Below are 44698 nucleotides of genomic sequence, written 5' to 3'. Positions count from 1 at the left end.
TTAACAACTAGCTTTAACACCAAAGCAAAATTGTTGCAATGCAAATGCAAACTTAATACAGTGGAAGCCTAATTGCTACAGATAGGATGGATGAAACCTATGAAAATTGAACATATCGTAATTTGGGTAAATGACTTAGAATGAATGCGTGATTTTTATATGAAATACTTTAACAGTAAAGTAAACTCTATAGCCATTCTTTCAATTTTACTTCATCCAACATTACAACCCCTTCTCATGATCTTTCACAATATATTCGCTCGTTTTTCACAAAAGGTTCATTTTACATGAAAATTTATTTATTACAATAAAAATATAAGGTATATTTTTAAGAAAAGGAGGATTTCAAGAATGAATAAAGAGGATAAAATTCACGCTGAAAAAGTGTTGAAAAATCTATTCATCGGATCACAAGTTGATGGATTACAATTTGGTATTTCTCCAGGCGCTATAAAGATTCATTTCACAAACTTTCACAACTCAGTTGATTATGACGGACAATTATATATCAATATCGAATCAAAATGGTGTTTATTTAATAAACCTCAAAAAAGATACCCATTAAATGAAGATGAATTTGAAGTTTATTCTGGGGAAGAAGAATATGAAAGAATATTTAAGATAAGAAGACAAAAAGTTACCGATATACAACTTGGCTTAGAAAGCCCTCATTTAATTATTACATTAGATAGTGGACAAATTATTTTTGTAAATGGTTTTCATGATTATTATGAATGTTGGCAAGCTGGTGTCCTATGTGAGCAATGGCTTGTAGTAGCTGCACCTGGGAATGAAATCGCCACTTGGGCTCCTGATGAGTTTATTAATAATTAAACTGTTTTTACGAAGAAGAACCGAAGATATTTTATGAACTACATAACTATTTCTATTACACTTAAACGAATGACCATTTTACTTTAATAGAACTCACTTTATTAAAATTGAAAGGATGATAATGATGGCATGTGTCCATGATTTTGGAATAATTGACGATTTTACTTCTCAAAAAAATTACGAAGATTATACACCAGAGAAATATCATTGTATTTCTGTTGATGATGATATTATCAGTAGCTTAAATCGAAATTTATCAATTATGAAAACCTACTTTCATACAGTCAAAAATCAGGAATACGGTTTAGCTTATTACGGTATTACAATTATCCCGCCTGAATCATTAGCAATATTCTATGAAACAGTTACATCTTCAAAGTTCTTCAAAAATTCTGATGAGCTGATTGAGTTAGCTTCAAAAATTGAACAAGCTACAGCAGAACAGAAGTACATGATCCATTATGGGGTTTAAATGTAATACAAAAAATGCTTAGGATTTCTCCGAAGCATTTTTTGTATGTTACTAATAAATTTATTCCTTAACCATTTAGTCCATGATTGAGCCTATGGCCCCACCTTTTACAAGTGAGGGCGCCCCTATTAATCTAAATAGGCGTCTCATTTCCAATCTTCCAGCTAAACCATTTCCCATGCCCTTCTGTTTCTCCAACCGTTTCACGATATTCGTTTCCGTTAATATAATAATCAATATGAAGGTCACGATCCCACATGTTGTTATAAAGGTGGAATACATCACGTTTTGCGCCAATTTCTTGTATTTGTTTTTCTAACTTATGTTTTACTTGTTCTGGTATTTGATTTGCAACGTGTGTATGGAAAATACAAATAACAGCTTCTTCACTTATTTGTTCAATAATAGATGATAATAGCTCTACACCGTCTCCTTCTATGAATTGGACAGATTCATTTTTCACTAAAGATGCAGCTTGATCAAACATCTCAAGCCTTTCTTTATGTTCTGGCCAAATTAAAGCACGTAACCATAAATAATCTTCCTCATTATGTAAATCATTCACATGTAAGTCCAGTCCGATTCTTTCTACGACAGATGGGCTTTCTTTTAGAAAATGCGGTACATTCTCCCCTCTTATTTCAGAAGTTACATGCACATTTGAATTTATATTTCCGTACATTTCATCCGTCCCGTACGAATAACTATATTGGTCCCAGAACAGTTGCAACCCAGAACTTGTCCCAATTTCAATTAACGCTAACGGCTTCTTCACTTTGTTAAATATGTAGCAGAAACTTGGGTATAAGTATGCGCACCGTCTTACTTCATTTGTTTGAACGAGTTTCGTTTGTAACAAAGTAATGATTTCTTCTCGGTACTCTTTACAGAAATCTTTAAAATGATTAAAAGCTTTATCTAAATTTGTATCAGCATTTTCAACTAAACTACTATAATACGTTTTTAAATGATGTTCTTTCCCTGCTAGCAATAAATAATGTACTGCACCTAATAGTAAGTTTGGGACTGGTTGACCTACCTGAGCATAGGACGATAGTGTAAGTACTTCCTCATCTTCAGCAATTTTCATTGATAAATATTCATATAAATCACTTGACCCTTTACATTCCTTTATTGAAAAGTTTCGAAATAAGTTTGAAATTTGTTCTTTTGTACACATTAGAGTCCCTCCTTTTTATTTTTCAGAATAATCTTACCATTACAGAAAGAATAATCCCATAAAAAGGTACTCGATTTAGTCACTTAAGGATACGTAAGCTTTTTCGAGATAATTTCAAACTGTAATTTTTTTCTATTTATCACCTTAAAAGAGCTTGTTAAATAAGATTTTTAGCGAATAAAACGTTAAATAGTTTAAAATTATCAGATAACACTAGATATTTTAGTCTATTAATTATTATAATAGAGTATGAGATGGTTATATAATTGAGACAAAAAAGGTATACACCTAGGTGGGGCCTAGGCGGTGTTTCTCTTTTACGGCTTAGACATAGAAAACACCTACACTTTTTTGCCAATATAGGGGATGGAGAGATTATCATGAGCAACATGCAGCAAAAAACAGACGTTATCTTAATTGGTGCAGGAATTATGAGTGCAACGTTAGGCTCATTACTAAAAGAATTAGCACCTGAATGGGAAATTAAAGTTTTTGAAAAACTCGCAAGTGCCGGGGAAGAAAGCTCTAACGAATGGAATAATGCAGGTACAGGGCATTCTGCGCTATGCGAACTGAACTATACTTCCGAAAAATCTGACGGATCTATAGATATTGGTAAGGCTGTAAAAGTGAATGAGCAATTCCAGCTTTCAAGACAATTTTGGGCATATCTTGTAAAAAGCAAATTAATTCGTAATCCACAAGATTTTATTATGCCACTACCTCATATGAGTTTAGTACAAGGGGAAAAAAATGTTGAGTTCCTAAAAAACCGTTTTGAAGCGCTTTCAAAAAATCCACTGTTTCAAGGAATGGAATTTTCCGACGCTCCTGAAACATTAAAAAAATGGCTTCCACTCATTATGGAAGGCCGTACATCTAATGAACCGATGGCGGCAACGAAGATTGACTCTGGAACAGATGTTAACTTCGGTGCATTAACACGTATGTTGTTTGATTACTTAAAAACGAAAAATGTCGAGCTAAACTACAAGCATAGTGTTGAAAATATTAAGCGCACGAAAAATGGTTTGTGGGAAGTGAAAGTACACGATATGAATAGTGGTAAAATTGAGCATCATACTGCTAAATTCGTCTTTATTGGCGGTGGTGGCGGTAGTCTACCTCTACTTCAAAAGACTGGTATCCCTGAATCAAAGCATATCGGTGGATTCCCAGTAAGTGGACTATTTATGGTATGTAAAAACCAAAAAGTTGTAGAGCAACATCATGCGAAAGTATACGGTAAAGCTAAAGTTGGCGCTCCGCCAATGTCTGTACCTCACCTTGATACGAGATATATAGATAATAAAAAAGCTTTATTATTCGGACCATTCGCAGGGTTCTCACCTAAATTCTTAAAAACTGGCTCAAATCTTGACTTAATCGGTTCTGTAAAACCGAATAACGTCTTAACGATGTTAGCTGCTGGTGTAAAAGAAATGGGACTTACAAAATACTTAATTCAGCAAGTTATGTTATCGCACGAAAAACGCATGGAAGAATTACGCGAATTCATTCCGAACGCGAAAAGTGAAGATTGGGATATTGTAGTTGCTGGACAACGTGTACAAGTAATTAAAGATACTGATGCTGGCGGTAAAGGAACACTTCAATTTGGTACAGAAGTAGTAAGTGCAGCTGACGGCTCAATCGCCGCATTACTAGGCGCATCACCAGGTGCTTCTACTGCTGTTCACGTCATGCTTGAAGTATTAGAAAAATGTTTCCCAAGCCGCATGGTAGAATGGGAAGAAAAAATAAAAGAAATGATTCCTTCATATGGCATTTCACTAACTGAAAATCCAAGGTTGTTCCAAGACCTACACACTTCTACAGGTCGTACGCTTGGATTAAATGAAAAAGAAACAGTTCATAACTAATGAAGAAATAAAAAACGTCCGATATATTCGGACGTTTTTTCGTTACTAGAAATTATATTTATCAATATTCTCTTTCGTAAATACAACCCGCTCTGGCAATACAATAATTCCATTTCCTTCTGCCTCATAATCATAACCTTGGATGGAGTTTGGCTCTACTTTCACTTTTCCGATTCCTTTTACTTCAAAACTATCCCCTACTTTTAACTTCTTCCCTTTTACTACTATTTCATTTGCTACATACGTTGCGAGTGCACCTTGTTGTTTTACATCCCATAATCCAAATTGTTGTACTGTTCCTCGTTTTACGTAATCACGCATAACGTTTGGTGTAGAGAAGCCAGTTACAACAACTTTTTTATCCATTTTCAAGTTTTCAGCTGCTTGTGCCATCGCTGGTAGTGCCGTTGCATCCGGGCAAATGACTGCATTAATATCTGGATACGTTTTTAATATGTTCTCCCCTACTGATAACGATTTTTGCGCATTATTTTCACCGTACTGCGTCGTTACAATTTCCCAGTTCGGATATTTCTTTTTAATAATTTCTTTCGCTTTCGTTACCCATTGGTTTTGATCCGTTACTGTTGGACTAGAATAAAAGAAAGCTACTTTTCCTTTATCTCCAATTTGCTTGGAAGTCATTTCAATTAATAAGTTAGCAAGTTGGTCTGGTGTCCCTTGACTTATATAAAAAGAACGGTCTTTCGGATTCACATCAGAATCCCACGTTAAGACAGTCATTCCTTTTTTCTTAGCACGCTGCAGTGATTGCGATAAACCATCAACTGATGTAGAGGAAACCATAAGTGCATCATAGTTTTGATTAATGAAATTATTTATATACTTTACTTGCCCTGATACACTCGCTTCAGACGGCCCATCATATTTCACTTGTACGCCTAGCTTATCTCCCATCTCCTTTGCTCCTTCACCGCCCGATGTAAAGAAGCCAACTCCAGTTAATTTCGGGATAAATGCAAATTTCACATCATCTGCTTTTTTCTTATCTGCCGTTTGACTGGAACAAGCGATTAAACCAATTAAACAAATACATACGATCAATACAATCCCTAGTTTTCTCTTCATGACATTTCCCCCTTATGCAAATTCCGTCTTTTCCCTGCTAAGAATTGATGTAATTTGAAATGTCTCATAATAACTGAAAGAATAAGGATAATACCTATTACTACATTTGATTGTTCATTTGTTAAACCTGTCATTTGTAGGCCATATTGCATAAGGCCTATAAAAATACTCGCTAGTACAGTACCAATAATACTTCCTTTTCCTCCCGTAATAAGTGTCCCGCCTAATACGACTGCTGTAATGATTGGTAATATTGTTTCACTTCCCATATCAGCACGTGCGGAACCGAAATATGCAGTTAAGAAAGCACCCCCTAATCCACCTCCTAACCCAGAAAGTATGTAAGCAATGATTACTACTTTCTTCGTCTGAATCCCGGTGTATTTTGCTGTATTTTCGTTCGCTCCTGTTAATTGTACGTGGCGTCCATATATCGTTCGGTGAAACAAAATCGTGCATACAATTGTTAATGCGATAAGAAGCCATAATAAGTTAGGTATTCCTATAAAACTACCATTTGCTAGTTGTACATAAGCATCAGGTAAACCACTTATCCCTTCATATCCAGAAGCACCCGCCCCTCCTGAAATGACGAGTGCAATTCCTCCATATAAAAACATCGTTCCGAGTGTAACAACTAGTGGTTCTACATCTGTCATTTTTATAATGAATCCATTTAAAGCTCCTGCTAAGCAACTGACTATAAGTGCCATTATTACTGCTAATAAAATATGAATCCCATTCATCCAAAGTACACCAATTAAAATCGAAGTTAGCCCCATAATAGATCCTACAGATACGTCAATTCCTCCTGTTACAATAACGAAAGTCATTGGAATCGCTGCGATTGCTATAAACAGAAAATCATTTGTACTAAAAAGGAGATTACTAATATTTAAAAAATCACGATTTATAAAACTAAAGAGAATGAATTCTATAAGAAGTAATACGATTAGAACACCTTCCCATCTGTAAAAATACTTCATAGATTCATCCTCCTCTCTACTTTCCACTTCTTCATGACACTATCTAGTATGATAATAAGTAATAGTAAAAAACCCGAAATAGCATTATTCCAAAATGCTGGTATTTTTAAAAAGACGAGTGAACTGCTTATTGCTTCTAAAAATAATGCTCCTAATGCGGCTCCAAATATAGAACCGGTTCCTCCTTTTAGATGAATTCCTCCTAGCACAGCAGCTGCGATCACCTGTAGTTCTATTCCTGTACCAGTTTGATTTGGAACGAACCCGATATTCATAACAAATATGCAACCAGCGATTGCCGCACTTATGCCCGATATAATAAACGCATTTATCTTTACTTTATTAACAGGTATCCCAATGAGCCTCGCACCATCTTCATTGTCACCTACCGCATAGAAGTATCTTCCGTATGGTACCTTCCTTAAAAAGAAGTATAGTAGTAATAAAATAATAAGAACACCCCATACAATTATCGGCAGACCAAGTATGACGATAGATGAAAGTTTCTTAAAATTATTTGGAGTATCTTCAATCCACTTCCCGCCTGTGAAGATTAACATTGCACCTCTAACAATTCCTAACATCCCTAATGTCATAATAATGGCTGGTACCCGAAACTTTGCAACTCCAATCCCGTTTATGAAACCGATAATAGCACCAAGCATTATAGCAGCAAGTATCGACAAGACTGCACTATATCCGTTCGTTAATAACATCCCGCAAACTGCCGCGCTTAATCCCATAATTGAGCCAACTGATACGTCTATATTTTTCGTAAATAAAACGAACGATTGGCCAATTGCTAGAACGACTAAAATAACGCTTGATTTCATCATTAACGATAACGAGTTAAACTGAACAAAACTAGGATTTATTATCCCGACCATGGCTATATAAATTAGTAGTAACAGTATGATAGACGTTTCGTGCATTTTATACATGCGTTTCATTCCGTTACACCTCCGTATGCAAGACGTGTAACTTCTTCTACATTTATTTTTTCTTTCTCCAAATGAGAAACAAATTGACCATTTCGCATGACGTATACACGGTTAGCTAATTGGACGATTTCCTCAACATCTGAAGAAATGAATAATATGGCGAGTCCTTCTCTTTTCATTTTTTCTATCGTTTCATACACTTCAAGCCTTGCTTTTGCATCAATTCCGCGAGTTGGTTCATCAAGAATAATGATTTTGGGATTACATGCAAGATATTTCGCAAGCACGACTTTTTGCTGATTACCTCCCGATAAAGATGTAAGTTCTTCATTCATACTTGGTACAACAATTCGGAACTTTTCTATAAACGACTTTACTAAAGCGCTTTCTTTTTCTCGGTTAATAAAAAAGCGATTATTTTGCAGTAAACATGCTGCAGTAATATTTTCTTTGACAGATACAATGGAGAAAATTCCATTCCTCGCCCTATCTTCCGGCACATAAACGAGCCCTTCGCTTAATCTTTTATGCAAAGGACATGTATCAATTAGTTTTCCTTCTAATAAAATAGAGCCTGATTTTATAGCTTCCAATCCAAATATTGCTTCCGCTAATTCCGTTCTACCTGATCCAACAATGCCAGCAATCCCCACAATCTCTCCAGCATGTACAGTGAATGATATATTCTCGAATGTGTGACTAGTCACATTCGCTACTTCTAATACTTTTTTCGTTCTTTCTGTCTCTTGAACTATTTCTCTTTTTTCTTCCTGTTTATATCCTTTTGGCAATAACCCCTCCATCAGCGTGTCATATGTATAGTCACATATATCCCCTTGACTCGCGATTGTTCCATCACGTAATATCGCTACTTTATTGGAGATTTCAAAGATTTCCGGAAAACGATGTGTAATGTATATCATTCCAATTCCTTTTTCTTGCAAACTTTTCATCAGCACAAAAAGACTCTTGATTTCATGAGTTGTTAACGTCGATGTTGGCTCATCTAAAATAAGAATCTCAGCGTCTCGTATTAATCCTCTAATGATTTCTACTAACTGTTGCTGCGCAATGGATAATGATGCTCCTAACTCATAAAGGTCAATATCCCACCCTAGACTGTTAATCAATTGCTGAATCTGTACTCTTAGTTTCTTTTTCTTTTCTTTTAACCCGATACATATATTTTCTTCAATAGTCATATGCGGAAAAATGAGTGGTTCTTGCGGTATTAAATAAATACCTTTTCTATGTGCTTCTGACGGATTTGAAAACTGTTGCTTCATTCCTTTTACATACATCTCTCCATCATCATACGAATATAACCCCGTTAATATTTTCATTAATGTTGATTTCCCGGCGCCATTTCCCCCCACTAAAGCGTATATATCTCCACGCTCTACTTGTAAGTTCACTTCTTTTAATACAAGTTGATTTAAAAACGCCTTACTCATTTTCTTTATTTGTAATAAAGGTACGTTCTCCACATGATGTCACCTGCCTTTATCCAGAACATTTTTTGAGAAAATGATTATTTGTTCTACTTGTTTTGTAGCATTGTATATTCCTTTTTTTATATCTAGAACACTTTTTTCTACGTACAATTAATCGTTTCAACTGGAATAAACAAAATATGTGGCACATATGTTTAAGGAGTGGTCAATTGTTGAAAGGGATGAAGAGTATGACACAGCTGAACTTTGAAGAGAATTTATTAACTAAAGTAGCTTGGTACTATTATAAAGACCAATTAACACAACAGGAAATTGCTTCACTTCTTCACATTTCAAGAAATAAAGTTGTCCGGTTATTAGATAAGGCACGCAGTGAAGGTATCGTTACATTTCACGTAAAAGGAACTGGTTTACACTGTTTAAGTATTGAGCGTGACCTAATGAAAAAATTCCACTTAAAAGATGCTTTCATTATCCCTACTCCAATAGACAATTATCACGCTTCTCTCGGAAAAGCCGCTGCACAATATTTAGAGACTCATCTCCAACAAGGTGATTTACTCGGCATCGGCTGGGGTGAAACAATAAGTAAAATGCTAGAAAACATTCATTTTGAAAGTTCTATTAATCTTTCATTCGTAACGCTAACAGGCGGAGTAAACCACTATCTCCCAAGAAAACAAAACTATTTACACTACATGCAAGGTGATCTTCATATTATTCCTACTCCTTTTCTAGCATCTTCTACTGAAATGGCACAAAGTATTTTATCAGAACCAAGCGTGAAAGATATGCTTCATGTCGCTTCACTTGCACATACGGCAGTTGTCGGTATTGGCGGGTTATCTCAAGACGCTACGATTGTAAAAGAAGAAAAATTAACGCTACGTGAAATGACATATATTCGAAGTCAAAACGGGGCGGGCGATATTTTAGGACAGTTTTATAATACGAATGGTGATTTATTAGAGCTCTCGCATCATAATCGTCTAATTGGCACACCACTTACGATTCTTCGCAGTATGAAGCATGTCATTGGTGTGGCTGGAGGTACTCAAAAGATAGATGCCATTTATGGGGCTTTAAAAGGGAAATTTATTCATACATTAATTACTGATGAAGAAACTGCGCTCTCCTTATTAAGAAAGGAAGGTGATTCTTAATGTCTGCTTTATTAGCTTTCGATGCTGGTACAGGAAGCATTCGAGCTGTTCTTTTTGATTTACAAGGCAATCAAATTGCAGTAAGCCAAAAAGAATGGGTTCATAAAACTGATCCTCGTTACCCCGGTTCTATGAATTTTGATGTAAAAGCAAACTGGCAACTCGTACAACAGTGTACGAAAGAAGTTCTACAAAAAAGTAATATACTTCCTTCTTCTATTCAAGCTATTAGCGCTACAAGTATGCGAGAAGGTTTTGTTTTATATGATAAAAATGGGCAAGAAATATGGGCATGTGCAAATGTTGATGGCCGTGCATCCGCTGAAGTTAGTGAGCTAAAAGAAATCCGCTCACATCTTGAAGAAGATTTATACAGAAAATCTGGGCAAACTTTTTCATTAGGTGCTTTACCACGTCTACTTTGGATTAAAAAACATGAACCAGAAATCTATTGTAATATCCACTCCTTTACGATGTTAAACGATTGGATTTTGTATAAATTAAGCGATGTACTGCAAATCGACCCTTCCAACGGTTGTACGTCTGGAATCTTTGATTTACAAAATAGAAATTGGGATAACGATGTCGCTAAAGAGTGTGGTATAACTTTGCCATTTTCACCAAAAGTAAATGAGGCTGGTACAGTAATCGGAAACGTTACAAAAGAGTGTGCAGCATTAACTGGATTACTGGCAGGAATTCCTGTCGTCGCTGGCGGCGGAGATGCTCAAATGGCATCACTCGGAACTGGAGTCGTGAAACCAAATCAAACATTAATATGCGGAGGCAGCTTTTGGCAACAAGAAGTAAATATTACAGAACCAATTACAGATCCATATGCTGCGATTCGTGTAAATTGCCATGTCATTTCGAATCTATGGCAATATGAAACAATCGCTTTTTTCCCTGGTCTTGTTATGCGCTGGTTTCGAGACGCTTTTTGCCAAGAAGAAAAAAAGCTCGCTGAAAAACTCGGTGTAGACGCTTATGAATTATTAGAAGAACAAGCGAAAGACGTACCTGTCGGTTCATATGGTATTATCCCTACTTTTTCAAACGTTATGAACTACATTTCTTGGCGTCATGCCGCACCTTCATTCTTAAATTTAAGTTTAGACGCTGACAAATGCGGAAAAAAGGAACTGTTCCGTGCTATTGAAGAAAATGCGGCCTTCGTTACACTTGGAAACTTAAAACTAATTGAAAATCTTACTGATACATTCCCTTCTGAAGTTGTTTTTGCTGGCGGTGCCGCTAAAGGGAAACTATGGCCACAAATTCTATCAGACGTACTCGGCATTCCTGTAAAAGTACCAGTTGTGAAAGAAGCAGCTGCTTTAGGAACTGCGATTGCTGCTGGAGTTGGCGCTGGAATATATACATCTATGGAAGAGGCTGCCGAACAATTTTTACAGTGGGAAAATACATTTGAACCAATCACGGAAAATCACGAGCTATACAAGGAATTCTATGAAACATGGAAAACCGTGTATAACAGTCAGCTCACTTTAGCTGATAAAGGACTTACAACACATATGTGGATTGCGCCAGGTGCACTGTAACTCATTTACATAAAGGAGTGAACTGTATGTTAAAAGCGAATGAAAATGATTTCTCCTATCGCTTCGGTGATAACGGGCCGAAATATTTAATACAAGGCCCGAATATTGATCTTGGTCTTGTTGTCATTCAGCCTGGGCAAGAGTTTCAAAATCACTATCATACAACATGTGAAGAAGTTTTTTATGCGTTAGAAGGTGAAATAGACTTCTATGTAAATAACGAAAGAGTTCCGATTAAACAAGGTGATGTCCTGCAAGTTCGCCCTCATGAATCTCACTATCTGATTAACCATTCTGATAAACCTTTTAAAGCTGTTTTTATAAAGTCACCACATTTACCAAATAAAGATACGGTACAAACGGAAAATCCAACATTAACGAAGGAGTGATTTCGAATGACTTGGGGATTTAAAAATCGATTAAATACAATTTTACCTGATGGTAGAGCGGTTATGTTAGCAATAGATCACGGATATTTCTTAGGACCAATTCACGGACTAGAACAACCACTTGAAACAGTAAAAAACTTACTTCCTTATACAGACTCCCTCTTTTTAACGCGCGGTGTACTTAGCTCCTGTATTCCTGAAAACTGCAGTACACCGATGGTTATGCGTGTATCTGGCGGCGCTACTGTCGTTGGTAAAGATTTAGCGAATGAAACAATTGTTACACCTGTAAAAGAAGCAGTGAAGCAAAACGCAATTGGCGTTGGCGTTTCTGTTTTTGTCGGATCAGACTATGAAACACAAACTGTTTCGAATCTCGCAAATGTAGTTTCTGAAGCTCACGATTACGGCCTACCAGTACTCGGTATTACCGCAGTCGCAAAGGAATTACAAAAACGTGAAGCTCGCTTTCTAGCACTTGCTTCCCGCGTATGTGTTGAAATGGGTGCTGATATTATTAAAACGTATTACTGCGAAGGATTCGAAAAAATAACGAGCACATGCCCTGCCCCAGTTGTCATCGCGGGTGGCCCAAAACTAGATTCAATCGAAGACGCATTAAACATTACGTACAATGCACTGCAAGAAGGCGCGATCGGAGTAGACATGGGCCGAAACATATGGCAATCTGAGCACCCAGCTGCGATGATTCAAGCAATACATGGTATTGTGAAGAATAGATTGAATGTGAAAGAGGCGCTTGAACTTTATGATGATGTGAAGAATTAATGTAAAAAGACAGACTATTTATTAGTCTGTCTTTTTTGTTAAAATAAAGTAAAGGAGGAATGATTATGCGAAGAATGACTTTCGAACGTCCTACCGATCATTACGATGAACGCTTATACTCTATTGATGAAAAAATTTGCGCCCTATTAAAAGAACGAAAAGAACTTTCAGGTGATGACCCAGGTTTTCCACATGATGAAGCGATTTATAAATGGGCTAAGCAATACGAATTTTATCCAGACTATCTAAACTCATTATTCTCTTCCATGATGGATGAAGAAGAATTTAAACCTCGCGTTGAACCAACTGGCTTCAAAAAACATGTACCTGTTTTTAAAACTTATGAACATAATGGCGTCATGTATACTGTAACTTTTATTCGGCAATATGCAAATGCTAGTGTAGTTTATTTATATAGCGATTGGGATTCCACGGATGAAGATTTTATTGAAAATAAGCCTCATAGTTTCTTCCAATTATCAATAGATGATACATACGATTGCTGGTCAGAAGGTGGTGGTGGCACCGATGGACATATGAATCATCAATTCGTTATATCTCCTGTCCTTCCTGATAATTTGTCTGGAATAAGCTTACGATTTAAAGAACTCAGTATCCCGTTTAGGAAAGATCAAGCTGTGCTTGAATTTGAAATTCAGATAGACAAATAAGGTGAGACTATAATCAATCCACAAATAGTAAGATAAATAAGGTAATAAAATAAACAAGCCCCTTTCCAAACTGGATAAGGGGCTAAATATACACCTTCAAATGATTACTCTTGGTGATTACTATTAAGCTTTGAAATTTTCTTACCTTCTCTATAATCAAGACAAGACACTTCAATTAATAAGCCATTAAATACTGTAAAATAAAAACCATAACTACTACCTCGCATCGAATAAGGTTCCTTATCTATTTCAATGCCGCCTGCTACTAAACGATTATACGCTTGATCCACTTCATTTGTAGTTTCCACTAAAAAACCAATATGAAAAGCTTCCGGATACGTAACTTCCTTATTCCCTTTAAATGCTTTTGGATCACTTAGCACAAGTATAAATCCACTCTCATCACTCATAACTACAAGTGCTTTCCCTTTTTGTTCCAAAAATTGAAAATCAAAAAATGTTTCAAAGAAATGTCTCGCTTCTGATAAGTCATCAACACATAAATTTAAATGATTCAGCTTCATGTACTCATCTCCTTTTAAACAGAAGGGATATAGACTCATTTTCATAACCCTTAAATATGTAAGGCAAGATATTCAAGCGTTCCATCTAAGACTATGCTTTATAAGTCTAATATTTTTTTCTATATCCTAGAACATTTTTTTAATGAATGAAAGATTTCCTATCATTTACATCCCCCATTAATAAAAAAGAGGATACATGTTTGCTTCTACAACATGTATCCTCTGCTTGTATATTAAGACTGTTGATAAGCCGATTTCGATGATTTCACATAATAAACTGCGTGATCCACATTAATAATATGATCTGGTTTTGGTTTACCACGGCCTGCTCTATGTCCAGCTAAGTGTTCTTCACTTGTTTCCCAGTTTTTCCATGCTTCTTCAGATTCCCAGCGAATCATTACGACAACTTCTTCGTCGCCGCGTCTTACTTTTTTCACGAGAACACTTAAATCGATAAAGCCTTCAAATTTTTCAATAATACCTTCTCCAGTGAAACGTTCTACAACTATATTTGATGTACCTTCTTTTACTGTAAATGTTTTCGTTTCGATAAACATATATCCCACTCCCTCTTTGTAATACGAATACTAGTATGCTTCTATTATAATTGATTATGATAATTATTTTCAATTGTAAAGTTTTAATTTTTTGAATTATGCTGATTTCTTTTCTATCGCCTCATCTAAAAATTTGAAATATGGAAGTAACATCCCTATTAAAGATGTAACACATATAATTGCACCGATGATTACATATAGCGCTCTTACTCCCCACATTTCACTCAATATTCCCCCTACTAACACACCTAATGGCATAGCGGATCGTATAAAAAATAAACGCACTGAAAATACTTGTCCTATCATATTATTTGGGACGGTTTGTTGGCATATTGTCGTGTTATGAACATTGAAAAATGCAATACAAATCCCTGCTATTACTTCAATTATTATTGCAATGATAATACTATGATTGAATCCTAATGAAATGTATGTGAGTCCCCCTATAAACAATCCTCCGAGCATAAGTATACGCCGGCTTTTATATGTTACTTTTCCGACTAATACTGAGCCAATTACGTAGCCAAGTGGAAAACCTGCCATGAAATAACCGTACTCTGCATATCCCGCTGACAGCTCGTCTTTTATATAAGGAAGATTTGTGACCATCGTTACCCCTACTCCAAACTGCACGAAAGTAAGAAATATACCGAGCCAAACGATGATTGGTTTTGTGAAAAAATATGTAAAACCGTGAAGAAATTGTTCTAGCCACGTTTTCCGAATAGGTTGCGACGTTCTATTTTCTTTTATATAAAATAAGAAAGTGCCACTAACAAATAAACATATGCATACGAAAGATAATGTAAGTTCTGTTCCAATCAAATGAATGACTACTCCGCCTAATACTGGCGCAAGAAACATCATAAGGCGAGTCATCCCATCAATATACGCATTTGCATCTTGAAGTTGTTCTTTCCCTACAATGCTCGGTGTAATTGCTTGACTTGCAGGTGTATAAAGTGGTGTAATAAGTCCCACTACAATTTGAACAACATAAATGTGCCAAACTTCTATACTACCCGAAACTAGCATCACCAAAGGTAATAAAAATACGGACGCTCGTATCCATTGTGAAAATATCATAATCCACTTCCGGCTCCATTTATCAATAAATGGGCCACTTATTAATTGCAATATGAGTGATGGGATGAAATATAATAGCCACATACTACTTAAAGCCATTTCCGATCCTGTTAATTCATATACTAGAATTGAATTACATAACGTTCCGAAAGCCCCTCCTAATTCTGAGATTGCACTACCAATCCACATAAAAAAGAAAGAACGATTTTTCAATACACTCTTCACTATAGCTCACCAACTTTTCTCTTAAATTCCTCCCTTTATGTACATTCTTGTTGCATATTATCTATTCAAAAACGCTTCTAATTCTTTTGCTAACGACTGTACTGCTTTCTTCCTTAATACATACTTTCCGTCATGTATATCAACTAACTTCGCTGCACGTAACAATTTCAAATGATGGTGTACTGTCGATTTACCAAGCTGCAATCTTTCCGTTATTTCCTGTAATGTACGTTCTTTTTCAAACAACATTTTTACAATTCGCAATCTCGCCTCATCCCCAAGAGCCTTATGTTTTTGAACTAAAAAATAATTCGGTTCATACGGATCTTCAGGATGAATGCTTTCATTCGCAACTGGATAATGAAATACTTTCGTATCTTCAATATCTGCTTCAATATTCCACGGTCTGTACGTCATTTGCGGAATAAGAAGTACGTGATGAACACTTGGCTCTGGCATATAGTTCACTCCGCCAGTCGCCCACTCGACAAACTCTTCCGGTTTCATCTTTTTATTCATTTCATTTTTTGCTTCATAATCTCGTTTTAATATAGAAAGTATTTCTTCTTCCTCTTTCTTAATTATGCTCTCATACCAACCTGTCATTACAGTGATTAAATGAGATTTTAGCACTTGTACATCTACATCACATATAAAGCTAATATAAGTAGAAAAAAACGGATGATCCTGCGTTAATTCCTTTAGTTCATGTATTGCAGTTACATCTCTACTTGCGGCTAAACGTCTTTTCTCTTCATACTTCTCCCCTAAAAACGGTAAACATATAAATTTCAAATCTTCTTCTGAAAGTAAATCAATTTTAAAATTAAACTGCGATAAATCTTGAAAATCCTCTTTATACAATAACTGAAGCAATGCTTTCCACGTATTATGTTCTTCTACAAACTGCAAGTGTTCTCTCATCTCATTTGTTAATGATTGTCTAATTCCTTTCCATTCACTTTCAGTCTTTTCAAGAGTATCAATTAACCTTTTATGAGTAATTGCTGCAATACCAAGTGCACATTCGAAAAGTATCGAATATTTCACCTGAACGTTGTATGTTTCCCTCTTTTTACTCTTTATGTGATAGACCTCCATTTTTATCTCCTCCTTGTTTGCTATGTATTAAATTCTATTTTTATCGAATTTACCCTTCTATATTTTTAGAATTTACAAAAATATAAATTAAACCACATTCATTCTAAATTAAGAAGAATAAGAGCTTTTTTATATACAAATAATAAAGCTCAAGGAGTGGTTGACATGCATTTCATATTAAATATGTTAGGGATTTTCGTTGTCATATTAATCGTTTTCTTATGTTCGCCTAATAAAAAACATATAAAATGGAGACCAATTGTAATTCTCATCATATTGGAGCTTTTTATTACGTGGTTTATGTTAGGCACGAAACTCGGCAGTATTATCATTAATAAAATTGCGTCATTTTTCAGTTGGCTACTGGCATGCGCGAACGAAGGTATTCGCTTTGCATTTCCTTCCGCTATGGACAGTCCACACATTGATTTCTTCTTTAGTGCATTACTTCCTATCATTTTTGTTATTACTTTTTTCGATATTCTATCTTATTTCGGAATCTTAACTTGGATTATTGATAAAGTAGGTGCAGTTATTTCAAAGATTTCTCGTTTGCCAAAGTTAGAAAGTTTCTTTTCCATTCAAATGATGTTTTTAGGGAACACCGAAGCACTTGCAGTTGTTCGTGATCAATTATCTGTTTTAAAAGAAAATCGATTATTAACTTTTGGAATTATGAGTATGAGTAGCGTTAGCGGATCCATTCTTGGCGCTTATTTATCAATGGTACCAGCTACATATATTTTCAGTGCAATCCCTTTAAACTGTATTAATGCATTAATTTTAGCCAATGTATTAAATCCTGTGGAAGTTACGAAAGAAGATGATGTCGTATATACACCTTCAAAGCATGAAAAAAAGGATTTCTTTTCTACTATTTCAAACAGTATGTTAGTTGGAATGAATATGGTTATCGTTATTTTAGCCATGGTAATTGGGTATGTAGCTTTAACAGCATGTTTAAATGGGATTTTAGGCTTTTTTGTAACGGGGTTAACAATTCAAAAAATCTTCTCCATTATCTTTAGTCCTTTTGCATTTTTACTCGGTTTATCCGGCAAAGATGCTATGTATGTAGCTGAATTAATGGGAATAAAAATTACGACGAATGAATTTGTTGCTATGATGGATTTAAAATCAAACTTAAAGTCGCTACAACCGCATACGGTTGCGGTTGCAACAACATTTCTAGCTTCTTTTGCTAACTTTAGTACAGTAGGTATGATTTACGGAACTTACAATTCATTATTTGGCGGGGAAAAATCATCAGTCATCGGTAAAAATGTTTGGAAGCTTCTTGTTAGCGGGATGGCTGTTTCTTTATTAAGCGCTATGCTTGTAGGGCTTTTTGTATGGTAAATGGATATTATAATAACAAAAGACATCTCAATTAAATTGGATGTCTTTTGTTATTCTTAGCTCCGAATTTGTCCATTTCCACGAATTACATATTTTGTGGAAGTTAATGCTGGAAGCCCCATTGGTCCTCTTACGTGTAATTTTTGCGTACTGATACCAATTTCCGCTCCGAATCCAAATTCGGATCCATCTGTAAAACGAGTCGATGCATTATGATAAAGTGCCGCGGCATCTACAGAAGTAAAAAACTTGCTGACGTTTTCCTCGTTTTCAGTAATAATCGCTTCAGAATGCATAGATCCATACGTATTTATATGATGAATCGCTTCTTCAACAGTGGCAACCACTTTCACTGCTAGTGTGAGAGATAAAAACTCTGTTTCCCAGTCTTCTTCTGTCGCAAGTAAGATAGAAGTATCAATCGCCACTGCTTTATTATCACCGCGTAGCTCTACTCCTCTTTCCTTCAAAGAAGAAAACAACTCGCTACCATATTGCTCTGCCCAATTCTCATGAAGTACAATCGTCTCAATTGCATTACATACAGATGGGCGCTGTGTTTTTGCATTTATAATAATATTAAATGCCATTTGTTTATCCGCTGTTTCATCAATGAATATATGACAATTTCCCGCACCTGTTTCAAGTACTGGAACAGACGCTTCTCTCACTACTGTATCAATTAATTGTTTACCGCCTCTTGGTATAAGAACATCCAAGTACTCATTCAATGTAAACAGCTGTTTTGCACTATCTCTCGTTGTATCTTCTATGAGCTGTACACTTTCTGAAGGCAAGCTAGTTTGCTTAAGCGCCCGGTGAATAACGCTAACGATGGCTTTGTTAGAATGGATAGCAGAAGAACTACCACGTAGTATTACTGCGTTTCCTGTTTTTAAACAAATTGTAGCAGCATCAACAGTTACATTCGGTCTTGCCTCATAAATCATTCCGACAACACCAAGTGGTACGCGCATCTCCTGAATAGATAGTCCATTTGGTCGTTCCCATGCACTTACACATTCTCCAATAGGATCACGTAATTCAATTAACTGCTTAATACCCTCTGTCATATCAACAATTCGCTGTTCATTCAGCAAAAGGCGATCAAGGAGTGAATCAGAAAATCCTTTCTCCTTACCTTCTTCAATATCCCGTTTGTTTTCTTCTAAAATATAAGCTGTTTCTACTATCAACTGATTAGCAATTGCAGCAAGTGCTTCATTTTTTTGATCTGTAGTTTTAAGCACAAGTTCTCTAGCAACCTCTTTTGCTTTTATCCCCTTTGCCAACACTTCATTCATTTTCATTTCCTCCTTTTTAAAGTGAAACCCAATGATCTCTATGAATGACTTCATAACTATGTCTCTCGCCTCTTACTTGAATATCTTGGCTTTGCATACCTTTTACATCTCTTAGTTCCTCTGCACTATATGTGCATTGTCCTTTTCCTATTACGCGCCCTTGTTGCGTTACAACCTCTACAACTTCACCCACTTGGAAAAATCCTGATACATTCGTAACACCAGCTGGAAGTAAACTCTTACCATGCTGAATGATGGCAGTAGCCGCCCCAGCATCTACTTCAATTTGTCCGCTAACAAGCGAATGCAAGGCAATCCATTGCTTGTTCATCTTCATTTCTTTTTGAGGAGCATTACCAACATACGTTCCATCACCCTTACCCTTCAAAACATCTACAAACTTTTCCTGTCCACGTCCTGTCCCGATAAATACACTCACACCAAGAGAGAGTGCTGTCTTTGCAGCATCGATTTTTGATTTCATACCACCAGTCCCAAGTTTTGAGCCAGCATCTCCTGCAAGAGAAGAAATTTCTTCCGTAACTTCAGGAAGAAAATAATATTTTTTTGCATCCGCATTTTTCTGAGGATTTTTGTCATATAACCCGTTCACATCCGTAAAGATCATAAGCATATCCGCCGAAACAAGCCCGCTTACTAAAGCTGACAGCATATCATTATCACCGAACGTCAGCTCCTCTAAAGAGATGGAATCATTTTCATTAATAATTGGAAGAGCGGAACGGTTTAGTAATTCTCCTAACGTAGCGTAAGCATTACTATATTGTTCTTTTCTAGAAAAATCACTTCTCGTCAGCAAAAGTTGCGCAGTAACGATGCCATATTTACGGAATTCCTCCGTGTACGCCTGCATTAACAAACTTTGTCCGACAGCTGCTGCAGCCTGTTTCCCTTTAATCGTTACAGGTCTACTAGGATATCCTAGCGCTGAAAAACCTGCAGCGACGGCTCCAGATGTAATTAACACAACCTCGTGCCCTTCCTCTTTCAACCGAGCCAATGCGGCAACGTGATCTGAAAGCTGTTCTGTAGAGATGCCTCCGTGACTATCTGCCAAGGAACTACTTCCAATCTTTACAACAATTCGTTGTTTTTTCACCTTTTTATCCCCCAAGTCTAAAATCAAAGTTTTTATAGTTTACACTTCATTCACTTTGCAACTATATCTATTCTCATCAATGCTGCATTGAAGTATTTAAGAGCAAAATAAAAATGACCGCTTCGCCCTTAATAAAATAAAAAGGACGAAACGGTCATTGTTCCGCGGTACCACCTTAATTGATATACATAGATATCCACTTGGTGCCTATAACGCAGGCGAACGCCTAAACTTTCATTTAAGACTCGGGGATAGGTTCGATACATTCTATACGAGGAATCTTTCAGCCGGTGAATTCCACTCTCTTTCGCAAGAAGACATATGTACTAATTCCCTTCAACGATTTTCAATCTAATTTTTTTATATTATGCGATATAGTTCAATTCGGTGTCAAGAGGTATTTTTAAAAATAAATAGTGCCACAAGTGACTTGTATGAAATTATTGCCCTACTGAATGAAAATACAAATTGATATAAGTTTAACTCATATTCATAAACATAAAACCTTACATTATAGTGTATATATTTACATAATGTCGAATATAATTAATTTTTATCTTTTAGTGTTGCAAAAAGGAATATATTCTCTTAGAATGTTTCTTTATATTGCACAGGGATATTATTATTATTCTAAGATAACAATATCAAACCGATATAATTGATTATAAAAGGAGCAAGATTGAGTTATTATGGATAAACAAATTGGATTCATCGGTTGCGGAAATATGGGAATGGCTATGATTGGCGGGATGCTAAACAAAAAGATAGTGTCTTCAAATCATATTATTTGTTCAGATTTAAACACTGCTAATTTAAAAAATGCTAGTGAAAAATATGGGCTAACTACAACTACCGACAACAATAAAGTAGCTAAAAATGCTGATATTTTAATTTTATCAATTAAACCAGACCTATACGCATCAATAATTAATGAAATAAAAGAAGTAATCAAAAACGATGCTATCATCGTTACGATCGCTGCTGGTAAAAGTATTGAAAGTACTGAAAATGCCTTTAATAAAAAATTAAAAGTTGTAAGAGTAATGCCTAATACTCCTGCTCTTGTTGGAGAAGGAATGTCTGCATTATGCCCTAATGAAATGGTGACAGAAAAAGATTTAGAAGATGTACTAAACATTTTCAATAGTTTTGGTCAAACAGAGATCGTAAGTGAAAAATTAATGGATGTTGTAACATCTGTAAGTGGTTCTTCACCAGCATATGTATATATGATTATAGAAGCGATGGCAGATGCTGCTGTACTAGATGGTATGCCTAGAAATCAAGCATATAAATTCGCTGCTCAAGCTGTGTTAGGCTCTGCAAAAATGGTACTAGAAACAGGAATACATCCAGGTGAATTGAAAGATATGGTTTGTTCTCCTGGTGGAACGACAATAGAAGCTGTAGCAACATTAGAGGAAAAAGGATTACGAACAGCGATTATTTCAGCTATGCAGCGTTGTACGCAAAAGTCTGTTGAACTATCTGGTCAAACTAAAAAATAAAACTATAAAAGAGATTACGTTAGCTATGAATTCACATAATTTTAATTAAAAATTCACTACATGATAAACGGCCAAACTCATATAAAATTGAGCTTGGCCGTTCCGTTTTTAATTATATTAAAATAATTTCATTCGAATTTTCTTTAAAGGTTCTGTTTTATCCCTTACCTATTCCCTACTATGATTGTGTAATTTTATTAGAAACTAATAATTTTTCAATGCATTTCGGTAACATATCTAATAGTGTTTCAAATGCGTAGTTTACATCTAGACGTTCTGTCCATTGATGTGCATCTTTTCCTACCGGCCCCATATTTAATACTGGAACATCAAACTCTTCTAATTCCTGAAGCGGAATTGAATAACCTTTATCCCATAATGGCATATTGTCTACAAGCGAACTCATTGAATCCAGTGGATACTGCAAGCCTACATAGCTTAAATCTGAAATCCCCCCAAAATAATTTTGGTTTTCAAATGTAATCTTATGATTGTAGTGTGCATACTTTTCCATTTCTACAACCACCTCTTTTATTAAAGGATTGTTGCGTGAACTCACAGCTGGATAGTACGGCGGAGCGAAGAAAAGTACAATCATCGGTGCCTTTTCTTTACATAAAATCGCTAATTTATCTACTAAATCAATCGTTACCGCACGATCATCTTTATCTTCTCTATTTTTTATAATATTAGATTGAATATGATTTATTTTTTCTTGTCCATGTTGCTCAATTGCATATGTGATAAGCTCTTCATACGTTAATACATTTACTTTGAGATTAGGTGGTATAAATGGATTATATTTAGAAAAACGATATGCATGTTTTTCATACGACTCTTCTATTTTCTCTGCTACTTTCGTTACTTTTTGACGTAACAATGAAACTACATCTGTCATTGATTTTTCTAATAAAAACAAATTAAATAATGTAACTGCACGATGCGGAATTTGTACAGAATAATCCTCCTTTAAGTCCCTTTGAAGTAAGTTAGTTGGCGGAGGACTCGCTTCCCCTTCTACAATATCACAAAGGTCTGTGTTTAACTCTAATTCTGCTGTTATTAATGAAGCCATATAACTCCCATTTAAGCCTGCAAAAGGTTCACCTACATGTGTCTCTTTTCCATAGCAAAGAAAACCAGGTAACACTTTACCAATAGAGCCAGTGTAAATATACTTATTTTGGTCACCAGGATGTCTTGAAAACATAGGCTCTGAGTTTAAGACCGTTTTATAATCTAAGTTATGCTCTCTAGCTAAATCTAACAGTCCCGGAACAGCGGCCCTCATCCCTACAGAATTCACTTCTTCATCTGGTACAGCCAATAAAAGAACATTCCCATCGAATCTTCCTTCACATGCTTGTTCAATCATTGCCATTTGTAATGCTAGACCGCATTTCATATCCATTGTTCCTCTACCAAACAGCCATTCCCCATGTTCTATATCTTCACGCACATGCTCTGGAAGTTCATCTTTATGAGAATAAAACATAGATGTTAACTTTTTAGGATTAAATGCATCTTCTTTCCACACTCCGTAATCTTGTACATCTACAACATCAAAGTGACTTACTAGAATTACAGTATTTTTTGTACTATCTTTTTTCTTTACTAGTGCTGTAACAAAATATCGTCCGTCCCCTGTCGGATTTTTTTGTAAATGATGCGGGTTTTCTTTGAAATACTGTAATTCAGATAATTGTTCCACAACAAAGTCTGGCAATATTACTTCAGCTTCTGAACCGGTAATACTAGGAATTTCAACAAGACTGCTTAATAATTGAATCAATTGTTCTTTTGATTGCCACTTTGACATATAAATCCCCCTATTTTTCCGCATTATGAAAACGAATTCCAGTATATGAATAAAAAAATGACGACAGCTATCAAAATTATAGTTCTGATGTACTGCCGATTTTTATTGATATTTCATGAGCTGCTTGTTTTACCTTGCTAATAAGAAAAGATAGTCGATCATCATTAATACGATGACTAATTAACCCAACACTTAATGCTCCTACTACTTTATGATTAAATCCGATAATAGGTGCAGCTACTGAAGCTGTCCCTTCTGTTTTTTCACCATAACTGACAGCATATCCTTCATTTTTTATTTGCTTTATTTGATTAAGAAGAATTTGCTTTTGTTCTGGTAATGAAGAAAGTAAATGTTCTACAATATGTTCCATTTCATTCGTTTTCATATTAGCAAGCATCGTTTTATTTGCGGCACCAATTGAAAGTGGAATTTGTTCCCCTAGATTATCGATAACTCGAATTTTTAAAGGACTATCCATTCTTTCAATGATAATAGAATGTGTTCCGTTTGGAATATTTAAATAGACACTTTCTTCGACTTCAAAGGCCAACCGCTTCATCACTTCTCTTGCAACTGATCTGTAGTCTACCTTCTCCAATTGACGTAACCCTATTTCCATCCACATTGGTCCAATTTTGTACTGTTTTGTCTCTGGTATTTGTGTAACTAACCCATGCTCCATTAGAGAGTTAAGTAATCTATGTACTGTACTAACTGGGAGATGTGTTCCATCTGCTATATCAGAAATAGCCCAATACTCTTTTTCATTTGTAGAATTCAATAATTTAATAATACTTATCGCTCGATCAATGGACTGTACCATAACTCGCCTCAACTTTACTCGTAATATGTTAGTATGCTTAATTAACTATCAATTTAGCAAACATTCGAAATGAAATCAATTTATTTATTTAATTTTCTAACAATAAAAACATATCACTAACAAAGAATTGAAAACGCAAACAAAAAAATATTGACTTTTCTTTTTAATTATCTGAAAATTATAACAAGATTTCACATCACGGAATACATTCCATAATACGGAAAAACATCAAACTTTATTCTATCAACTACGAAAGTGAGGAAAACAATGGCCCAAGTAAGTAATACAAACAATGAATTAAAACGAACGATGAAAAGTAGACACTTATTCATGATTGCACTCGGTGGTGTGATTGGAACGGGGTTATTTAACGGATCTGGCTTTATAATAAGTCAAGCTGGACCTGGTGGATCCGTACTTGCCTTTATGGCCGGTGGATTATTAATGTATTTCGTTATGCTATGTCTTGGTGAACTCGCTGTAGCCATGCCTGTCTCAGGTTCTTTCCAGGAATATGCCACTAAGTTCATCAATCCTGCAACTGGCTTTACAATCGGATGGTTGTATTGGTTAAGCTGGGCGAATACGACCGGTCTTGAATTTACAACTGCCGGCATTACAATGCAGCGCTGGTTTCCTGATATTCCTGTTTGGGTTTGGTGTTTAATATTTGGCGTTACAATCTTCACTATTAACGCATTATCTGCTCGTAGTTATGCAGAAACAGAATTTTGGTTTTCAAGTATAAAAGTATCTGCCATTATCGCTTTCATTATTCTTGGCGGCGCCGCTATGTTCGGTTTTATTGATTTAAAAGGCGACGAACCCGCTCCGCTATTATCAAATTTCGTAAATCATGGTGGTTTATTCCCAAATGGACTTGCCGCTATTCTTTTAACAATGGTTACAGTCAACTATTCCTTCCAAGGTACAGAACTTGTTGGAATCGCAGCAGGTGAAAGTGAAGATCCAGCAAAAACTTTACCTCGTTCTATTAGAAATATTATATGGCGCACGATGTTTTTCTTCGTCTTAGCAATCTTTGTTCTTGTTGCTTTAATTCCTTGGGAAGAAGCTGGATTAACAAAGAGCCCATTCGTTGCTGTTTTTGATAATATCGGTATTCCATATGCAGCTGATATTATGAACTTTGTTATTCTTACTGCTGTTCTTTCTGTTGCAAACTCAGGACTATACGCTGCTACTCGAATGCTTTGGTCTTTATCAAAAAACGAAATGGCTCCAGCCTTTTTAAAGAAATTATCATCACGTGGGATTCCTCTCAACGCTTTAATCATGACGATAGCTATTTCTGCTTTTTCTCTTTTGACAAGCGTAGTAGCTGCTGAAACGGTTTACTTATGGCTCATTTCAATTTCCGGAGTCATTACCATTATTGTTTGGATGTCAATTTGTGTTTCTCAATTCTTTTTCCGCAAACATTATTTAGCAGACGGTGGAAAATTAGAAGACTTAAAATTTAAAACACCACTTTATCCACTCGTACCAATTCTTGGTTTTGGATTGTATGGCATTATATTAATCAGTCTTATTTTTATCCCAGAACAACGACTTGGAATCTATTGCACTGTACCATTTATCATCTTTTGCTATACCTACTATCACTTTAAAGTTAAGAAAAGAATATCTACTAACACTCATAGTGAAAGTAAAATTAGCGAGACTATGTAATATTTGACGATACATAAAAGACCACACGTGGCGCTTCACTTCATGTATGGTCTTTTATCGTTCCTTCTTTCATTTCTCCCTACTATTGAAAGGATTATTTATAACACTTTAAGTTCTGAATTTCTCAGATGAACTATGGGTTGAAAAGTGAGCATTTCAATACCTTCCCCCCAGATTTCAAGTTTTGCCAATGATGATGTTGAAAGTGTTAATGTAGTAAATGCTACAATACTAGCAATTATGATTTTTACTGTTCATAAGTTGATGATTCAGCTTACTATTACTGTTTTGTTTTGATATATTTAATATATATTTAAAGACAGACAGGAGTTAGATACGATGATAAAAGGTTTCGGAGGAATATTTTGGAGAACTAAGAATCTTGATGTTATAAAAAAATGGTACAGTGAAGTGTTGAAACTTGATATAGAAGATTGGAATGGGACTGTGATTAAACCCCAGTTAGGAAATGAGACCATCTTTTCTTTCTTTACTGAGAATGACAATTATTTTCCAACAGAACAACAAGTAATGTTAAATTTCCAAGTATATAATCTAAACAAGACTATAAAGCATCTTGAGAATATTGGTGTACCTCTTGAAAAGAAAGAAGAAATGAGTGAATTTGGAAAGTTTATTTGGATTAAGGATCCTGAAGGTCGATTGATTGAACTTTGGGAGAAATAGGTGATTATACTTATCTACTATTAAGTTAACAGCCGCGTTAATACAACAAGGTAAATAAAAAGTCGATTCCTTTAACTCCACAGGAAATCGATTTTTTTGTGGAGTTAAAATTCTTAGCTTTGTAATTTCGCATTTTTCAAATTCTGCCCTATGGCCATCAACTTAAGAACATTAAAAAAGATGCTATTCTTACGAAAAGAATAGTGTTTTTCATTATTTTAATATGATTTCATCTGAATTTAATGAATATATCCCCTCTCCTACAAAAGTAGTAGAATATTCATTTAAACTTGCTACCTCAGTTGGATTTATCTTATTTCAATTTCAATATAATAGTAAGTAGGTATATCGGATATAGATGTACATTACTAGGCTTATACATATTTCAACTTTAGAATTACATTCACTATTCAATTGGTAGTTACCAATAAAGAAAGGAATGATCATAATAATACAGAACATATACGAAACTCATTTACATGTAAAAAATTTAGAAAAAGCGATAAATTTCTATCAAAACAAGCTAGGATTAACGTTAGCAAGAAAACTCTCCAAAAGAAGAGTGGCTTTCTTTTGGGTCGGAGAAAATAAAAAACAAATGCTTGGACTATGGGAAGTAAATAATATCGAAGACTTTGAGCCGAGACATTTTGCTTTTGGTGTAAATTTAGAATCTTTAATGACTTCTAAATCTTGGTTAGAGGAACGTGGAATAGAAGTGATAGGAAGTCAAGGAAAAGGAAATCAAGAGCCAATTGTCCAAAGGTGGATGCCCGCTGCAAGTGTATACTTTCTAGATTGTGATGGAAATAAATTAGAATTCATTTCTATGTTACATGAGAATCCAGATGAATTAGAATATGCATCTTATTTAAGTGTATGGAATGCGGAACACCAAGAAAAATGAATGAAATTTCCATTCAAGTCTTTTCTTATTTTTAGATATAATGTTGTACTATCCCCTTTTTGCTATTAATTTCCGTCGGATTTATGAACAGTTATCATAATGGAGAATTCATGACAACTCCACTTATTAACATAATGTATTTACTGTCACCTTATATTTGTACTTACGTACGAGCAATTCCTAATCTGCTTCAATTATAATTTGAATCATTTAATTTTTCTTCTTATCTGGCATCTACTCTTTAAACAAAAACTCCCCTTAAATCGAAAATGATTAAGGGGAGTTTTATATGCGATGCAATTATAGTTCAGATTTCACCCGAACAGAAACATTATTTTTAATTATATTTTTGACATCTTTAAAGCTAACAAAATTGTTACTTTTCTCATCCCAAAGACGGAAACGTAGTGATTGTAAGCTTGTAGCAAGCGTAATCGTTGGTACATTTTTTAAAGGAAGCGTATTATTGTGTGCCTCTTCTAGTTTATAGTTAGGTACTCTTGGGCTTAAATGGTGAACATGATGGAATCCAATATTACCCGTTAGAAATTGCAAAATTTTGGGAAGCTTATAAAAAGAACTTCCTTCCACTGCCGCTTTCACATATTCCCAATCTTTATCCTCTTCAAAATAAGAATCCTCAAATGTGTGCTGTACGTAAAACAGCCAAATCCCTACTGAACCTGCTATTAAGAATATAGTACCATGTACTAACAGAAACGATTGCCACCCAATCGCCCAGCAAAGTATAGCTACTACAGCAACGATTAAAATATTTGTTAAATAAGTGTTCATACGTTCTTTTTTTCTAGCACCTTTTCGGTTAAATCTATTTTTAAGCAGGAAAACATAAATTGGGCCTAACCCAAACATAACGAATGGATTGCGATATAAACGATATGCTAAACGGAGTCTAAATGGTGCTGCTACATATTCATCTACTGTAAGCGTCCAAATATCCCCTGTACCCCTCTTATCCAAATTACCACTCGTAGCGTGGTGAATAGAATGCTCATGCCCCCACTGATCAAATGGGAATAATGTTAAAACACCCATACACGTTCCAACTATTCTATTTGCACGTCGACTTTTAAAGAATGAATAATGGGTACAATCATGAAAAATAATGAAAATCCTTGTCATAAATCCAGCGGCTAACAGTGCTGGAACTAATGTTAACCAATAAGAAACTGACAAACTTTTATAAGCAAGGTACCATAAAATAATAAATGGCACGATTGTGTTGATCAGTTGCCAAACACTTTTTTTAATCGTTGATTTTTCAAAAGGAGCAACTTGTTTTTTTAAATTTTTAGTATTTTCTAAGGTCATTGTTCTAATTCCTTTCCTTTTTGTTGCTAATTCATATTATAGCACACTATTAGTATCAGGTGTTAAAAGTAGCTATAATAAATATTTTATACTATGAAAATCTCTTTTTTCTTACTCATTACTTACAAATTTCTTACGTCCAAAATAGCTTCTATAATTGGACAGACGGAGCATTTTATGTATCAAAAAAACTTCATATTTTTCCAATAAGTACATAAAAAACAGCGAGTTTTTTCACAAGAAGAAAAAAGCTGCAATCAGTCAGTTTCACCGACTTATCGCAGCTTCTCTTCTTTTTACCTTATTTTATCGATGAAGCCAAACTGCACCTGCAGACTTGTCTTCAGCTTGGCCTACTACTTCAAACTTCAGTCCTAGCTTCGGTAACTTACGTCCTGCATCAGGAATAACGCTGTTGATGTATTGCTTAGAATCATCAAATTTTGCCACTCCTGGTAATCCTTTATAATCAAAGATACCGCGTGTTGGTGAATTTACTTTCCATGCTGGTGTTTGATCAAATGAGAATGCCGCATCGGCAATTTGATAACGCGTACTGCTCTTCACAGTAGGTTGTCCGTTTAATGTCCCTACAATTGCCTCTGGATGAGAATCTACTACTCCTAAGAACCCTTCACCTGGATGAACGCCTACCCAGTTATCTGTAAAGCTTTGATCCGCATACCATACAACCATTCCTGTATTAAATACTGGGCCACGTGCATGTTGTAACGCAGTGTCAGAACCAGCGTAATTTCTCCACTCTACATAGTAATTATGTTTTTTCTGTTCAAATCCGTTAGACACAGTAAAGCCTTTTAACGTCATTGCTGGCTGACCTTCTGCATCATCAGAGAAAACAACTTTTCCATCTACAGTTAAGGCTGCATTATCTAACGCAAATCCTTTATAAGCTACTGCAATATCTGTTAAGTACTCAAATTGCAGTTTTACTTTTTTCCCTTTGAATTGGCTTAAATCGTATGATTTATCAACCCATTTACCATCAGTTGTATCCGCGCCGCCTTTTACATCTTTTTCGCCCATTCTATCAATGCGTGTCTTCGTTCCATCTTCTGCAATCGCATATACGTCAAGGAAATCATACTTCGCTTCAAGTTCGTAAAATGCCTTATAATCGAACTTAGCATCCTTTGCATTTGTTAAGTCAAATACTGGTGTCTCAAGTGTTGTATGAATGTCATTTCCTTTTGTACTGTAATAGAACTTCTTACCAAACGCCGATTCGATATTTTTTATATCTTTGTCCGGCAAGTTAACACGAACAATTCCAGGTCGTTTAGATTTTGTAGTACTTTGATCTACATATGTTGCAACACCGATTCCTTTGCTAAGTTTGTCATAATCTACTTCAAGAATATTCGCCCAGTTCCCCTTCATATTCTTTTGGAAAAACTCTTTATTTTGTGGCGAGAAACTCGTTGGCTCTGTTCCTGCAATTTTTCCAGCCCAGCTACCACCACTCATAATAGACCATGACTCAACAGGTTCACCTTGTCCTGAGTACTTTGTATCATATTCATCTGGTAAGCCTAAATCATGGCCATACTCATGTGCAAACACACCAACTGCTCCGTCTTCAGGCTCGATTGTATAATCATATGCAGCCATCTTTCCGCCCCAGTTCGAAACAGAAGATTTCGTGCCATCAATTGCATATGGTTTTGAACCTAGTTTTGAACGATGTGACCAAATCGCATCATCTTTCAATTTACCGCCGCCAGCTTCTTGACCAACGCCAGCATGTACAACCATTAAATGATCAATAATGCCATCTGGCTCATTTTTATTTCCATCACCATCTTGATCGTATTGATCAAATTGGTCATAGTCTGCTAAATTGATTCCTTTTGCTACCGCTGCTTTTAATGCTTCTTTCACAAAATCTTTTGGTCCTAAAGGCCCCTTGTTATCATGCCCAGTACCCGCATCAGCACCATAATCTGATGCTTTTCCTGGAACAGTAAGCCACTCTGTTACAGTCCCATCAACTGTATAGCTACCACCAGATTGTTCTTCATAATATTGCTTAAATGTGTTAATCTTCGATCCATCAAATAAAGTGAATGGTTCATCACCAAATAACATTTTTTGATAATGTTCACGATTAAAGTCCTTAGAATACATGTATCCTGGCTCTTGATCAATATTGTTATGCTTAAAATCGCTAAATTCTACAAGTAAAACAAGTACTTTATCTTTTCGAACAGCTCCATTGTATTCTTCTTGCTTCGCTGATGTAGTAGGTACTTTTCCATTTAATTTCCCTGGATTCAATGCTGCACCTTGTCCAGCTACTGGGCCTACTTCAGGCTGCTGTGCCTGTTCATTTTCCTTCATTTTTGTATCTTTTACCTTTTTCATAAAATCAGAAGCTTCTTGTGTAAGACTATCTCCTGTTAAGATTTCTTTCCCAGGGTTTTCCCCTTTCTTTTTCTCAACATATTTTTCGACAGCCTTTGACGTCTCAGCTTGTGATGCAGATTGATCAATTACCCCCCGTTGTTTTAGCGCTTCTGCCAAACGCTCCTCCGGTATTAAGTGCTCATCTATTGGTAGAGATGATGTTGGTGTCTCAGCATAAGCTGCGTGACCTCCAAAAGCAAACGTACTACTTAGTACTGCTGCTGTTGTTAATACCGCTAATGGTTTTAATTTCTTTTTCTTTTTCAATGTATTTCCTCCCCAGTGTCTGCAAATTATCGTTTTTTGCCGATAACAACATAATATTCGTTATAATACGAATATTCAATCTTTTTCAACAAATAAAATGTTGAGAAATATTTTTTTATGCAGGGTGAAATACATAAGATATAAAAACAAACAGACTCTCCTATAAATAACAGTGAACTTTTATATGTTCTTAGTTACAATTAAAATCCAGTAAATCTGGGATTCATACTTTTTTAATAAAAATAAGAATTAAATATTTTCTATACTATTTAATCTATGGATTACCATATTACTCACTATTCTCATTATTACAAGCTAATAGTGGTTCGTACATCATTATAGCGTGATTCTCTGTTACATATTGATCTTCTATTAACTGTTTCTGTTGATTATATACTTTACGTTGAATCACATTATGTCGTATATAACCGCCCCAGTATGCAGGTTGAATTGAATGTTCTTTCTCATACACTTCATATTGATAAAGTTGCGGATAGACTGTTCTCCATTCACCAACTAAATATTCATCTGTCATATAAAGATGAAGTTGATACGGTTGGTCCGTTTCATTTTTAATTTGTAAATCCAAATAGTTATAGGAACAAGTTGCTCCACTCCCAAACGGTTGAGTTCGCCTAGAATCAGGAAAGACATCAAAGCTATGACGATATCGTTCTGTTACTGTCAGTGGTGTATGTAAAGTCATCCAATATATTAAATTCGAAAGCTGACAAAGACCTCCTCCAATACCTGTTTGAAAAGATCCGTAATGTAATACCATACCTTCTACATACCCTTTTTTCCTCGTAGGCTTACCTATTAAACGCCAGTAAGAAAATATTTCTCCTGGTCTAATGACGATACCATTTAGTTTTTTAACAGCAATTTTCAAATTAACAACCTTATTCTGTTGATACCACATATCTACATCTTTGAGCTTACGGAGTAATATCGTTCGGTGCTGAATTGCTGTACAAGGTAGCTTTTCTTGTTGGAACCTTTTTGCATATGTTTTTCCGTCTGATAACCACTGAATATACCTCTTTGTAGAGTAATACCACGTCCCTAGCATAATTCGATACTTAGAACGCTGTTTAGGACGTAAGTGCACTATATTCATTTTATTCCCTCTCTCTTTCTTCAAATAAATTCTAATATATCTCTAATTCAATAAACTACAGTTTTCTTAGCGGCATAATAATTTTTGTAAATAAAAAACGCAAAAAAATAATAAATTTACTCTAGTGGAGATTTTATTTTGAGGATTGCTTTCTAATTATATGAAACTGCGCTACAATACGATAAATTGAAATAAACACATTATAAATATAACGGATAACCTTAAATAAAAAATAATGAAAATTAAAGAAATTCTAAAGTATTAATATATTTTTCGTAAATATTAATTGATAATACATTAGACTTTACTATATGTATAAATTCTCTATTCTACAAAACGAAATTTTTTAATGTAAGAAAAGAATATAATTCCCCTTTAACATTTATACAAGTCTCCTCTGAAAAACTTTACAAAACAATCCGAGCCCTTATATTTAGAATGAACACAAAAAATTGCCACCAGTTAGCTTAACTGGTTGGCAATTTTTTAACGAGAATGCTTTACAAATAGTTGAATTGCTTCTTGTGGTACATAGCACTTTCCATTACTCTCTACAATAATACTTCCTAATTCATACCCTTTACCATTGATACGAATTATATTTTTGTTACCAAATAGTTGTGCTTCTACTTTATTATGTTTTACCACAAGTAACGGGTTTACTCCTTCGGTTTTGTCGGCTGTTACAGTTGCACCGATTTTCTTAAAGGCTTGCTCACTCTCTAAAAATATTTTATTCGTTACTTCTTCTAAGTTAAAGCCCATCGCTTTGGCCATCGTCTTCGCAATGTCTGTATTCTGGATTAAGCCTTCTGGTTTTTGAGGTCCATAAGAATATAAGAATACATCCTCACCTGTATGTCCTCCTGTCGTAAAGCCGATATTTGCACGATTAGCCAATAATGTAGTAAGGATTCGTCCTACATCCATTTTCTTTTTTTCCGCTTTTAATTTTTCTTTTTCATCATGAGTTAGATTATCCAAACCGTATAGTTTAGCTACATCTTCTACATTTGATAAATCAGATTTCAGTTTATTTATAGTTCCTTCAAGTGTCATTTTCGCCTTTTTCAATGGATCAATGTATGCAGAAACCGGTGTAGTATTGTATCCTTTTGTCGTATTCCTATTCCCTATAGAGATGCCGCTGTTACCATGATCAGTTAAAGCGATAAGCATCGTATCCCCATCTTTCTTCGCAAATTGTAACGCCTTTGCTACCGCTTCATCAAATGCCAATACATCGCTAATAATCCCAATCGGATCATTAGCATGAGCTGCCCAATCTGGCTTACTACCTTCTACGAATAAAAAAAAGCCATCTTTATCTTTTGATAATGTTTGAATTGCTTTTTCTGTCATTTGAGAAAGTGTCGGTTGTTCTGGATTTGTTGCTATACGATCCATATCAAACGCAAGAGCATGATGTGAGAAAGAGCCCCAAATTTTATTAGATTTGGAGTTCAATAACGCATCTTTCGTTTCAACAAAATCGTATCCTTTGTCTTGAATCACCTTTACTAAATTTTCACCATCTTTTCGGATTCCATTACTTTTTATAGGTAGAAGCGCCGCTTTTCCCCCGCCTAATACGACATCTATATTTTGATATACTTGCTGCTTCGCAATTACGTTAAATTGCTTGCGATTGACATGGTGAGCTGAGAATCCCGCCGGAGTAGCATGCTGAATTTCAGATGTAGCAACAATTCCCGTTGCACGACCAGTACGTTTTGCACCTTCTAATACGTTTGCGACCGGCCGTAACTTGTCCTCTTCTTTTATTGGCTTTAAGCTAGGTGAATTTACAATAGAAGGTAGTACACCTACATATCCTGAATTCGATTTATTTCCAGTTGCTAATGCTGTTGCTGCTGGCGCTGAGTCTGTAATAGCTGATTCCGCCGAAAACGTACGAACACCTCCTGTTACAATTTGATCTAACGTAAGCGGTGCCCCTTTATACCAGCGAGCCAATGTTGTCGCCGTTGAACTAGTCCCGTCCATAACCATCATAATTATATTTTTAGGCTGATGTTCTACTTTTTTCACCTTAGCTTTGGCCGCATGATAATTCATCATACTTTCCGTACTTAATACGCTTACTATTATAGCTGCCACTAATAGCAACTTTTTTATCTTCACACCATAATTCAACATGATTGTTCCTCCATAAACTTTGCATTCATTTAAATACACCTTATTTCCTTTTCCATTCCAAAACCTACATATGTTTTATTAGTTCCCAATTCTCATAAAGCTAACAATAGTTACCTTCTCTTTCTTTAATTAAATATCGGTATGTTTCATCTATCTTATAAAAAAGATTTAGCATTCTTTTCATTAATTACTTGTTTAACAATAAATCCTCGATTAAAAGAAATAAAAATTTATTGTTAAACAATAAATTTCATGTTAAATTAATAAGATATTAAATAAATGAGGTGCTTTTTATGAAACAAGGATCCACACTCTTTTTAAAGACCGTTGTGATTCTGATCGGAATCCCTGTTCTTGCTATGTGCATTTTTTTAGTCCCTAAAATAGGAAATTTCGCCGCAGAATTATATCCAGATATTGCATATATTAAATATCTTGTATTTATCAACTTATACGCAACAGCACTACCTTATTACTTCGCACTGTACCAAACATTTAAGCTTTTAAACTATATTGATAAAAACAACGCATTTTCAGAGTTATCTGTTAAATCTTTAAAAAATATTAAGTACAGCGCATTGGCAATTAGTGTATTATATGTATTAGGTATGCCACTTTTCTATCTTGTGGCAGAGAGAGATGACGCCCCTGGCATTATTATTATCGGAATGATTATGATTTTTGCTTCAATGGTAATCGCGGTCTTTGCTGCCGTTCTCCAAAGACTATTAAAAGATGCTATAGATATAAAATCAGAAAATGATTTAACGGTCTGAGGTGAATAATATGGCAATTATCATTAATATTGATGTAATGTTAGCGAAAAGAAAAATGAGTGTAACAGAGCTTTCGGAGAAGGTTGGAATTACAATGGCTAACCTTTCTATTTTGAAAAACGGAAAAGCAAAAGCAGTTCGGTTTTCAACTTTAGAAGCAATATGTAAAGCATTAGAATGCCAACCGGGTGATATTTTAGAATATCAACCTGAAGAAACCGAATAAAAAGAGTCCTTCATACGAGAAGGACTCTTTTTATTACACATTACGGCGCAAAACTAATTTGACCAGTAAACAATAGGATAATTGCTATGATCCAAAATATAAAAAATGATGAGGACAGTATTAATGAAAGAATAGCAATTCCCTTCTTCTCTGTTCTTTTCGTCATTGTGATTATTGAAAGCATGATACCTACACCTGTCAGGGCAATTGTAATATAATCTCCAACTATATTACCTGCATTCGCTATCCTTGTTGGCGTTATAAACACGAATAGAAAACACAAAATACCGATGAGTAAAGATATATAGCTTATTATACTGTACTTCTTTTTAGGAACTATTTCTGTTTTCATACTAACCCCACCCCTTCTATATAGCTATGAGTTCATATTAACACGAATAACCATAATTTGGTTAAAACATAAAAAAGATAAAGTGGACGCTATCACTTTATCCTTCAGTTTATTTCTATCTAACAATTAACCTGGCTACTTCTTTAATAAAGATGGACGGACATTCTTTAACTCCTAGCAATTTTTATATACAGAAAATAAAATGAAATAGTTCTAAAAAATAAAGACTGTACCTTTAAAATGAAATATACAGTCTTAAATACTAACTTATTTTATAAAGAAAACTCTCTATTTATCACTACCTTAAAAAACTCCGAGTGATGTGATAAAGAATAATCCGCTACATCACAATTACCTTGAAACATACATGTTGAAATACCTAATTCTTTTGCAGGTAATAAATCTAATTCTCTATCTCCAATAGCTAAATCAATATTGTATTTTTTATGCAGATGATTATAAGCCAAAGAGTTCGGCTTTCGAGGAAAGCCATCGTCAATTGTAACCATATCTACGAAGTATTTTTCCCAGCCGTAATATTTTAAAATGGCCATAACCCCTTTCCTATGTTTATGGGTCATAATCACATTTTTATTTGCAAATTTCAAAACCTCTTCGACACCCGCAAAAGGTTCCATATCTTTTGGAGTAAATTTCCCCTTCAAAACTTTAATTTTTTCTTCCTGCTCGCATGAAATATTATAATATTGAATTGCATGAGAGTATGATATTTTTAAGTTTTTGTATATTTCTTGTTTTTCTACTGAATCACCTAATATTTCAGAAAGCATCATTGTATATGCAGGATACGTATCAAATAACGTCCCATCAAAATCCCATAAAATATTCATTCTATTCACCTTCTATTTTCAAATCATTCAATGACTAAATCCGCCCTATCCTTCGGCAATTCCATTTCTAAGTAATAATCCTCTGCTTTCCAATACCTATTTTCAAACTTTGAAAGGTTTTTCTGCGTTTTTTCACTCTCACGTAGAAACCTTGTCTCTCTTGGACAGTCCAAATAGACCATATAATGAAAGAAATCTCTCCATTCTTTTCGCTGTAGAAAGACTCCTTCAATAACAATTACGCCTACAATAGGAATCTGTACTTTTTTCATTTCACATGAGTCTGTTTCCTCTTGATAAAAAGGCAAAGTCAGTTTTGTCTCATGTTGTAACTTCTGAAAAAACTTCTGCCTCAAGTATGGAATATCCCACTGTAAACAATAATACTCATACCATTCTTCATATCCTGTATGATAGCGTTTATTACGCTCCACTATGTGATCATCAATATGAAAAATATGAAACGGAATGCCTTCTTGTTTCATATTTTCTTTTAAATTTGCTACGAATGTTGTTTTTCCAGATCGACTTAAACCATCTATACCTAAAATGAATCTATTTTCCCTATGCTTCTTCATAATCTTTATAAGTTCGTTTGTGCTCATTACTTCTTCCACTCTTCTTTTAATAAAGAATATAAAATAGTATCATGAGCAACTCCATTTTGAATCATATGTTTTCGAAGTAATCCTTCTTCTTGAAACCCTGCTTTACTTAATAATTTTTGAGAAGCTTTATTTTCTACATATACAACAGCAGCAATTCTTATAAGTTGCAATGTTTCAAACCCGTAAGCTAAAATCGCCTGTAACGCTTCCGTTGCGTACCCTTGTCCCCAATATGTATCATCTAATTCATAACCAATTTCAGCTCGTCTATGATGATTGTTAATTAAATGAAATCCACACGTCCCAATTAATTGGCCCGTCCCTTTTTTCTCGATTCCCCAGCGAAATACACTTCCTTCTTCATAACGATTTTTAAACGTTTGAATCGTTGTTTTCGCTTGCTCAATATTTTGGAAAGAATCCATTCCGAAATAACGTATAACAGATTCTTTCGAAAAATAACGGAACATCGTTTCCGCATCTAATAGTGTAAGTTCTCTTAAGAATAAACGTTCTGTTTCTAGTTTCGGAAATCCCATCTCTCTTTCTCCCTCTATTCTAATGAACTACAAATTTCAATATAATTTCCATCTGGATCAGCAATGTAAGAAATTGTTTGTCCCCACGGTTTTACAATAGGTTCAACTAAAATCTTAATACCTTGTTCTCTAAATTGCTCAATCGTTTCTTGTACATTCTCAACAACGAATCCTAATTCGAAATGAGAAGACTGTAATTCACCTTCTGTAAGCGGTAGTCCTGTTAATTCTTTCACATCTTGCCGCGTATTCATCGCTAAAATGGTAGTTCCAGTATTAAATTCAATATATGTACCGTGCTCTGCTTTTATAGGTAACTGTAAAATATCTTTATAGAATTTTAAACATTCCTCAAACTTTTCTACATATAAAATGATGTACTTCATTTTCAAATCCATTTTACATCCCCCTTTATATCTACCCCTAAAATTTCGACAAAAGTCTCATAAAAACCTTGTTCTTTGTAGTAATGAGCAAAAAAAATGAGGCCGATTTCTCGGCCCCCCAGCTTATTGGCATAAAACAGGAGATTTGGTTTGGACATAACCAGTTCGTACTTTTATTATATTTTATTTTTTCTGAATTTTAAATACATTAAACACCTATTTATATTGAGAAAGTTTTTTGCTTGCATAAAATTAAAGAGTTTAAGAAATGATACAAATGGAGGTGTATACATATGGAACCAATGCTATGTCCAAGTTGTAAAACGAACCGTACTCGCTTTAATATTCTTGAGCAACAAGTAAAACCAGTCAAATTAAATCCACAAACTGGTCAAGTAGAAGAAGAATATACAAATGACACGATGAATGCTTTTCATATGGCCTATCAAGGACCTACTTATCGCGTCCAATGCGCTGTATGTGGGCTTGTTGAAAACCCAGAACAATTTATTAAACCTGCTCAAAATCAGTCTTTCTAATAAAAACATTATTATCCCTTATAGAAATAGATTTTTCTATAAGGGATTTTTCCGTTTAATAACTTAATTAAAAATGTGTTTCTTCCTTATTATATGTTAAACTTCGCACTCTTTTAGAAATGTTTACATAAGAGAGGTAAAACAAACAATAAAAAGATAACGCTTCCATCAATATTTCTACTATTAACTTGTCATATAGTCATCTTTTACTTTTGGATCTTCGATTGGGAGAAAATAACGATTCCTTACGATCTAACAATATGGATTGTTTCTACTATTTGTAGTCTTTTACTTTACTACCATTTTTAAAATCAAAAATCTAATAAATTAATATTAATTGCTAGTTCGTTATTGTTGATTATTTCTTCTTCATTTATGATTTTTTTAGGTGTTGTTACTGATATTATCTTTGTAACTGTTAGTTCTATGAATTAAAAAGTTGGTCTTTTATTATATAAAAAAGAATGAACAAAAAATATATATATAGAAATTAGAGAAGTTGATTCCCATCAATATATATCTTCTCTAAGAATATCACTCTTTGTTAAAATATTTCCTTTTTTAACTTTTTAATCTTCCTAAATAAATTAATAAACGCATATAAATATATACAAACTAAAAACCCTACCATACCTTTATATAATCCTGATTCTGATACTCCAAGAAAACATAAGTAAAGCACTGGAATTAACATTACAAACATAATTGCAACGAACTGTATCAATTCAACAAGTTTTTGTATCTTCGTTTCTTTGTCTGAATAAATATCAGGTAACTCATTTTCCTCTTCTACTTCTTTACAAAAGTAATTCCACTTCGCAAAACTCGTTACATGTTTCCAACCACACATTTCATATATTTCGATATATTCTTTTTGTTTTTCTGTCGAATCCTTATACTCTAATCTAAAGTCTGCTTTATATACTACATCTTTCGGCTCAGTTTTCTTAAACCTATACATTACGTTATACTTTTGTAACGCCCAGCCTTGTTGATGCATTTTACGTAAATACGCTTCTTCTTTTTCTAAGCTCCATACTGCGAAAGGTTTGAATATCTTCTTTGTCTCCATCTTCCATTCACTCCCCTAATATACTGTTTCCATTCTTTACAGACCGCTGTAATCTGTTGTACTCCAGTTCCAGCACTTCTCTCCCAAACGGCGTTAACTCATAGCACTTCTTTCTATCTGTAGAGGCAACTTCAACAATTAACTTCTCTTTTAGTAACTTCGTCGTATTCCCGTATAAAGTACCAGGACCAAGCTTTACTTCCCCATTTGTCATCTCTTCTACCATTTGCATAATTCCATATCCGTGCATTGGTTTCACTAGTGATAACAGTATGTAATATGTCGCCTCAGTTAACGGAATATATTTTTGCGCCTTCGCATTCATTATAACTACCTCCGATGCATCGCCTTATGATATATCGACTTGCGATACATCATATATCGATATTGTATAATCATATTCCAAAATATGCAAGAGTAATTTAATAATTAAATATCCATTTCTTTGAATTAAAAAACCATACAAATTTTCTGAATAATTTGTTAAAATATAGAAATATTAGCTCTTTTATAATGAAAGGAATGGTACATATGATACATAAATTGAAAGAAAACATCGGATCTGTGTTTGTTGGGAAAGAAAATGTTATTGATCTACTGCTCGTTTCACTTCTTGCTGATGGACATGCACTACTCGAAGACGTGCCTGGTACTGGGAAAACGTTACTGGCGAAAACCATTTCCAAAAGTATTGGTGGTAGTTTTTCTCGCGTTCAATTCACCCCTGATGTACTTCCAAGTGATGTAACAGGTATTGAATACTTCAACCCAAAAACAAGCGAATTCGAATTAAGAATTGGACCGGTTATGACAAACATTTTGCTAGCAGATGAAATTAACCGTGCAATGCCGAGAACGCAGTCGAGTTTGTTAGAAGCGATGGAAGAACGACAAGTGACGCTCGAAAAAAAATCTACGCCTCTGCCGAAACCGTTCTTTGTTATTGCGACGCAAAACCCAATCGAATCACAAGGGACTTTCCCTCTTCCAGATGCACAGCTTGATCGCTTTTTAATGACGATTTCAATTGGTTATCCAACTCCTAAAGATGAGTTACAAATGATGCGACGTTTTCGGAACGATTTACCATTAGAAAGTGTCACATCTGTCATCTCATTAGAAGATATTTTAGAAGCTCAAAAACGAGTAAAAGAAATATTTGTTTCGGAACCGTTAGAACATTACATTATTAAACTTGCTCATGCTACAAGAAATCATGATTATATCGCTAACGGTGTAAGCCCACGTGCCACATTAGCTTTAGTACGTGCTGTTCAAGCTTTAGCCTTTTTACATGGGAGAGAATATTGCACACCAGAAGATATACAATTGTTAGTTCCTTCTGTTTGGAATCACCGTATCGTCTTATCAATGGAAGGTGCATTACGTACGACAAAAAATGATATTATGCAAAGTATTTTAAAAGAAGTTGATGTACCCGTGGAGATTGAGCAAGCATGAATGGACAGCGCGTTGTAACTGTACCTTTATTTTTTCAACTTCATATTATTCAACTAACCGTTCCAATCGCGTTACTTTTCACATTCTTTTTCCCGCAACGAATGCTTATGTTTCTCTTTTTCTTCTATTATATATTTGCGATTTTTATTTATAAATATGTCGCTTTCATAGAGAAGAAGTTTCAAATCATAAATGAGAAACAAACTACACGGCTTTTTCCTGAGGAATCTGGACAGTTTTTTATTCATTTAAAAAATGGAGCCAGCATACCGCTCGTTAATGGTGTTTGTTACTTTCATTTAAATTCGTCCCTTATACCGCATAAAGAGCAAGGCATTGAACAAATATCAAAAACGTTATTCTCTTTCCCATTTTCACAACCTGCACATTCGGCACAAAAATGGGATTTAACATTAACCGCTACGAAGCGTGGGGTGTTTCAAATTGAACAGTTTGAATGTGTATTAAAAGATCCATTTCATCTATTAACTGTACATTTACCTGTTTTTGATAAATTAAGGACTGAAATTATTGTGTATCCTTCTCCTAAAGAAGTAGCAGGTTTGCAAGAACTTCAGCAACTTTTAATCGGATCCTATCAAACGAATTTTTCTTTTTACAATGACGAAACATCTATTATAGGTGTAAAACGCTATGAACGTGAATCATTCCGTTCTATTCATTGGAAGGCATCTGCTAAAATGCAGGAATTACAAGCGAAGCAATATGAACCTGTAAAAAATTATAGTTGGACGATTTGTCTTTCTTTAGCTGCCGATCGTGGATTTGGTTGGAAAGATAATGTTGAAGATTTAATTTCATTCGCAACATACATTTGCCAATATGCAACGAAGCATCAAATACCGTTTGAATTATTTATTAGTGTATTAGCAGAAGGTGGTGCATTACATTTATCGTTACATGAAGGGCAAACGCAATATGCAAAAGCTTTAGAAGAATTAGCCCGTATTTCAGATGATAGTACGTTACTTCCGAAACAAGGATTCCTTCATTATGTAACGAGAAAGAGAGAACGATCGTCTACAATGATATACATTGGTTTACAAAGAAATGAACTCCCTCTTCTCTCGCAGCCAACGTTTCTCATTACTAGTGAAGGGATGGTGGAATCGGTTGAAAACTTGGCTATATCACATTCATGATTTCATTCTGCTCCTCCTGCTTTCATTATTAACAGAAAGAGATGAACTAATTAGTATTGCAATATTTTTAACAACAGGCTATATTGGAGTATTTCTTATTCATAAATTTATGCAGAAAAAAACAACAGGATTTGTAATACTTTTAGTTCTTCAAATCGTTCTTTTCTCTTTATTTTTACCTTTTTCTCTTTTTGGCACAATCATATTACCACTATTTTTCTTTATCGTACATGTGGTCGGACCTGGATATCCAGTTCAAAAATCTTTAGGTGGTATTGTATGGTTTGTCGTTTCAGTTATATTTTATGCACCCTTTCCACCGTTGTGGAAACTATTAATGTTAGCCTTGCATCTTATGATTACATTTTGGTTAACCGGGGCAAATCGCAAACAACAACTATTACGTTTTGCTTCTATCATTACGATTGGCTTAATGAGTATATTAATTGTTCAAATATTTCCTTTCATTCGACTTATTTTTGGTTTTATAACGGAAGTAGTCGCATTAGGCGTCGGCTATGCTTTAATGCCATTAATTAAAGCAGCGGAATTAAAAGATACTGAAGATGTTTGGGCAAATAAAGGACATCTCTTAAAACCAAAAATTGAAGACGGAAAAAAAATTCCTGATTTTGATCCAATACTCATAAATAGCGCTACAATAATAGTCTGTACAGCTATCGCTATTTACGTCGTTTGGAAAATAGTAAAAAAACGAAAACATTTAAGTTTACCAAATATGCACGTCTTCGAATCTACTATCATTACTGATAAAGAAGGAATGAGCCAAAATCGTTTTAAACGAAATAAACCGCCACATAACGAAATTCGGAAGGAAATTTTCAAGCTAGAGAGTAAGTTAACCCCTCCTTTAAATAGAAAACGGGGAGAAACTGTTGAGGCTTGGCTAGAAAGAATACATGATGAAGAAGATGTAAATATTCAAAGTGATATTATTATAGATGCTTATAATACGGTGCGTTATTCAAATGGTAAAAGCATTGTACTTCTGCATGAATTTAAGGAAGAGATTCATAAGCTTTATGCATATCAAAAACATTTGAAGAAAAGAAAGAAATAAGACAACAAAAGACTCCTATTTTTTCATTCATGTGCTCAGTTTAGGGAGAGAAAAATGCTAATAACCATTAGAAATAACACAATAATTTGTATGTATTTCGCATTATAAATAGCAAACTAAAACGCTCAGAAAATATTCTGAGCGTTTTCATTTCCTTCTTCAACTAAAGTACCAGTTAGTACAAAAAGCTATTTCACCATTTGTATT

The 44698-nt window shown here is 34.8% G+C and carries 43 protein-coding genes, 1 pseudogene and 1 other annotated feature; of the genes and pseudogenes, 20 read left to right on the top strand and 24 right to left on the bottom strand.

Features of this window, described 5'->3' with window-relative positions:
• Positions 1-351 precede the first annotated feature (351 nt).
• Both MR160_RS17405 and MR160_RS17400 read left to right on the top strand, forming a co-directional pair.
• Positions 352-834, top strand: coding sequence for a hypothetical protein (locus MR160_RS17405; protein ID WP_042598036.1), 483 nt, complete (start codon positions 352-354; stop codon positions 832-834).
• A gap of 121 nt (positions 835-955) precedes the next feature.
• Positions 956-1306, top strand: a complete 351-nt coding sequence (locus MR160_RS17400; RefSeq protein ID WP_025117865.1) for a hypothetical protein — start codon at positions 956-958, stop codon at positions 1304-1306.
• 133 nt (positions 1307-1439) lie between these two features.
• Here MR160_RS17400 and MR160_RS17395 read toward each other — a convergent pair whose 3' ends face one another.
• Positions 1440-2486 (bottom strand): DUF2332 domain-containing protein, encoded by a 1047-nt coding sequence (locus MR160_RS17395; RefSeq protein ID WP_042598033.1) that lies wholly within the window; start codon positions 2484-2486, stop codon positions 1440-1442.
• Positions 2487-2866: 380 nt separating this feature from the next.
• Here MR160_RS17395 and MR160_RS17390 point away from each other — a divergent pair, with 380 nt between their 5' ends.
• Positions 2867-4369: a malate:quinone oxidoreductase gene (locus MR160_RS17390; protein ID WP_000069147.1), complete on the top strand. Its 1503-nt coding sequence runs from the start codon at positions 2867-2869 to the stop codon at positions 4367-4369.
• Positions 4370-4414: 45 nt separating this feature from the next.
• On the opposite strand, the gene lsrB is transcribed toward MR160_RS17390, so the two are convergent.
• The 4 genes from lsrB to MR160_RS17370 are packed head-to-tail and all read right to left on the bottom strand — an operon-like array spanning position 4415 to position 8872.
• Positions 4415-5458: an autoinducer 2 ABC transporter substrate-binding protein LsrB gene (lsrB, locus tag MR160_RS17385; RefSeq protein ID WP_000823653.1), complete on the bottom strand. Its 1044-nt coding sequence runs from the start codon at positions 5456-5458 to the stop codon at positions 4415-4417.
• Complete coding sequence (locus MR160_RS17380) at positions 5455-6444, bottom strand: ABC transporter permease (protein WP_000873535.1); 990 nt, start codon at positions 6442-6444, stop codon at positions 5455-5457. Before MR160_RS17380 ends, lsrB begins: the two co-directional genes overlap by 4 nt.
• The gene (locus MR160_RS17375) at positions 6441-7394 is read right to left on the bottom strand and encodes an ABC transporter permease subunit (RefSeq protein WP_000827677.1); all 954 of its coding nucleotides are present in this window, start codon (positions 7392-7394) and stop codon (positions 6441-6443) included. Before MR160_RS17375 ends, MR160_RS17380 begins: the two co-directional genes overlap by 4 nt.
• The gene (locus MR160_RS17370; RefSeq protein WP_000432601.1) at positions 7391-8872 is read right to left on the bottom strand and encodes a sugar ABC transporter ATP-binding protein; all 1482 of its coding nucleotides are present in this window, start codon (positions 8870-8872) and stop codon (positions 7391-7393) included. Before MR160_RS17370 ends, MR160_RS17375 begins: the two co-directional genes overlap by 4 nt.
• A gap of 179 nt (positions 8873-9051) precedes the next feature.
• On the opposite strand from MR160_RS17370, the gene MR160_RS17365 reads away from it, so the two are divergent.
• From MR160_RS17365 to MR160_RS17345, 5 genes are all read left to right on the top strand, one after another.
• The gene (locus MR160_RS17365; RefSeq protein WP_000677766.1) at positions 9052-10002 is read left to right on the top strand and encodes a sugar-binding transcriptional regulator; all 951 of its coding nucleotides are present in this window, start codon (positions 9052-9054) and stop codon (positions 10000-10002) included.
• On the top strand, positions 10002-11564 hold the full coding sequence (gene lsrK, locus MR160_RS17360) for an autoinducer-2 kinase (RefSeq protein WP_242297807.1): 1563 nt from the start codon (positions 10002-10004) through the stop codon (positions 11562-11564). The genes MR160_RS17365 and lsrK overlap by 1 nt, the downstream gene beginning before the upstream one ends.
• 26 nt (positions 11565-11590) lie before the next feature.
• Positions 11591-11953 carry a cupin domain-containing protein gene (locus MR160_RS17355; RefSeq protein ID WP_000909986.1) on the top strand — a complete coding sequence of 121 codons (363 nt, stop codon included), beginning with the start codon at positions 11591-11593 and terminating at the stop codon, positions 11951-11953.
• Positions 11954-11959: 6 nt separating this feature from the next.
• A complete protein-coding gene (lsrF, locus tag MR160_RS17350; RefSeq protein WP_000219780.1) occupies positions 11960-12742 on the top strand; it encodes a 3-hydroxy-5-phosphonooxypentane-2,4-dione thiolase in 783 nt (260 codons plus the stop codon).
• A gap of 65 nt (positions 12743-12807) precedes the next feature.
• Positions 12808-13413 carry a hypothetical protein gene (locus MR160_RS17345; RefSeq protein ID WP_001253821.1) on the top strand — a complete coding sequence of 202 codons (606 nt, stop codon included), beginning with the start codon at positions 12808-12810 and terminating at the stop codon, positions 13411-13413.
• Positions 13414-13517: 104 nt separating this feature from the next.
• Here the strand turns inward: MR160_RS17345 and MR160_RS17340 are convergent, their stop codons facing one another.
• The 4 genes from MR160_RS17340 to MR160_RS17325 form a co-directional block, all read right to left on the bottom strand.
• Entirely contained in the window at positions 13518-13937 is a 420-nt protein-coding gene (locus tag MR160_RS17340) for a VOC family protein (RefSeq protein ID WP_000773089.1), read from the bottom strand.
• 233 nt (positions 13938-14170) lie between these two features.
• On the bottom strand, positions 14171-14497 hold the full coding sequence (hmoA, locus tag MR160_RS17335; RefSeq protein ID WP_000469498.1) for a heme-degrading monooxygenase HmoA: 327 nt from the start codon (positions 14495-14497) through the stop codon (positions 14171-14173).
• Positions 14498-14593: 96 nt separating this feature from the next.
• Complete coding sequence (locus MR160_RS17330; RefSeq protein WP_000843812.1) at positions 14594-15808, bottom strand: MFS transporter; 1215 nt, start codon at positions 15806-15808, stop codon at positions 14594-14596.
• A 57-nt stretch (positions 15809-15865) separates the two neighbouring features.
• Positions 15866-16909 (bottom strand): ArsR/SmtB family transcription factor, encoded by a 1044-nt coding sequence (locus MR160_RS17325; protein WP_081143950.1) that lies wholly within the window; start codon positions 16907-16909, stop codon positions 15866-15868.
• A gap of 165 nt (positions 16910-17074) precedes the next feature.
• On the opposite strand from MR160_RS17325, the gene MR160_RS17320 reads away from it, so the two are divergent.
• Entirely contained in the window at positions 17075-18268 is a 1194-nt protein-coding gene (locus tag MR160_RS17320; protein WP_042598027.1) for a NupC/NupG family nucleoside CNT transporter, read from the top strand.
• A gap of 56 nt (positions 18269-18324) precedes the next feature.
• On the opposite strand, the gene MR160_RS17315 is transcribed toward MR160_RS17320, so the two are convergent.
• Both MR160_RS17315 and proB read right to left on the bottom strand, forming a co-directional pair.
• The gene (locus MR160_RS17315; protein ID WP_001006616.1) at positions 18325-19572 is read right to left on the bottom strand and encodes a glutamate-5-semialdehyde dehydrogenase; all 1248 of its coding nucleotides are present in this window, start codon (positions 19570-19572) and stop codon (positions 18325-18327) included.
• Between the two features lie 16 nt (positions 19573-19588).
• On the bottom strand, positions 19589-20692 hold the full coding sequence (gene proB, locus MR160_RS17310) for a glutamate 5-kinase (protein ID WP_000744738.1): 1104 nt from the start codon (positions 20690-20692) through the stop codon (positions 19589-19591).
• 138 nt (positions 20693-20830) lie between these two features.
• Positions 20831-21041: a binding site (T-box leader), on the bottom strand.
• Positions 21042-21381: 340 nt separating this feature from the next.
• Here proB and proC point away from each other — a divergent pair.
• Positions 21382-22200 (top strand): pyrroline-5-carboxylate reductase, encoded by an 819-nt coding sequence (proC, locus tag MR160_RS17305; RefSeq protein WP_000360732.1) that lies wholly within the window; start codon positions 21382-21384, stop codon positions 22198-22200.
• Between the two features lie 178 nt (positions 22201-22378).
• Here proC and MR160_RS17300 read toward each other — a convergent pair whose 3' ends face one another.
• Together MR160_RS17300 and MR160_RS17295 are read right to left on the bottom strand one after the other, a co-directional pair.
• Positions 22379-24043, bottom strand: a complete 1665-nt coding sequence (locus MR160_RS17300; protein ID WP_003309623.1) for a M20/M25/M40 family metallo-hydrolase — start codon at positions 24041-24043, stop codon at positions 22379-22381.
• A gap of 52 nt (positions 24044-24095) precedes the next feature.
• On the bottom strand, positions 24096-24845 hold the full coding sequence (locus tag MR160_RS17295) for an IclR family transcriptional regulator (RefSeq protein WP_000250748.1): 750 nt from the start codon (positions 24843-24845) through the stop codon (positions 24096-24098).
• Positions 24846-25112: 267 nt separating this feature from the next.
• On the opposite strand from MR160_RS17295, the gene MR160_RS17290 reads away from it, so the two are divergent.
• The 3 genes from MR160_RS17290 (at position 25113) to MR160_RS17280 (ending at position 28131) form a co-directional block, all read left to right on the top strand.
• Positions 25113-26537, top strand: coding sequence for an amino acid permease (locus tag MR160_RS17290; RefSeq protein WP_000079994.1), 1425 nt, complete (start codon positions 25113-25115; stop codon positions 26535-26537).
• A gap of 339 nt (positions 26538-26876) precedes the next feature.
• Positions 26877-27224 (top strand): VOC family protein, encoded by a 348-nt coding sequence (locus MR160_RS17285; RefSeq protein ID WP_000589588.1) that lies wholly within the window; start codon positions 26877-26879, stop codon positions 27222-27224.
• Between the two features lie 448 nt (positions 27225-27672).
• Positions 27673-28131: a VOC family protein gene (locus MR160_RS17280; protein WP_025989052.1), complete on the top strand. Its 459-nt coding sequence runs from the start codon at positions 27673-27675 to the stop codon at positions 28129-28131.
• Between the two features lie 300 nt (positions 28132-28431).
• Here the strand turns inward: MR160_RS17280 and desA are convergent, their stop codons facing one another.
• The 4 genes from desA to MR160_RS17260 all read right to left on the bottom strand — a co-directional run bounded on the left by desA (position 28432) and on the right by MR160_RS17260 (position 35437).
• A complete protein-coding gene (gene desA / locus MR160_RS17275; protein ID WP_000171500.1) occupies positions 28432-29463 on the bottom strand; it encodes a Delta(5) desaturase DesA in 1032 nt (343 codons plus the stop codon).
• 306 nt (positions 29464-29769) lie between these two features.
• The gene (locus MR160_RS17270; protein WP_000727453.1) at positions 29770-32157 is read right to left on the bottom strand and encodes an immune inhibitor A domain-containing protein; all 2388 of its coding nucleotides are present in this window, start codon (positions 32155-32157) and stop codon (positions 29770-29772) included.
• 289 nt (positions 32158-32446) lie between these two features.
• Positions 32447-33277 (bottom strand): VanW family protein, encoded by an 831-nt coding sequence (locus MR160_RS17265; RefSeq protein WP_098900466.1) that lies wholly within the window; start codon positions 33275-33277, stop codon positions 32447-32449.
• 486 nt (positions 33278-33763) lie between these two features.
• The gene (locus MR160_RS17260; RefSeq protein WP_000935910.1) at positions 33764-35437 is read right to left on the bottom strand and encodes an alkaline phosphatase; all 1674 of its coding nucleotides are present in this window, start codon (positions 35435-35437) and stop codon (positions 33764-33766) included.
• A 293-nt stretch (positions 35438-35730) separates the two neighbouring features.
• Here MR160_RS17260 and MR160_RS17255 point away from each other — a divergent pair, with 293 nt between their 5' ends.
• Positions 35731-36213, top strand: a complete 483-nt coding sequence (locus MR160_RS17255) for a DUF2975 domain-containing protein (RefSeq protein ID WP_000809122.1) — start codon at positions 35731-35733, stop codon at positions 36211-36213.
• A 10-nt stretch (positions 36214-36223) separates the two neighbouring features.
• Positions 36224-36439 carry a helix-turn-helix domain-containing protein gene (locus MR160_RS17250; protein WP_000974622.1) on the top strand — a complete coding sequence of 72 codons (216 nt, stop codon included), beginning with the start codon at positions 36224-36226 and terminating at the stop codon, positions 36437-36439.
• A 40-nt stretch (positions 36440-36479) separates the two neighbouring features.
• Here MR160_RS17250 and MR160_RS17245 read toward each other — a convergent pair whose 3' ends face one another.
• The 5 genes from MR160_RS17245 to MR160_RS17225 form a co-directional block, all read right to left on the bottom strand.
• Positions 36480-36791 (bottom strand): hypothetical protein, encoded by a 312-nt coding sequence (locus MR160_RS17245; protein WP_000845550.1) that lies wholly within the window; start codon positions 36789-36791, stop codon positions 36480-36482.
• A 272-nt stretch (positions 36792-37063) separates the two neighbouring features.
• Entirely contained in the window at positions 37064-37642 is a 579-nt protein-coding gene (locus MR160_RS17240) for an HAD-IA family hydrolase (RefSeq protein ID WP_001024237.1), read from the bottom strand.
• 23 nt (positions 37643-37665) lie between these two features.
• Positions 37666-38247 carry a kinase gene (locus MR160_RS17235; RefSeq protein ID WP_000106089.1) on the bottom strand — a complete coding sequence of 194 codons (582 nt, stop codon included), beginning with the start codon at positions 38245-38247 and terminating at the stop codon, positions 37666-37668.
• Positions 38247-38789, bottom strand: coding sequence for a GNAT family N-acetyltransferase (locus tag MR160_RS17230; RefSeq protein WP_000506642.1), 543 nt, complete (start codon positions 38787-38789; stop codon positions 38247-38249). Before MR160_RS17230 ends, MR160_RS17235 begins: the two co-directional genes overlap by 1 nt.
• 14 nt (positions 38790-38803) lie before the next feature.
• On the bottom strand, positions 38804-39187 hold the full coding sequence (locus MR160_RS17225; protein WP_000364500.1) for a VOC family protein: 384 nt from the start codon (positions 39185-39187) through the stop codon (positions 38804-38806).
• A gap of 281 nt (positions 39188-39468) precedes the next feature.
• Here MR160_RS17225 and MR160_RS17220 point away from each other — a divergent pair, with 281 nt between their 5' ends.
• On the top strand, positions 39469-39714 hold the full coding sequence (locus MR160_RS17220; RefSeq protein WP_000433605.1) for a hypothetical protein: 246 nt from the start codon (positions 39469-39471) through the stop codon (positions 39712-39714).
• 156 nt (positions 39715-39870) lie between these two features.
• Positions 39871-40149: pseudogene (locus tag MR160_RS17215) on the top strand (hypothetical protein).
• A 109-nt stretch (positions 40150-40258) separates the two neighbouring features.
• Here MR160_RS17215 and MR160_RS17210 read toward each other — a convergent pair.
• Positions 40259-40786: a DUF2812 domain-containing protein gene (locus tag MR160_RS17210; protein WP_000448309.1), complete on the bottom strand. Its 528-nt coding sequence runs from the start codon at positions 40784-40786 to the stop codon at positions 40259-40261.
• Between the two features lie 7 nt (positions 40787-40793).
• Entirely contained in the window at positions 40794-41111 is a 318-nt protein-coding gene (locus MR160_RS17205; protein WP_000991890.1) for a PadR family transcriptional regulator, read from the bottom strand.
• 206 nt (positions 41112-41317) lie between these two features.
• Between MR160_RS17205 and MR160_RS17200 the strand changes: the two genes are divergently transcribed.
• Genes MR160_RS17200 through MR160_RS17190 form a run of 3 tightly spaced genes read left to right on the top strand, consistent with a single transcriptional unit; the run spans position 41318 to position 44491 of the window.
• On the top strand, positions 41318-42247 hold the full coding sequence (locus tag MR160_RS17200; RefSeq protein ID WP_000581417.1) for an AAA family ATPase: 930 nt from the start codon (positions 41318-41320) through the stop codon (positions 42245-42247).
• Positions 42244-43410 (top strand): DUF58 domain-containing protein, encoded by a 1167-nt coding sequence (locus MR160_RS17195; RefSeq protein ID WP_001014386.1) that lies wholly within the window; start codon positions 42244-42246, stop codon positions 43408-43410. Before MR160_RS17200 ends, MR160_RS17195 begins: the two co-directional genes overlap by 4 nt.
• Positions 43382-44491, top strand: a complete 1110-nt coding sequence (locus MR160_RS17190) for a DUF4018 domain-containing protein (RefSeq protein WP_000860493.1) — start codon at positions 43382-43384, stop codon at positions 44489-44491. Before MR160_RS17195 ends, MR160_RS17190 begins: the two co-directional genes overlap by 29 nt.
• Positions 44492-44698 lie beyond the last annotated feature (207 nt).

Source organism: Bacillus cereus group sp. BfR-BA-01382, assembly GCF_022663475.1.
GTDB classification, from domain to species: domain Bacteria; phylum Bacillota; class Bacilli; order Bacillales; family Bacillaceae_G; genus Bacillus_A; species Bacillus_A thuringiensis_S.
The sequence above is the reverse complement of the archived record's forward strand: the minus strand, read 5'-3'. Positions and strand labels throughout refer to the sequence as shown.

Bases quoted from the DNA above. Each gene is read 5' to 3' on its own strand.
- MR160_RS17405 (WP_042598036.1), top strand. From the start codon at position 352: ATGAATAAAGAGGATAAAATTCACGCTGAAAAAGTGTTGAAAAATCTA.
- MR160_RS17400 (WP_025117865.1), top strand. From the start codon at position 956: ATGATGGCATGTGTCCATGATTTTGGAATAATTGACGATTTTACTTCT.
- MR160_RS17395 (WP_042598033.1), bottom strand. From the start codon at position 2,486: ATGTGTACAAAAGAACAAATTTCAAACTTATTTCGAAACTTTTCAATA.
- MR160_RS17390 (WP_000069147.1), top strand. From the start codon at position 2,867: ATGAGCAACATGCAGCAAAAAACAGACGTTATCTTAATTGGTGCAGGA.
- lsrB (WP_000823653.1), bottom strand. From the start codon at position 5,458: ATGAAGAGAAAACTAGGGATTGTATTGATCGTATGTATTTGTTTAATT.
- MR160_RS17380 (WP_000873535.1), bottom strand. From the start codon at position 6,444: ATGAAGTATTTTTACAGATGGGAAGGTGTTCTAATCGTATTACTTCTT.
- MR160_RS17375 (WP_000827677.1), bottom strand. From the start codon at position 7,394: ATGAAACGCATGTATAAAATGCACGAAACGTCTATCATACTGTTACTA.
- lsrK (WP_242297807.1), top strand. From the start codon at position 10,002: ATGTCTGCTTTATTAGCTTTCGATGCTGGTACAGGAAGCATTCGAGCT.
- MR160_RS17355 (WP_000909986.1), top strand. From the start codon at position 11,591: ATGTTAAAAGCGAATGAAAATGATTTCTCCTATCGCTTCGGTGATAAC.
- lsrF (WP_000219780.1), top strand. From the start codon at position 11,960: ATGACTTGGGGATTTAAAAATCGATTAAATACAATTTTACCTGATGGT.
- MR160_RS17345 (WP_001253821.1), top strand. From the start codon at position 12,808: ATGCGAAGAATGACTTTCGAACGTCCTACCGATCATTACGATGAACGC.
- MR160_RS17340 (WP_000773089.1), bottom strand. From the start codon at position 13,937: ATGAAGCTGAATCATTTAAATTTATGTGTTGATGACTTATCAGAAGCG.
- hmoA (WP_000469498.1), bottom strand. From the start codon at position 14,497: ATGTTTATCGAAACGAAAACATTTACAGTAAAAGAAGGTACATCAAAT.
- MR160_RS17325 (WP_081143950.1), bottom strand. From the start codon at position 16,909: ATGGAGGTCTATCACATAAAGAGTAAAAAGAGGGAAACATACAACGTT.
- MR160_RS17320 (WP_042598027.1), top strand. From the start codon at position 17,075: ATGCATTTCATATTAAATATGTTAGGGATTTTCGTTGTCATATTAATC.
- MR160_RS17315 (WP_001006616.1), bottom strand. From the start codon at position 19,572: ATGAATGAAGTGTTGGCAAAGGGGATAAAAGCAAAAGAGGTTGCTAGA.
- proC (WP_000360732.1), top strand. From the start codon at position 21,382: ATGGATAAACAAATTGGATTCATCGGTTGCGGAAATATGGGAATGGCT.
- MR160_RS17300 (WP_003309623.1), bottom strand. From the start codon at position 24,043: ATGCGGAAAAATAGGGGGATTTATATGTCAAAGTGGCAATCAAAAGAA.
- MR160_RS17295 (WP_000250748.1), bottom strand. From the start codon at position 24,845: ATGGTACAGTCCATTGATCGAGCGATAAGTATTATTAAATTATTGAAT.
- MR160_RS17290 (WP_000079994.1), top strand. From the start codon at position 25,113: ATGGCCCAAGTAAGTAATACAAACAATGAATTAAAACGAACGATGAAA.
- MR160_RS17285 (WP_000589588.1), top strand. From the start codon at position 26,877: ATGATAAAAGGTTTCGGAGGAATATTTTGGAGAACTAAGAATCTTGAT.
- desA (WP_000171500.1), bottom strand. From the start codon at position 29,463: ATGACCTTAGAAAATACTAAAAATTTAAAAAAACAAGTTGCTCCTTTT.
- MR160_RS17265 (WP_098900466.1), bottom strand. From the start codon at position 33,277: ATGAATATAGTGCACTTACGTCCTAAACAGCGTTCTAAGTATCGAATT.
- MR160_RS17260 (WP_000935910.1), bottom strand. From the start codon at position 35,437: ATGTTGAATTATGGTGTGAAGATAAAAAAGTTGCTATTAGTGGCAGCT.
- MR160_RS17255 (WP_000809122.1), top strand. From the start codon at position 35,731: ATGAAACAAGGATCCACACTCTTTTTAAAGACCGTTGTGATTCTGATC.
- MR160_RS17250 (WP_000974622.1), top strand. From the start codon at position 36,224: ATGGCAATTATCATTAATATTGATGTAATGTTAGCGAAAAGAAAAATG.
- MR160_RS17245 (WP_000845550.1), bottom strand. From the start codon at position 36,791: ATGAAAACAGAAATAGTTCCTAAAAAGAAGTACAGTATAATAAGCTAT.
- MR160_RS17240 (WP_001024237.1), bottom strand. From the start codon at position 37,642: ATGAATATTTTATGGGATTTTGATGGGACGTTATTTGATACGTATCCT.
- MR160_RS17235 (WP_000106089.1), bottom strand. From the start codon at position 38,247: ATGAGCACAAACGAACTTATAAAGATTATGAAGAAGCATAGGGAAAAT.
- MR160_RS17230 (WP_000506642.1), bottom strand. From the start codon at position 38,789: ATGGGATTTCCGAAACTAGAAACAGAACGTTTATTCTTAAGAGAACTT.
- MR160_RS17225 (WP_000364500.1), bottom strand. From the start codon at position 39,187: ATGGATTTGAAAATGAAGTACATCATTTTATATGTAGAAAAGTTTGAG.
- MR160_RS17220 (WP_000433605.1), top strand. From the start codon at position 39,469: ATGGAACCAATGCTATGTCCAAGTTGTAAAACGAACCGTACTCGCTTT.
- MR160_RS17210 (WP_000448309.1), bottom strand. From the start codon at position 40,786: ATGGAGACAAAGAAGATATTCAAACCTTTCGCAGTATGGAGCTTAGAA.
- MR160_RS17205 (WP_000991890.1), bottom strand. From the start codon at position 41,111: ATGAATGCGAAGGCGCAAAAATATATTCCGTTAACTGAGGCGACATAT.
- MR160_RS17200 (WP_000581417.1), top strand. From the start codon at position 41,318: ATGATACATAAATTGAAAGAAAACATCGGATCTGTGTTTGTTGGGAAA.
- MR160_RS17195 (WP_001014386.1), top strand. From the start codon at position 42,244: ATGAATGGACAGCGCGTTGTAACTGTACCTTTATTTTTTCAACTTCAT.